This is a genomic window from Mesorhizobium sp. B2-4-19, assembly GCF_006441315.1.
In the GTDB taxonomy this organism is placed as follows: Bacteria; Pseudomonadota; Alphaproteobacteria; order Rhizobiales; family Rhizobiaceae; genus Mesorhizobium.
Window position 1 is genome coordinate 111,638 of record NZ_VFUV01000010.1, and the last position, 56,661, is coordinate 168,298.

Below are 56,661 nucleotides of genomic sequence, written 5' to 3' on the forward strand. Positions count from 1 at the left end.
GCAAGGGGGTCGATCAGTATTCGGATGCGGGTCCCGACTCCAGCATGGTCAATCGCGACTATCTTTTGTCCGGCTTTGCCGCGAATACAGGCACCGCCGCTTGTCCGGTCGCCGCGCTCGTGCCTTTGACGGCCAACGCCACCACGCTCAAGAATGTCATCAAGGATCTTGTCGCCTCGGGCGGTACCGCCGGCCATATCGGCGTCCAGTGGACCTGGTACATGCTCTCGGAAAGCTGGGGCAGTGTGCTCAACGCCTCGGAGCGGCCTGCCAAGGCCGACGCGAAGAAAGTCGGCAAGTACGCAATCCTGATGACGGACGGCGAATTCAATCTGTCCTATTTCGATGCCACCAGCGTCGGCGGGGTCTACAACGACGCCGGCAAGGAAACGACCCGCACGGCTGCGACAAAGCTCTGCGCTGCCATGCGCGACAAAGGCATAGAAATCTTCACGATCGGCTTCAAACTCGATGAGGCAAATGCGGCCACGACGCTGCAGACCTGCGCCAGCCCCGATACGGGCTCAGCCAAGCACTTCTACCAGGCCGCCGACGGCGTCGAATTGGATACGGCCTTTCAGACGATCGCCCGCAACATCGAAACCCTTGCGTTGACGAAATAGGGCTCGGCCCAACGGAAAAGGCCGCCGCTTCTTTCGAAGCCGGCGGCCTTCCGTGTTTCCGTCCGTGGCGCGGCCTGTGGCGGCAACCCCTTCGGGTTACCTGCCGCGCATCTCGCGCCTTAACGGGAAGACTGCTTCCCGAAAGTGCAATCCGCTGAGGCCACGTTCTGGAAAACGAAATCACTCGACATCGGATCACCTCCTTTCGATTTGTTGAACACATCCTCATGATGGGGTGCGTTGCAGCAAATGACAAGATGCCGGGCTGAAAAAGGCGTCCCGCCGGAGAATGCCGCGCAGTCAGGTGCAATGCTTCGGCTTGCGGTCCACGGCCGAAACGGACAACATGGCGTTATCGGCAACGGGAGGGACCATGGACGCCACCGAGAGGGCCGCGCGCATCATTCGAACCGTGATCGGGGCGCTGCAGCCGGGCTTTGCCGTCAGGCTGTGGACCGGGGAACGGATCGGCCCCGCAGGCGGTCCTGTGCTTGCCATCAACGACCAGGACATCGTCTGGCAACTGGTTCGCAGGCCGACTTTCTCGACGCTGGTCGAGATGTGGATTTCCAAAACCGTCGATATCGAAGAGGGATCGCTGTTCGATTTCTACGCCCTGCCTTCGCAAGGCAAGTTGAAGACAAAGCTCAGATCGCTGCCGAAGCTGGCGATTCTGCGCGACCTCCCGGCCGTGCTGCTTTCGCGAAAGCAGATGACGGCACGCACCGATCTATCGGGACGCAATCCTTATGTTAGCGGTTCGAACAAGGAGGCGATCCAGCATCACTACGACATTTCGAATGCTTTCTACCAGCTCTTCCTCGACGAACGAATGGTCTACAGCTGCGGCTATTTCAGGGATTTCGCCAACGGCATAGACCAGGCGCAGATCGACAAGCTCGACCACATCTGCCGCAAGCTCCGGCTGAAGCCGGGCGAAAGCCTGCTCGACATCGGCTGCGGCTGGGGGGCGATGCTGATCCACGCGGCGAAGCACTACGGCGTCGTCGGCCGTGGCGTGTCGCTGTCGGAAGAGCAGACGAAGCTGGCGCGCGAACGCATCCGCGCCGAGGGACTCGAGGACCGCATCACCATCGAGATAAAATCCTACGCCGAGCTTTCCGGCACGTTCGACAAGATATCGTCGATCGGCATGTTCGAGCATCTGGGCCTCGCCAACCATGCGGCCTATTTCTCGACCGTCCACCGTTTGCTGAAGCCCGGCGGCATCTACCTGCACCACGCCATCACGCGGCGCAGCAAGGGCGACCCGAAGAAGACCCTGCGCAAAGGGCCGGAATACAAGGCGCTGATCAAATACATCTTTCCGGGCGGCGAGTTCGACACGATCGGCATGACGCTCGGCAATCTCGAGGCGCATGGTTTCCTCGTCGCCGACGTCGAGAATTTGCGCGAACATTATGCCCGCACATGCAGGCTGTGGGCCGAGCGCCTGCACGCGCGGTTCGACCAGGCCATCGCCGAGGTGGGCGAGGCCAGGGCTCGCCTGTGGCTGCTTTACCTGACCGGCTGCTCGATCACCTTCGAACGCGCTTCGGCGCAGATATTCCAGACCGTCGCGACCAAGCGCGCGCGGGGGCCAAGCGGCCTGCCGCCGACGCGGGCGGATCTCTATCGGTAGCTACAGAAAACGCATAGCATCGCCGACCTTGATACCGGCCGGCCGATCCACCGTGCAGTAGACGCCGAGATTGTGGGCGTTGTGGCGGACCAAGTTGCGCAGGATGCCGGGATCGTGGTCGAAGCCGTCCTGCGCGATGATGGTGAAGCCGCAGCGCCGGCATGGCTCGGAGACGGTCAAGAGCAGGTCGCCGATGGCGAGCTTGCGGCCGACCCATTCCGTCTCGGGAAACGAACCCTCGACCGCCGGCATGTCGACGACGATGTTGGGGCGGAAGCGGCGCGGGTCGGGGGCGCCATCGGGATGCAGCGCCTTCAGGCGCGCCAGCGACGCCGTGGTCAAAAGGTGGATGGGCGCCTTGCTGTAGCGGGCAGCGGTGACCGGACCGGCATAGGCCGGCGGCGCATTCTCCCGGCCGAAGGGCCGGATCGAGGCGGCGAAGCCGAGATAGGCCGATATGGCACGGTCGCATTCGGCGCCGGGTGCGCTCAGCCAGTCGCCGTCGGGGACGGCGACCTCCAGGTCGCGATCATTGGCCAACCGGGTGCGAATGCGCGGCACCTTATGCCATTTCGCCTCGCGGTCGGGCCGCGCGATCTCATTGTCCGAGGTATCGACGAGGCCGAACATGCGGTCGCCCGCCATGCCCGCCGGCCCGACCAGGATGGCGTCCTGGCACTCGCCGGCAAGCGAACTCGCCGGATAGCGCCAGAGCTGCGCGACAGTGCCGATATCATTCATTCCGCTGGTCTCTCCTTGGCCGGGCTTCCCGCGACCTTCGACCAGTCGTTTTCAGCCCTTCTTGTTCTGCCGGTTGGCGATGAGATCGTCAACGACGGCCGGATCGGCGAGTGTCGAGGTGTCGCCAAGTGTGGCAAAATCGTCCTCGGCGATCTTGCGCAGGATGCGGCGCATGATCTTGCCCGAGCGTGTCTTGGGCAGGCCGGGAGCGAACTGGATCTTGTCGGGCGAAGCGATGGCACCGATCTCCTTACGGACATGGGCGATGAGCTCCTTGCGCAGTTCCTCGGTCGGCCCCACCCCTTTCATCAAGGTGACGTAGCTGTAGATGCCCTGGCCCTTGATGTCGTGGGGATAGCCGACGACGGCGGCTTCGGACACCGTGTCATGGCTGACCAGCGCCGATTCGACTTCCGCCGTGCCCATGCGGTGGCCGGAGACGTTGATGACATCGTCGACACGGCCGGTGATCCAGTAGTAGCCGTCGGCGTCGCGGCGGCAGCCGTCCCCAGTGAAATACTTGCCCTTGTAGGTGGAAAAATAGGTCTGCACGAAACGGTCGTGATCGCCATAGACGGTGCGCATCTGGCCCGGCCAGGAATCGGTGATGCAGAGATTGCCGTCGGCCGCCCCTTCCAGCACCTTGCCTTCGCCGTCGACCAGCTGCGGCTTGACGCCGAAGAAGGGCCGCGTCGCCGAGCCGGCCTTGAGGTCGGTGGCGCCCGGCAGCGGCGTGATCAGGATGCCGCCGGTCTCGGTCTGCCACCAGGTGTCGACGATCGGCACCTTGCCGTTGCCGACGACGTTGAAATACCACTCCCAGGCTTCCGGGTTGATCGGCTCGCCGACCGAACCGAGCACGCGCAGTGATTTGCGCGAGGTCTTCTTGACCGGGTCGTTGCCGGCGCCCATCAGCGCGCGCAGCGCGGTCGGGGCGGTGTAGAAGATGTTGACCTTGTGCTTGTCGATGACTTCCCAGAAGCGCGACTGCGAAGGGTAGTTCGGCACACCCTCGAACATCAGCGTGGTGGCGCCGTTGGCGAGCGGGCCATAGACGATGTAGCTGTGGCCGGTGACCCAGCCGACATCGGCGGTGCACCAGTAGATGTCGCCGTCATGGTAGTCGAAGACATATTGGTGCGTCATCGAGACATAGACAAGGTAGCCGGCGGTGGTGTGCAGCACGCCCTTGGGCTTGCCGGTCGAGCCTGAGGTGTAGAGGATGAACAGAGGGTCTTCCGCCTTCATCTTCTCGGGCTTGCACTCGGCCTTCACCGTCGCGACCTCGTCGTGATACCAGAGGTCGCGGCTCGGCGCCCAGCCGATCTTGCCGCCGGTGCGGCGCACGACGAGGACGTTCTTCACCTTGACTAAGTTCTTCGCGGCGATGTCGATCGCCTTGTCGGTGTTTTCCTTCAGCGGAATCGACTTGCCGCCACGCAGGCCCTCATCCGATGTGATGACGAAGGTCGATTCGCAGTCGACGATGCGGCCGGCCAGCGCATCGGGCGAGAAGCCGCCGAAGACGATCGAATGGATGGCGCCGATACGCGTACAGGCCAGCATCGCATAGGCGGCTTCGGGGATCATCGGCATGTAGATGGTGACGCGGTCGCCCTTCTTGACGCCGTGCTTCTTCATCACATTGGCGAGCCGGCAAACGTGCTCGTAGAGCTCGTTGTAGGTGATCTTCCTGTCGTCGTAGGGGTTGTCGCCTTCCCAGATGATGGCGGTCTGGTTGCCGCGCTTCTTCAAATGGCGGTCGATGCAATTGTACGAGACGTTGGTCAGCCCGTCCTCGAACCATTTGATCGAGACCTTGCCGTCGAAGGAGGTGTTCTTGACCTTGCTGAATGGCTTGAACCAGTCGATGCGTTTGCCGTGCTTGCCCCAGAACTTGTCCGGGCTCTTGATGCTGTCGGCGTACCATTTCAGGTAGGTGTCGTTGTCGATCAGCGCGTTCTTCTTCCACGCCGGCTGGACGCGATGGACATGAACCTCGGACATTCCTGACTTTCCTCCCAAACCAATCCGCCAGCTTGAACCGCCGGCAGGATCGCGGCGAAGCGGCCGCGAATTCGGCGGCATTATTACCAGTTCCGGCGTTACGGCAATATTAGACGTTGGATTTGCGTGGCGGGATGCCGCAGGGGCATTGGCGCACGTTGTCAGCACTCAGCTCAGCTCGCTGCTAACTGTATGTTTTCGCGTCGAAAAGCCTGTTTCGATCAGGAAAAATCAATAGACAGTTAAGCAACGGCGCGCACAATCTGACGTTGGGAGGAAAGGAGACTCAACCAAGGGACCGCCAAGGGGGCAGCAATGCGCGACCATGCCGAAATGGACCTGATGCTCAAAGGCTATGGCCTGACCACGGCCAAGATTCTCTATCATTTCCCCGACCATCCCCATCTGCTGCAGAGTTTCATCTGGCAGGACTACGACATCGCCCCGACGTTTCCGGTGCTGATCAAATTCATCGAATTCTGGAAGGCCAAGCTCGACGGGCCGCTGCACTCGGTTGTCTACACGCACCAGAAGCTGATCGCGCCGAACGAATGGCGCAAGGTGGATGGCGAGTTCGTGCTGCACTGACGCCGCTGCGGACGGTCTGTTTCCTTTCTCGTGCGGCGACAGCAATGCGGCCGTCGGCTATCCTTCGCCGGCGGCGCGGCAAGGCAGGGTGCCCAGGGCGGCGTCCGCGATCGGGAGAACGGACATGACCGCTTTCGACTATGCCGCGCTGCTGCTTCGGGTCAGCGTCGGCGGCCTGTTTCTTGCCCATGCCTATCTGAAATACGCCATCTTCACGCCAAAAGGCACGACCGATTATTTCCAGTCACTCGGCGTGCCCGGCTATTTCGGCTTGATCGCCATCGCCGCCGAAACGGCCGGCGGTCTCGGCCTGATCTTCGGCGTTGCCACGCGGCTGGCGGCGATCCTGCTCATTCCCCTCATGCTGGGCACGGTCGTGCTCGTTCATGGCAAGAATGGTTTCTGGTTCACCAATGCAGGCGGTGGCTGGGAATATCCGGCGCTATGGATCGTCTGCCTGATCGTCATCGCCCTGATCGGCAGCGGCCAGCCGGCACTTTGGCCTATCTGGGGGTAGGGCACTCCGGGCCTGGGCCGTGCGTCACACGACCCACGCAAGGAGATGTCAGACCGCCGGCGGGTTGAGCCGGGCAAAACCTTCCTGGCGGCGATAGGGGAAATACGGATAGGGCGCGGTGACTTCGCTTGCGGCGTCGAGTTTCTTCACCTGTTCGGGCGTCAGCGACCAGCCGGCGGCGCCGAGGTTCTGGCGCAATTGCTCCTCGTTGCGGGCGCCGATGATGACGGAGGAAACGGTCGGGCGCTGCAACAGCCAGTTGATGGCGATCTGCGGCACGGTCTTGCCGGTTTCCCGCGCCACCGCGTCCAGCGCATCCATCACCCGGTAGAGATGTTTGTCCTCGACCGGCGGGCCGAAGCTAGCGGTGTCATGCAGCCGGCTCTTTTCCGGCAGCGGCTGGCCGCGGCGGATCTTGCCGGTCAGGCGACCCCAGCCGAGCGGGCTCCACACCAGCGCGCCGACGCCCTGGTCGAGGCCGAGCGGCATCAGTTCCCACTCATAGTCGCGGCCGACCAGCGAATAGTAGACCTGGTGCGCGACGTAACGCGGATAACCGTGCTTGTCGGCCTCCGCCAGCGACTTCATCACCTGCCAGCCCGAGAAGTTGGAGACGCCGACATAGCGCAGCTTGCCGGCGCGCACGAGCTCGCCCAGCGTCGACAGCACTTCCTCGATCGGCGTGCCGGCATCGAAGGCATGCAGTTGCAACAGGTCGATATAGTCGGTGCCGAGGCGCTTCAGCGCGGCGTCCACGGATTTGATGAGGCGTGAACGGGATGAGCCGTAGTCGGCCGGCCCATCACCCATCGGCAAGGACGTCTTGGTCGAGATCAGCACGGCATCGCGCCGGCCCTTGATGGCTTCGCCGAGCACCTCTTCCGAGGCGCCGTTCGAATAGACGTCGGCGGTATCGAACAGATTGACGCCGGCTTCCAGGCAGATGTCGACCAGCCGCCGCGCTTCCCTGGCGTCGCTGTTGCCCCAGGCGCCAAACAGCGGACCGGAGCCGCCAAAGGTTCCGGCGCCGAAGGAAAGTGCGGGCACGTTGAGGCCCGATGCGCCGAGACGTCGATAGTCCATTTTCTTACTCCTGGTGGTTTGGAAAGGGGTGTTGAAAAAATCCCGTCCGCCGACCGGCGTCAGGGCCGGACGGAGACGGGTGCGCCGAGCGCGTTGGCGCGATCGAGGCGCAGGGCCAGTCCGGCCACGGCGAGTGCCGCGACGGGCAGCAAGGCGGCGACCCAGGTGAGCGAACCCAGCCCGAGGCCATGGGCGATGACCGCGCCGCCGAGCCAGGCGCCGGCGGCATTGCCGAGATTGAAGGCGGCGATGTTGAAGGAGGAGGCCAGGCTCTGGCCGGCGCCTTGCGCCTTGTCCAGGACCCACATCTGCAGCGGCGCCACGGTGCCGAAGGCGGCGGCGCCGAGCAGGCCGACATAGATGACGGCCATGACCTGGCTGTGGATGGCGAAGCTCATGGTCGCCAGCACCAAGGCGAGCACCACGAGGCTGCCCAGCACCGCCGGCACCAGCCAGCGGTCGGCGACCTTGCCGCCGGCGAGGTTGCCGGCGATGAGGCCGCCGCCGAAGACGAGCAGGATCGGCGACACGGCGGCTTCCTTGAAGCCGCTGATCTCGGTCAACAGCGGAGCGATGTAGGTGAAGACGGCAAAGACGCCGGCATAGCCGAGCACGGTGGTGGTGAGGCCGAGCAGGACCGGCGTGCGGCGCAGCACGGCAAGGTCGGCGCGCAGGTCGCTCCTTTCGGGCGCTGCCTGGCTGCGCGGCACCAGGGCCAGGATGACGGCGAAGGCCGCGAGGCCGACCAAGGTCACCGCCCAGAAGGTCGCGCGCCAGCCGAAGGCCTGGCCGAGCCAGGTGCCGAAGGGCACGCCGAGGATGTTGGCGATGGTGAGCCCGGTGAACATCAGCGCGATCGCCGACGCCTTCTTGTTGGGCGCGACCAGGCCGGTGGCGACGACAGAACCGACACCGAAGAAGGTGCCATGGGCAAAGGCGGTGATGATCCGCGCGCCCATCAGGGTCCAATAATCGGGCGCCAGCGCACAGGCGAGGTTGCCCAGCGTGAAGATCGCCATCAGCGCCAGCAGCACGGTCTTGCGCGGCCAGTTGCCGGTGGCGATGGTGAGCAGCGGCGCGCCGATGACGACGCCCAGCGCATAGCCCGAAATGAGCTGGCCGGCGGCCGAGATCGAGACGCCGAGGTCTTTGCTGACGTCGATGAGCAGACCCATGATGACGAATTCGGTGACGCCAATGCCAAAGGCACCGGCGGCGAGGGCGTAGAGAGCAAACGGCATGGCGGTTCCCACTTTGGCGACGACGAGCGCCTTGTCCAAACCGCGCTCCGAGCCAAAAGATCGTGTCGTCATGCACTGTGAACCAGACTTGCATCGGGCACATTTTCTGTGAAATAGATTCACAAATGGCCAGACCCGACATCAACCGCTCCGGCGAAATCGAAGTGTTCGTGCGCGTGGTCGAGGCCGGTAGCTTCTCGGCGGCTGCGCGCACGTTGCGCATGACGCCGTCAGCCGTCAGCAAGCTGATCGCGCGTCTGGAAGCCCGGCTCGGCGCGCGGCTGATCAGCCGCTCGACACGCAAGCTGCAGCTGACGCCGGAGGGAACGGCGTTCTACGACAGCGGATTGCGTATCCTGGCCGACATGGCCGCAGCCGAGCGCGAGGCGGCGGCGGGTGCCGCACCGCGCGGGCGGCTGCGCGTCAACACTTACGTGCCCTTCGGCGTGCACCGGCTGATCCCGCTCTTGCCGCGCTTCCTCGAACGCTATCCCGAAATTTCGGTGGATCTGGTGCTGACCGACAGCGTCATCGACCTGATGGCCGAACGCGCCGATGTCGCCATCCGCGCCGGGCCGCTCGGCGAATCGCGGCTGGTGGCGCGCAAGCTCGGGCAAAGCCCGGTGGTGGTGGTTGGGGCCCCGTCCTATCTCGAAGCGCACGGCAAGCCGCTGACGCCGGCCGATCTCGATGGGCATAATCGCATGGGCTTCGGCTTCGTCAGGCATATCGATGGCTGGCCGTTTGTCGACGCTGCCGGCAACGCGGTCTTGGTCCCGATCAGCGGCAACACGCTGGTCAGCGACGGCGAGGCGATGCGGCTGATGACGCTGGCCGGAGCCGGCATCTCCCGGCTGGCGCGCTGGCATGTCGCGGCCGATATCGCTGCCGGGCGGCTGGTGGCGCTGCTGGAGGATTTCAATCCGGGCGACGAGGAGGCGACCCATGCCGTCTATGTCGGCCAGGGCCGGCATCTGCCGGCGCGGGTGCGGGCCTTTCTCGATTTTCTGGCCGAGACCGTGCGGCTGACCTGACATGACACTCGGGAGCCGAAGGGCTCCCGAGATGACTGCGCTGGCAGCTACTATGCTTTCGGCACGAACGGCGCCGGGCGACGTCCGGCCGCCTGGCGCTCCAGCATCCAGCCGGGATATTCGGATGGCAGCGCGCTGACTTCGTCGAGCCTGGCGAGATCGTCCGCGTCGAGCTTCACCTCAGCCGCGGCGAGGTTCTGTTCGAGCTGGTCCATGCGGCTGGCGCCGATGATGACGCTCATCACGAAGGGCTTGGCCAGGACATAGCCGAGCGCCACCGTGGCAACGCTGATGTCATGCTTCCTGGCGATCTCGCGCATGACTGCGACGGCCGCCCAGGCGCGGTCCTCGTTGACCGGCGGGAAGTTGAAGGACGCACGGCGGCCCTCGCCATTGCCGGGCGCGCCAGGACCGTACTTGCCGGAAAGCAGGCCGCCCGCCATCGGCGACCACACCATCAGGCCGAGTTTTTCCTCGCCGATCAGCGGCACGATCTCGCGCTCGAGGTCGCGGCCGGCGATCGAATAGTAGGACTGGATGGTCTCGAAGCGGGCGAAGCCCTTGCGGTCGGCGATGCCGAGCGCCTTGGCGATGCGCCATGCCGCCCAGTTGGAAACGCCGACATAGCGGACCTTGCCGCTGGCAACGAGGTCGTCCAGCGCCCGTAGCGTCTCGTCGATCGGCGTCACCGCGTCGGTGCCGTGCAGCTGATAGAGATCGATATGGTCGAGCTGCAGCCGTTCGAGGCTGGCATCGACCGAATCCATGATGTGGCCGCGCGAGGAGCCGCGCTCGTTCGGACCCTGGCCCATGGCGCCATGCACCTTGGTGGCGATGACGACGTCCGAACGTTTGACGTCGAGGTCCCTGAGCGACTGGCCGAGCAGGCGCTCGGACTCGCCGAAGGAGTAGACGTCGGCCGTGTCGAAGAAATTGACGCCGGCGGCGATCGAGCGGCCGACGATCTCGTTGACGCCCTTCTGGTCGAGGCTGGCGATCAGCCCCCATTGGGCATTCTGGCCGGCGGCGCCGAAGGTCATGGTGCCGAGGCACAGTTCGGAGACGAACATCCCCGTATTTCCAAGCTGGTTATAACGCATGGCAAAGCTCCAGGAGACATGTGTGATGACGCAAAACAAATAGGAACGGTACGTTTCGTTTCAAGTCGTGGCGCAGCCGGCTTGCCGAACTGGCCCAAAGGCGTGCGGATCAGCGGCTGCCGAAGATCGCCGACCCGACCCTGACGCTGGTGGCGCCGAAGGCGATGGCCGTCTCGTAGTCGCCGGACATGCCCATCGACAGCTTGGCGACGCCGGCCTCGCGGGCAAGTTTTTCCAGCAGGGCGAAATGCGGGCCGGGATTCTCGTCGGCCGGCGGGATGCACATAAGGCCTTCGATGGCGAGGCGGTGGACAACGCGGCAGCGGGCGACGAAGGCGATCGCCGCGCGCGGCTCGATGCCGGCCTTCTGCGGCTCGGAGCCGGTGTTGACCTGGACATAGAGCTTCGGAGAGCGCCCCTGCCGGGCAATCTCCTTGGCGAGTTCGGCGGCGATCTTCTCGCGGTCGACCGTTTCGATGACGTCGAACAGCGCCACCGCTTCCTTGGCCTTGTTCGATTGCAGCGGACCGATGAGATGCAGCTCGATGTCAGGAAAGGCCTGCTTCAGATCAGGCCATTTGCCTTGCGCTTCCTGCACGCGGTTCTCGCCGAAGACCCGTTGGCCGGCCTCGATCACCGGCCGGATGTCGGCGGCGTCAAAGGTCTTGGAGACGGCCACCAGAGTCACCGCGCCGGCCTCGCGGCGGGCTTCCTGCTCGGCGGCGGCGATCTTCGCCTTGACCGCGAAAAACTGCTGAACGGTGTCACCCATATGCAAATCCCGCTGTTTTGACCCGCGTTTTTAGCCGCCGCAATGCCCATATGGTTGACGGGTTTGCCAAACCATGGTGAACACCCGGACCACATTCCCTGAACCGCGGAGCCAGTCGCCCGCGGTTCGCGCCTGCTTTTAAGTGAAAAACGTCCCATGGCAACCGAACGATACAATCCGCGCGCGTCAGAACCCAAATGGCAGAAGGCCTGGGCCGAAAAGAAGCTGTTCGAAGCGCGCAATGACGACCCGAAGCCGAAATACTATGTGCTGGAGATGTTCCCCTATCCGTCGGGGCGCATCCATATCGGTCACACCCGCAATTACACGATGGGCGACGTGGTGGCGCGCTACAAGCGGGCCAAGGGGTTCAACGTGCTGCATCCGATGGGCTGGGACGCCTTCGGCATGCCGGCCGAAAACGCGGCGATGCAGAACAAGGTCCACCCCAAGGAATGGACCTACCAGAACATCGCCACCATGCGCGAGCAGCTCAAGGTCATGGGCCTGTCGCTGGACTGGGCGCGCGAATTCGCGACCTGCGACGTCGACTACTACCACCGCCAGCAGATGCTGTTCCTCGATTTCGTCGAGAAGGGGCTGGTGACGCGCAAATCCTCCAAGGTCAATTGGGACCCGGAGGACATGACGGTGCTCGCCAACGAGCAGGTCATCGACGGGCGCGGCTGGCGCTCGGGTGCACTGGTCGAACAGCGCGAACTGACGCAGTGGTTCTTCAAGATTACCGACTATGCGCAGGACCTGCTGGATTCGCTCGACGGCCTCGACGAATGGCCGGAAAAAGTGAAGCTGATGCAGCAGAACTGGATCGGCCGTTCGGAAGGCCTGCTGATCCGCTGGCCTTTGACATCTGACGTTGCCGGCGAGCATGAGCTGGAAGTCTACACGACGCGGCCCGACACGATCTTCGGCGCCTCCTTCATGGCCGTCGCCGCCGATCACCCGCTGGCCAGGAAGGCCGCCGAGACCAATCCGGCGCTGGCGAAGTTCATCGACGAGGTCCGCCATATGGGCACGTCGGTGGCGGCGTTGGAGACAGCCGAGAAGAAGGGTTTCGACACCGGCATCCGCGTCGTCCATCCCTTCGACGACAGCTGGACGCTGCCCGTCTACGTCGCCAATTTCGTGCTGATGGAATACGGCACCGGCGCCATATTCGGCTGTCCGTCCGGCGACCAGCGCGACCTCGACTTCGCCAACAAATACGGCCTGCCGGTGATCCCGGTGGTGATGCCGGAAGGTGGCGATGCGAAGTCGTTCCAGATCACGGAAGAAGCGTATGTCGACGACGGGGTGATGATCAATTCGCGCTTCCTCGACGGCATGAAGCCAGACCGCGCCTTCGACGAGGTGGCGAAGCTGCTGGAGCAGAAGACGATCGGCAACCGGCCGATGGCCGAGCGCAAGGTGAATTTCCGCCTGCGCGACTGGGGCATTTCGCGCCAGCGCTACTGGGGCTGCCCGATCCCGATGATCCATTGCGAGGATTGCGGCGTGGTGCCCGTGCCGAAGGCCGACCTGCCGGTCAAACTGCCCGACGATGTCGATTTCGACCGGCCGGGCAACCCGCTCGACCGGCATCCGACCTGGCGGCATGTGAAGTGCCCGCAATGCGGCAAGGACGCGCGGCGCGAGACCGATACAATGGACACGTTCGTCGATTCGTCCTGGTATTTCGCCCGCTTCACCGCGCCCTGGGCGCATGAGCCGACCGATCCCAGGGCGGCGAACGAATGGCTGCCGGTCGATCAGTATATCGGCGGCATCGAGCATGCGATCCTGCACCTGCTCTATTCGCGCTTCTTCACCCGCGCCATGCGCGAGACCGGCCATGTCGGTCTGGCCGAGCCGTTCAAGGGCCTGTTCACGCAAGGCATGGTGGTGCACGAGACCTACCGCGTCGGATCGGCGTCGAACGGCCGCTGGCTGGCGCCGACCGAGGTGCGGCTGGACGGCGTCGACGGCGAACGCCGCGCCTTCGACATCGCCACCGGCGAGGCTGCCACCATCGGCCCGCTGGAGAAGATGTCGAAGTCGAAGAAGAACACGGTGAGCCCGGAAGACATTACCGACGGCTACGGCGCCGACACGGCGCGCTGGTTCATGCTGTCGGATTCGCCGCCCGAGCGCGATGTCGAGTGGACCGACGATGGCGCCGCCGGCGCGCACCGCTTCATGCAGCGCATCTGGCGGCTGGTGTCGATGGCGGCCGAGACGTTGGCGGGCATCAAACCCGCGGCGGCCGACGCCGGCGAGGCGGGAGCGGTGTCGAAGGCCACGCACAAGATCCTGAAGGCGGTCGGCGAGGACATCGAGAAGCTCGGCTTCAACCGCGCCATCGCCCGCATCTATGAACTGGCCAATGTGCTGACCACGCCGCTCAACCAGGTGGCGGAAGGCAAGGCCGATCCGGCACTGCAGAGCGCCTGCCGCCAGGCGGTGGAGATCCTGGTGCATCTGATCGCGCCAGTGATGCCGCATCTGGCCGAAGAGTGCTGGGAGACGCTCGGCGGCACCGATCTGGTCGCCGAACGGCCATGGCCGGTCTTCGATCCGGCGCTGGTCGTCGACAACGAAGTGACCTATCCGGTGCAGGTCAACGGCAAGAAGCGGGGGGATTTGACAATTGCCCGCGACGCGGACCAAGGTGCGGTCGAAAAAGCGGTATTGGCTCTCGACTTCGTGCAGAAAGCACTCGAAGGTAAGGCTCCGCGCAAGGTGATCATCGTGCCGCAGAGGATCGTCAATGTCGTTGCCTGATCGGGAAAAGACAGAGCTGAGCCGTCTGCTGCGCCGCGCCGCTCTTGCCGGCCTTGTCGGCTCGCTGGCTCTGGTTTCGGCCTGCACGGTGCGGCCGCTCTATTCCAACGCGCCGTTGTCGACGGGCTCGACCGCAAATGCCGAGCTGGCGTCGATCGCCATCAAGCCGGTCAGGACGCGTTATGCGCAGCAGGTGCGCAACAATCTGATCTTCGGCTTCGGGCGGGGCGCCGGCGAACCGGCGTCGCCGCTTTATTCGCTTAATCTCAGCGTGGCCGAAGCTGTTGAATCCTCGGCCCTCGTGCAGGTCGGCACCGATGAGGACGAGCCGACCGCCGGCTCGGTGACGCTGACCGCCAACTATACGCTGACCGATGCGAAAACCGGCGCCGTCATCACCGTCGGCAAGCGCTCGATTACCTCGTCCTTCGACAGGCCGCGCCAGGAATTTGCCTCGTACAGGGCGCAGATCGACGCCGAGAACCGCGCCGCGCGCGAACTGGCCGAGGCGCTGCAGCTGTCCATCGCCCAGGATCTGGTCCGGCACGGCAAGGCGGCCAGCTAGCGCCGCCTTCTTTTCACGGAAACGCCATCTCGATTCTGCTGTCGGGCCGCCTCGCAGCGGCCGGGCGGCATATTTTCAACTCGCCCTTGGGCCGATGCATTGGGATGAGCGGGCGACCGGTGAACGACGATCAGCCGCTCGAATTCGGATCACCTCACATCGCCGCGAAAGATACGTTTCGACCGCTCCAAAAGCGCTGGCGGGAAGCAACTGTTAACCACTCGCTCCCTATTGCTCAGCAGACATTTCAGAGTGAGTCTTGAGAATGGAATCCAAGCGTTTTCCTCGGGTCAATTCATTGAAGCCAGCTTCGCCCGATGACCCCGAGGGAAAGCGTTTCAACGGCGTGAGCGGCAAAGTGGATGGCCAGCCGCCCGGCGCGACCGCAGGCGGTAATTTCCCGCCACCTGTCGATCTCGGCGGCAATGAAAGTCCCGCCTGGCAGGAGTATTTCTTCCTGGCGCCCAATGTGCGGTTTACCCGCACGCCGGACTACGAAGCCAGCACGCGCCATCCGCGCCAGATCACCTCCGAGCAAGGCGAACCGCCGGTGCCGCCGGTGCGGCAAGCCGTCGCACAGCCTGCCGCGGCTGCGCCGACGTCCGTGGTCCCATCCCCGTCATTGTCGGCGGCGATGAAAAGCCGGAACGCCGCTTTGGAAGCCGCCCGGCCGCTCATCGGCAACAAAGCCGTGATGCATGAAAGATCACCGGCCTCCGCATCCGTTCCGCCAAGGCATGCCAGCGAAAAGGCGCGGACCGTTGTGACGGCCGGTCCGAGGACCCCTGCGCCGGTAGGTGTATCCGCACCGGCCGCGTCTGCCCAGGGAATGGCGGCGCCGGTCAAGACAACCGGCCGTGAAACCGTCCGCTGGCCCTATCTGTCGGATCACGTCTTCTTCGAGCTCATGGCGCCCTACATGATCGAAGGTTCGTCGCCCGCGTCGCGAGCCGTCCCGGTTCAGCGCGCCGCCGCGCCGGTCGCCGCCGGACGGGTCGATGTTTGCGCCGCGCCGACGGCCGACCCGACCGCGTTGTTCCGTGTCATCGACTGCCTTCCAGGCCAGCAGGCGCCGTCCGCCTCGCCGGATGTCCGTCCGGCCAACTCCAACGAAGCCGTGGTTCAGCCGACAACAGTGCCGAAGCGAGCCCAGGCGCGGGTCGCAGCCTCTGCCGTCGTGGGCAACGCCGCTCCGGCGCAAGTCGCGCAAGGCGCCGGGGACACCGTGCAGGTTCCAGCCGTGCGCGCCTCTTCGCCGCTGCCTTTGGCCGGCAAGATCGTGCCGGCCACGACGGGCGAGGCGTACGAACTTCCCTCGGAAGAGCTGCTGCAGCAGCCGCCGGAAGGGCAGGGTTTCTATATGTCGCAGGAGCGGCTCGAGCAGAATGCCGATCTGCTGGAGAGCGTGCTCGAGGATTTCGGCGTGCGCGGCGAGATCATCCACGTCCGCCCGGGTCCGGTCGTCACCCTCTATGAGTTCGAGCCGGCGCCGGGCGTCAAATCGTCCCGCGTCATCGGTCTTGCCGATGACATCGCCCGCTCCATGTCGGCGATTTCGGCGCGCGTCGCCGTCGTGCCCGGCCGCAACGTCATCGGCATCGAACTGCCGAACGAGACGCGCGAGACCGTCTATTTCCGCGAACTGATCGAATCGCAGGGCTTCCGCAAGACCAGCTGCAAGCTGGCGCTTTGCCTCGGCAAGACGATCGGCGGCGAGCCCGTCATCGCCGAACTGGCGAAGATGCCGCATCTGCTGGTCGCCGGGACCACCGGCTCGGGCAAGTCGGTTGCCATCAACACCATGATCCTGTCGCTGCTCTACCGGCTGAAGCCGGAAGAATGCCGGCTGATCATGGTCGATCCGAAGATGCTGGAACTCTCGGTCTATGACGGCATCCCGCATCTTCTGACGCCGGTCGTCACCGATCCCAAGAAGGCCGTCACCGCGCTCAAATGGGCGGTGCGCGAGATGGAGGACCGCTATCGCAAGATGGCGCGGCTCGGCGTGCGCAACATCGACGGCTACAATGAGCGCGCCGCCCAGGCCCGCGACAAGGGCGAGGCGGTCGTCATGACCGTGCAGACCGGCTTCGAAAAGGGCACCGGCGAGCCGCTGTTCGAGCAGCAGGAAATCGATCTTGCGCCGATGCCTTATATTGTCGTCATCGTCGACGAGATGGCCGATCTGATGATGGTCGCCGGCAAGGAGATCGAAGGCGCCATCCAGCGCCTGGCGCAGATGGCGCGCGCGGCCGGCATCCATCTGATCATGGCAACGCAGCGCCCCTCGGTCGACGTCATCACCGGCACGATCAAGGCCAACTTCCCGACCCGAATCTCCTTCCAGGTCACCTCCAAGATCGACAGCCGCACCATCCTGGGCGAGCAGGGCGCCGAACAGCTGCTCGGCCAGGGCGACATGCTGCACATGATGGGTGGCGGGCGGATATCACGCGTGCATGGCCCCTTCGTCTCCGACGCCGAGGTCGAACATGTCGTGGCGCATCTGAAGGCGCAGGGCCGCCCGGAATATCTGGAGACCGTGACCGCCGACGAGGACGAGGAAGAGGTCGACGACGACCAGGGCGCGGTCTTCGACAAGGGATCGGTCGGCGCGGAGGATAGCGATCCCAGCTATGACGAGGCGGTCAAGGTGGTGGTGCGCGACAAGAAGTGTTCGACGTCCTACATCCAGCGCCGTCTCGGCATCGGCTACAACCGCGCCGCTTCGCTGGTCGAGCGCATGGAGAAGGAAGGTCTGGTCGGCGCGCCCAACCATGTCGGCAAGCGCGAAATCATCATGGGCCGGCGCCCGCCGGCAGCCGCGCCCGACGAGGACAGCACGGAATGATCGGCGGCCCTTGCGGCGGTCGGACTTCTCCCGACACGTAACAGAAAAAGGCCGGTCGCCCGGCCTTTCTCATTGAAGCGGTGCGATCTCAGCCGATCTTCTGGCCGGTCTTGGCCCAGTCCGCAAGGAAGGCGGCGAGACCCTTGTCGGTCAGCGGATGGTTGACCAGCGCCTTCAGCGTCGCCGGCGGCGCAGTGATGACATCGGCGCCGATGAGGGCCGCCTGCTTGACGTGGTTCACGGTGCGCACCGAAGCGGTCAGGATCTCGGTCTGGAAATCGTAATTGTCGTAGATCTGCCGGATCTCCTGGATCAGCTCCATGCCGTCCGAGCCGGTGTCGTCGATGCGGCCGACGAAGGGGGAGATGAACGAGGCGCCGGCCTTGGCGGCGAGCAGCGCCTGGTTGGCCGAGAAGCACAGCGTGACGTTGACCATGCGGTTCATCTGGGTGCGGATCGTCTTGCAGGCCTTCAGGCCGTCCAGCGTCAGCGGCACCTTGATGCAGACATTGGGCGCAATCTTGGCCAGCACCTCGGCCTCCGCCATCATGTCCTTGTACACGGTCGCCACGACTTCGGCCGAAACCGGGCCGGCGACGATATCGCAGATCTGCTTGGTGACGTCGGCGATCTTGCCGCCGGATTTGAGAATCAGCGACGGATTGGTGGTGACGCCGTCGAGCAGCCCCAGATCATTCAGCTCACGGATTTCCTTGATGTCGGCGGTGTCGACAAAAAATTTCATGGCGGTCTCCTGACGATTTCGTCGTGCTTGGGAAGGCACGTTCAGCGTTGCTCTTTGATCTAGACCAAAGTCGGGGCAAGGTCACGCCTCATGATCGAAGATTCGCCCTTTGTCGCAGCCGCGCCGGTGCTGGTGCCGATGCCTGCCGAACGCCCCTACACCTATGCCGTGCCGGCCGGCATGCGCGTGGTGCCGGGGTCGATCGTGCGCGTGCCGCTCGGGCCGCGCCAGGTTGCCGGCATCGTCTGGGACGGCGCGGTCGAGACTGTCGACGCGAAAAAACTGCGCCCGATCGAGCAGGTCTTCGACTGCCCGCCGATCGACCGTTCGATGCGCCGTTTCGTCGACTGGGTGGCACAATACACACTGTCGGCGCCGGGCATGGTGGCGCGCATGCTGCTCAGAGCGCCGGAGGCCTTCGACCCGGAGCCCTGGATCGAGGGGTTGCAGCGCACGCTTGTCGTTCCCGATCGGATGACGGATGCGCGGGCGCGCGTGCTGGAAACGGCCGAAGGCGGGTTGGCCTGGACACGATCCGGCCTCGCGCATGCGGCCGGCGTATCGTCGACGGTCATCGAGGGGCTGAAGGCGCAAGGCGTGTTCGAGACGGTGATGATCCCGCCGCGCCCGGTGGTGGCAGCACCCGACCCGAGCTATGCCGTGCCCGAGCTGATGCCGGACCAGAGCGACGCCGCATCGATGCTGCGCGCCAATGTCGCGGCCTGCGCCTTCAACGTCGCGCTGCTCGACGGCGTCACCGGGTCTGGCAAGACGGAGGTCTATTTCGAGGCGGTGGCGGCCGCGCTCGACCAGGGCAAGCAGGTGCTGATTCTTTTGCCGGAAATCGCGCTGACCCACGCTTTCCTCGAACGCTTCCAGCAGCGCTTCGGCGCCAAGCCGGGCGAATGGCATTCCGACCTGCCGCCCAGGATGCGCGAAAAGGTCTGGCGGCAGGTCGCGGAAGGCACGGTGCGCGTCGTTGCCGGCGCGCGCTCGGCGCTGTTCCTGCCGTTCAAGGAGCTCGGCCTGATCGTCGTCGACGAGGAGCACGACCCTGCCTACAAGCAGGAGGACCGTGTCTTCTACAATGCGCGCGACATGGCGGTGGTGCGCGGCCATATTGGCGGCTTCCCGGTGGTGCTGGCATCGGCGACGCCATCGGTCGAGAGCCGCGTCAATGCCAGCCAGGGCAAGTACAACAGGGCCATTCTCTCCGCCCGCTTCGCCGAGGCGGCGCTGCCGCAGCTGAAGTCGATCGACATGCGGCGCGCGCCGCCGGCGCGTGGCGGCTTCCTGTCGCCGGTGCTGATCGACCATATGCGCAAGACGCTGGAGAAGAAGGAACAGTCGCTGCTGTTCCTCAACCGGCGCGGCTATGCGCCGCTTACGCTGTGCCGCGTCTGCGGCCACCGTTTCGGCTGCCCGGTCTGTTCGGCCTGGCTGGTCGAGCATCGCTTTCGCGGCCAGCTGGTCTGCCATCATTGCGGGCACAATGAGCGCCGCCCCGAAGCCTGCCCGGAATGCGGCACGCTCGATCATCTGGTCGCCTGCGGCCCGGGCGTCGAGCGCATCGCCGAGGAGGTCGTCACGCATTTCCCCGACGCGCGCACCATTGTCTTGTCATCCGACCTGATGGGCGGGGTGCGGCGGCTGCGGCTGGAACTGGAGGCGATCGCCGATGGCGAGGCCGACATCGTCATCGGTACGCAGCTCGTCGCCAAGGGCCACAATTTTCCCAACATGACGCTGGTCGGCGTCGTCGATGCCGATCTTGGCCTTGCCAATGGCGATCCGCGCGCCGCCGAGCGCACCTTCCAGCTGCTCAGCCAGGTGACCGGCCGCGCCGGCCGCACCGGCAAGAAGAGCCTCGGCCTGCTGCAGACATTCCAGCCGGACCATCCGGTGATGCGGGCGATCGTCTCCGGCGATGCCGAGGCTTTTTACGAGCGCGAGATCGCCGAGCGCGAACGGGCGGCGCTGCCGCCGTTCGGCCGGTTGGCCGGCGTCATCGTCAGCGCGGTGACGCGGGCGGAAGCGGAAGGGCATGCACGCGGCCTGCGCCGCGCCGCGCCCGAGGCGTCAGACCTGTTCGTGCTGGGGCCGGCGGAAGCGCCGCTGTCCCTGCTCGGCGGCCGCCACCGCTTCCGCCTGCTGATCCAGGGCGAACGGCGCGCCGACATGCAGGGCTTTATCCGCGCCATGCTGGCCAATGGGCCGAAGCAGCGTGGTTCGGTCCGGGTGCAGGTCGACATCGATCCGCAGAGCTTTTTGTAAGGTCGCGATATCGGCGACAGGCTGCTGGCCAGCGAGAAATGGAAGATCACATGAAAACCCTTGGCTTGCTCGGCGGCATGAGCTGGGAATCGACCGCCATCTACTATCGCCTGCTCAACGAGATCGTGCGCGAGCGCCTCGGTGGGTTGCATTCGGCCAAGCTGCTTTTGTGGTCGTTCGATTTCGCCGAGATCGCCGAGCGGCAGCATCATGGCGATTGGGACGGCGCCGGCGTGCTTCTGATCGAAGCCGCGCGCAAGTTGGAGGCGGGCGGTGCGGAAGGCCTGGTTCTGTGCACCAACACCATGCACAGACTGGCTGACCAGGTGCAGGCGTCGGTGTCGATCCCCTTGATCCACATCGCCGACGCCACGGCGGCCGCGGTCAAGCGCACAGGCATGCAGCGCCCGGCGCTGCTGGCGACGCGCTTCACCATGGAGCAGGATTTCTACAAGGGCCGGCTGGCCGACAAATACGGCCTGTCGCCTGTCGTGCCCGATGCGGCCGGGCGCGACATGGTGCATCGCGTCATCTATGACGAGCTCTGCCAGGGCATCGTCAGCGAAGACTCGAAGGCCGCTTATATGGAAGAGGCCGAACGTCTGCGCCGTGAAGAGGCCGCCGACAGCATCATCATGGGCTGCACCGAGATCACCATGCTTATCGGACAGGATGATTTCGACATTCCGGTTTTCGACACGACACGCATCCATGCCGAGGCGGCGGTGGAATTCGCGCTCGGTTGATGCGCTCACTTTTTGTTCTGACGCAATTCCGTAGGGAAAACGCTACTCCGTAGGGAAAACGCTACGCGTTTTTCCCGGGAAAACCGTTTCACACTTTTCCTCGCATCGCTTTGAAAGTGCCTGATGCCATCTGGCGCGGCGCTTTTCCTCGGCTAGAATGCCCGGAATTTCAAAACAGGCATTTCAAGGGGACAGGATGGATTTTGCGCTTCCATGGCCGACGAGCCAGGGCGAATGGCTGGCCTGGTCGAGCGCCGTCTTCACCGTGCTGCTCGGGCTTCTGTTTTTCCTGGCGCCTGGGCTGGCCTTCCGCATCCTGCGCCTGCAGGCGAAACCGGAGAAGGCGGCAGCGATCGCCGAGGGGCGCGGCAGGATGTCGGGCTTTTATCTCGGCGTCGGCCTGTGCTGCATTCTGCTGGCGCAGCCATTGGTTTACATGGCGCTCGGCTTCTCCTGGCTGTTCACGGCCTTCGGCCGGCTGCTGTCGATGATGTCGGATGGCGCCAACACACCTTTCAATTGGGTTTCCATTGTGGTGGAATTGGTCCTGGCGGCCTTGCCGCTCGCCTTTGCCTTCGGCTTTGTGCCCTGAATCCAAGGCTATTCCGGCGCATCAGACGCGAGTCTTTCGCCGGATGCGACAATAGTGCCTGAAAAGCATGCGGAACGACGCATTGCGGTCTTAAAATGCCTGTGCTAGACGGCAATCGACTTTCGGCCGGGGATAGCGGAAGCCGCGCCTCCGTGCTTGAAAAAATGCAGTAAGGTCAAAGATTTAGCCAGAGTTTTTGCTCGCGCCAACAATCTGCGGCCTGTCAGACAAGAGAAAAGACGGTCCGTGGCTCAATCGTCATCGCCAATCTCAGGTGTCGCAGAACGCTATGCGGGTTCGCTGTTCGAACTCGCCCTGCAGGCAAATTCCGTGGCCAAGGTCGAGGCCGACCTCAACAGTTTCGAGGCGATGCTCGCGGGCAGTTCCGACCTGACCAGGCTGATCAACAGCCCGGTATTCTCCAGCGAGGAGCAGGCCAAGGCCATCGCGGCGATCGCCGACAAAGCAGGCATCACCGGCCTCACCGGTAATTTCCTGCGCGTCGTTGCCCGCAACCGCCGGCTGTTCGCCGTGCCCGGCATGATCAAGGCGTTCCGCCAGATCGCCGCCGAGCATCGTGGCGAGACCGCTGCTGAAGTGACGTCGGCTCACGAGCTGACGGCTGCCCAGCAGATCGAACTCAAGGCGGCGCTGAAAAGCGTTGCCGGCAAGGACGTGGCCATCTCCGTCACCGTCGATCCGTCGCTGCTCGGCGGGCTGGTGGTCAAGATGGGCTCGCGCCAGATCGATACGTCGCTCAAAACCAAACTCAATTCGCTCAAGCTTGCACTGAAAGAGGTCGGCTGATGGACATCCGCGCCGCGGAAATTTCCGCAATTCTGAAAGACCAGATCAAGAATTTCGGCAAGGAGGCCGAGGTCTCCGAAGTTGGACAGGTGCTGTCCGTCGGTGACGGTATCGCCCGCGTCTATGGCCTCGACAATGTCCAGGCCGGCGAAATGGTCGAATTCCCCGGCGGCATCCGCGGCATGGCGCTCAACCTCGAAGCCGACAATGTCGGCGTCGTCATCTTCGGCGCCGACCGCGACATCAAGGAAGGCGACACCGTCAAGCGGACCGGCGCCATCGTCGACGTTCCGGTCGGTCCGGGCCTGCTCGGCCGCGTCGTCGACGCGCTCGGCAACCCGATCGACGGCAAGGGCCCGATCAAGGCGACCGAACGCAAGCGCGTCGACGTCAAGGCGCCCGGCATCATCCCGCGCAAGTCGGTGCATGAGCCGATGTCGACCGGCCTCAAGGCCATCGACGCACTGATCCCGGTCGGCCGCGGCCAGCGCGAGCTGGTGATCGGCGACCGTCAGACCGGCAAGACCGCCATCATCCTCGACACGATGCTCAACCAGAAGTCGGTGCACGACAACGGCCCCGAGAAGGAAAAGCTCTACTGCGTCTACGTCGCCGTCGGCCAGAAGCGCTCGACCGTCGCGCAGTTCGTCAAGGTGCTGGAAGAGCGCGGCGCGCTCGAATATTCGATCATCGTCGCCGCCACCGCTTCCGATCCGGCGCCGATGCAGTTCCTGGCGCCGTTCGCCGGCTGCACCATGGGCGAATATTTCCGCGACAATGGCATGCATGCGCTGATCAGCTACGACGATCTGTCGAAGCAGGCCGTCGCCTATCGCCAGATGTCGCTGCTCCTGCGCCGCCCGCCGGGCCGCGAAGCCTATCCGGGCGACGTCTTCTACCTGCACTCGCGCCTGCTCGAGCGCGCCGCCAAGCTCAATGACGATCTGGGCAATGGCTCGCTGACGGCTTTGCCGGTCATCGAAACCCAGGCCAACGACGTGTCGGCCTACATCCCGACCAACGTGATCTCGATCACCGACGGCCAGATCTTCCTCGAAACCAACCTGTTTTTCCAAGGCATCCGTCCGGCCGTCAACGTCGGCCTGTCGGTGTCGCGCGTCGGTTCCTCGGCGCAGATCAAGGCGATGAAGCAGGTTGCCGGTTCGATCAAGGGCGAGCTCGCGCAGTACCGCGAAATGGCGGCCTTCGCGCAGTTCGGCTCGGATCTCGACGCCGCCACGCAGCGCCTGCTCAACCGCGGATCGCGCCTGACCGAACTCCTGAAGCAGCCGCAGTTCTCGCCGCTGAAGACGGAAGAGCAGGTCGCGGTGATCTTCGCCGGCGTCAACGGCTACCTCGACAAGCTGCCGGTCAATCAGGTCGGCAAGTTCGAGCATGGCCTGCTCAGCCATATGCGTGCCGCGGGCAAGGACGTTCTCGACGCCATCCGCAAGGAAAAGGCGCTGTCGGACGATCTGCGCGCCAAGCTGAAGGCAGAGATCGACGCTTTCGCCAAGACCTTCGCCTGAGCGAAGCGACAAGACGGGATCAGGTTTGAAGCATGCCTTCATTAAAAGACCTTCGTAACCGTATCGCCTCGGTCAAGGCGACGCAGAAGATCACCAAGGCGATGCAGATGGTCGCCGCGGCGAAGCTGCGCCGTGCGCAAGAGGCAGCAGAAGCGGCGCGCCCCTATTCGGAGCGCATGGGTTCCGTGCTGGCCAACATCACCCAGGCAATCGGCGGCGGCGGCGATGCCCCGGCGCTGATGACCGGCACCGGTAAGGACAATGTGCATCTGCTCGTCGTCTGCACCGCCGAGCGCGGCCTGTGCGGCGGCTTCAATTCGCAGATCGCCCGTCTTGCCCGCGATCATATCCGGCGGCTTCTGGCCGACGGCAAGCAGGTCAAGATCATCTGCGTCGGCAAGAAAGGTTTTGATATCCTGCGCCGCGACTACGCCTCGATGATCCTCGATCGTGTCGACCTGCGCGAGGTCAAGACGCTCGGCTTCGTCAACGCCGACGCGATCGCCAAGAAAGTCATCCACCTCTTCAACGAGGGCGCCTTCGATATCTGCACGCTGTTCTATTCGCAGTTCAAGTCGGTGATCAGCCAGGTCCCGACCGCGCAGCAGATCATCCCGGCCGGCGTCGCTTCGGCGCCCGCCGAGACGGTGGAAGGCGGCAATGCCGTCTACGAGTATGAGCCCGAGCCGGGCGAAATCCTCTCCGACCTCATCCCGCGCAACATTTCCGTGCAGGTTTTCCGGGCGCTGCTCGAAAACGCGGCCGGCGAAATGGGCGCCAAGATGAGCGCCATGGACAATGCGACGCGCAACGCCGGGGAGATGATCAACAAGCTGTCGATCACCTACAATCGCCAGCGGCAGGCGCAGATCACCAAGGAACTGATCGAAATCATTTCGGGCGCCGAAGCGCTCTAGACGCGGTTCGCGGGCCATCGGCCCGCTCCAGGACCGCGTGAGAAACAAAGGACGAAAAAGGGTAAAGACGATGGCGAAAGCAGCGACCCCCAAGACAGCGGCCCCCAAGGCCGCAGCCGCGAAGACCGCAGCCCCCGCAAAGGCGGCCAAGGCTCCGGCAGCCGCCGCGAAGGCAGCTCCGGCAAAGACGGCCGCAGCGCCGGCCAAGGCCGCGGCGGCCAGGACTCCGGCCGTGGCCGCCAAGGCGACGGGCGTTGTCGGCAAGGTCCGCCAGGTCATCGGCGCCGTCGTCGACGTGCAGTTCGGCGATCACCTTCCGGCGATCCTGAACGCGCTCGAGACGACCAATGTCGGCAACCGCCTGGTGCTCGAAGTTGCCCAGCACCTGGGTGAAAACACCGTGCGCTGCATCGCCATGGACTCCACCGAAGGTCTGGTGCGTGGCCAGGAAGTGCGCGACACCGGTGCGCCGATCACCGTGCCGGTCGGCCCGGGCATGCTCGGCCGCATCATCAACGTCATCGGCGAGCCGGTCGACGAAGAAGGCCCGGTCGACGGGATCGAAATGCGCTCCATCCACCAGCCGGCTCCGACCTATGTCGAGCAGTCGACGGAGGCGCAGATCCTGATCACCGGCATCAAGGTGCTCGACCTGCTGGCACCTTACGCCAAGGGCGGCAAGATCGGCCTGTTCGGCGGCGCCGGCGTCGGCAAGACCGTGCTGATCCAGGAACTGATCAACAACATCGCCAAGGCGCATGGCGGCTATTCGGTGTTCGCCGGCGTCGGCGAGCGCACCCGCGAGGGTAACGATCTCTATCACGAGTTCATCGAGTCCGGCGTCAACAAGAAGGGCGGCGGCGAAGGCTCCAAGGCGGCCCTCGTGTACGGCCAGATGAACGAGCCGCCGGGCGCGCGCGCCCGCGTCGGCCTGACCGGCCTGACGGTCGCTGAATATTTCCGCGACCAGGGCCAGGACGTGCTGTTCTTCGTCGACAACATCTTCCGCTTCACGCAGGCGGGTTCGGAAGTGTCGGCTCTGCTCGGCCGTATCCCGTCGGCCGTGGGTTATCAGCCGACGCTCGCCACCGACATGGGCGCGCTGCAGGAACGCATCACCACCACCACCAAGGGCTCGATCACCTCGGTGCAGGCCATCTACGTGCCCGCCGACGACTTGACCGACCCGGCGCCGGCAACCTCGTTCGCCCACCTTGACGCGACGACGACGCTGAACCGCGCCATCGCCGAAAAGGGCATCTATCCGGCGGTCGATCCGCTGGATTCGACCTCGCGTATGCTCGACCCGATGGTTGTCGGCGAAGAGCACTATGCCGTTGCCCGCCAGGTGCAGTCGATCCTCCAGCGCTACAAGTCGCTGCAGGACATCATCGCCATCCTGGGCATGGACGAGCTGTCGGAAGAGGACAAGCAGACCGTGGCCCGCGCCCGCAAGATCGAGCGCTTCCTGTCGCAGCCCTTCTTCGTCGCCGAAGTGTTCACCGGCGCGCCGGGCAAGCTCGTCGACCTCGCCGACACCATCAAGGGCTTCAAGGGCCTCTGCAACGGCGATTACGATCACCTGCCGGAAGCCGCGTTCTACATGGTCGGTGGAATCGAGGAAGCGGTCGAGAAGGCACAGCGCCTGGCGGCTGAAGCGGCGTAAAGAAGCGAATAGGGAGTAGTGAGTAGTGAGTAGAGAATAGCAGGTGTGATTTAGGCAGTTTGCCGTCACTACTGACTACTCACTACTCCCCTACTCACTAAATTAACATGGCTGAAGCTTTCAAATTCGAACTGGTCTCGCCGGAGCGCCTGCTGGTTTCCGCTGAGGTCGAATCCGTCGTCATTCCCGGTGCCGAAGGCGAGATGACCGTGATGGCGCATCACGCACCGGTCATGACCACGATCAAGCCGGGTGTCGTCACGGTGAAGACCGCCTCGGGCGGCGAAGAACGCTATGTCGTGTTCGGCGGTTTCGCCGACATCGTTCCGGCCGGCTGCACGCTGCTGGCGGAATCGGCTGTCGCCGTGAAGGATGTCGACCGCGCCGATCTCGCCCGCCGCATCCAGGAAGCCAAGGAAGATGCCGCCGACGCCAAGGACGACCAGGCGCGCAGCAAGGCGGAACAGTTTCTTAGCCAGCTCACGACGCTCGAAGGCGCGATTCTTCCGGCCTGAAATCCGCACCAGGTGACTTGATGAAAAGCGGGGCCTTGCCTCGCTTTTTTGTTTAAATGCCCAAGGCGGCGAAGGCCAGCGTCGGACCATCGCGTCGCAAGTGGACGAGATGCACCGCCGTGAGTTCAATCAGCGTCTGGCGCTCGGCGTGGTCCCTGGCGAAGCCGGCCAGGCCGAACACCGCCGTCACGGTTTCGTTCGCCGGCAATTGCTGGTTCAAAAGTGCCGTCAACGCCGCATCGAGCGGATCGGTGAAATGGTTTTCGGGCAAGGTTTTTCCGCGTGCGGCGCAGGCGGCGATCCAGGCCGCCACCACCAGCGTGAGATGGACGAACTCAGTACCGGCTTCGAGGCATTCGATGGCGGAGGCGATGATGCGCTGCGGCAGTTTCTGGCTGCCATCATTGGCGATCTGCGCCGTGCGGTGGGCGAGCGCGGTGTTTGAAAAACGCTCGGCGAGCTCGGCCGTGTAGGTCGCCGTGTCGAGCCCGGCATCTTCCGGCAATGTCGGGATGGCCTCGGCCCATAGCCCGTCGACGAACTTCCGGATCGCCGTATCGGCGAAGGCACGGTCAACGGTGGCGTGGCCGCTGAGCAGGCCGAGATAAGCGATGCCCGAATGCGCGCCGTTGAGCAGCCTGAGCTTCATGTCCTCGAAGGGGCCGACATCGCCGACCATGGTAACGCCGAACTTTTCCCAGTCCGGCCTGTCCGCCGGAAAATTGTCCTCGACCACCCATTGGCGGAAGGGCTCGGTCATCACGGGCCAGGCATCGTCGACACCGAGTTCGCCAGCGATGCGTGCCCGGTCGGCGTCGGTGGTTGCCGGCACGATGCGATCGACCATGCTCGACGGAAAGGCGACTTCATTCGCGATATGGTCGGCGATCCTGGTGTCGCCTGCCGTAGCAAACCCGGCATCGCGCAGCTCGGCGAATTCGGTCAGCAGCCGATGCAGCGTGGCGCCGTTGGCCGGCAGGTTGTCGCAGCACAGCACGGTAAAGGGCGGGGTGCCGGCGGCCAGCCTCCGGGCAAGCGCCTCGGCAAGGAAACCATGTGCCGTCTTCGGCGCCCGCGGATTGGCCAGATCGTGGATGATATCGGGATGGGCGACGTCCAATCCGCCGCTCGCGGCCCTGAGATAGGCCTTTTCGGTGATGGTCAGCGTGACGATGCGGGTGCGCGGATCGGTCAGCGCGGCCAGCACCGCGCCGGGGTCTTCCGGCGCCACCAGCATCGACTGGATAGAGCCGATGACGCGCAGCTCCTCCTCGCCATTGCTGCGGATCGCCAGCGTGTAGAGCCCGTCCTGTGGCGACAGCGCATCGCGCGTGTCGGGGCTGCGCAAGGAGACGCCGACGATGCCCCACTCCGTCTCGCCCGCCGCCAGGCACTCGTCGACATAGGCGGCCTGATGGGCGCGATGGAAGGCGCCGACGCCCAGATGCACAATGCCTGGGGCAATGCGGCCGCGGTCATAGGCAGGGATTTTGGTCCCGGCGGGCAGCTTCTGCAGCGTGGCGTCGGACAGATGGCTTCTGGTCATCAGCATACCGGGGCGGGGGCTGTGGATGACAGGCGGGGTAACACCTGTTTGCGCCTGCCGCAAGGATGCCGCTTTGCCAACGCACATTGACATCGCTTTGGCCCGAACGTACCGCTATCCAGACTGGAGGAGCCGCTTTCCCCATGGTTGCGCTGACCGATCCGGACCTGCTGTTTCCGTCCGAAGCGCATTCGCGCTCGCTTGCCCGCGACCTCTATGCCGGCATCAAGGACCTGCCCATCGTCAGTCCGCACGGCCACACCGATCCGCGCTGGTATGCGCTGAACGAGCCGTTCCCGGATCCGGCGCAACTGCTCATCGTGCCCGACCACTACATTTTCCGCATGCTGTTCAGCCAGGGCGTGCGGCTGGAGGATCTCGGCGTGGCGAGCCTGGACGGCGCCCCGGTGGAGACAGACGGCAGGACGATCTGGCGGCGCTTCGCCGAGTACTATTATCTGTTTCGCGGCACGCCGACCCGGCTATGGTTCGACCATGTGCTGGCGCATCTGTTCGGCATCGAAGAGCCGCTGGATGCAGCGACGGCCGACCGCCACTACGACACGATCGCGACGGTGCTGCAGTGGGAGAATTTCCGCCCGCGCGCCTTGTTCGAGCGCTTCAACATCGAGGTCATCGCCACGACCGAAGGCGCGCTCGACGATCTCGAATGGCACAAGATGATCCGCGACAGCGGCTGGGAAGGCCGTGTCGTCACCGCCTATCGGCCGGACTCGGTCGTCGATCCCGATTTCGAGGGTTTTTCCGCCAATCTCGACCGGCTTGGCGAGATTACCGGCTGCGACACCGGCAGCTGGGCCGGTTATCTCGACGCGCATCGGCAGCGGCGTGCCTTCTTCAAGAGCTTTGGCGCGACCTCTTCGGATCATGGCCATCCGACGGCGGAGACCGCCAATCTCTCCGACGCGGCGGCGCAGGAGCTGTTCAACCGCATCCGCGGCGGCTCGGAGGATGAGCGCGAGCGCAAACTGTTCCGCGCCCAGATGCTGACCGAGATGGCCAAGATGAGCCGGGATGACGGGCTGGTGCTGCAGATCCATCCCGGCTCTTGGCGCAATCATTCGCCTTCCATTTTCCAGAGGTTCGGCCGCGACAAGGGCTTCGATATCCCGATGCGGACCGATTATGTGACGGCGCTGAAGCCGCTGCTCGATTGCGTCGGGCTGGAGCGTGACCTGACGGTGATCCTCTTCACGCTGGACGAGAGCAGCTACGCGCGGGAGCTGGCGCCGCTGGCCGGTGTTTACCCGGCGCTGAAGCTTGGCCCCGCCTGGTGGTTCCATGACAGTCCGGAAGGCATGCGCCGGTTTCGCGAGATGACGACGGAGACGGCCGGCTTCTACAATACCGTCGGCTTCAATGACGACACCCGTGCCTTTCCCTCGATCCCGGCCCGCCACGACGTGGCGCGGCGAGTCGACTGCGCCTTCCTCGCACGCCTCGTCGCCGAGCACCGGCTGCGCGAGGACGAGGCGCATGAGCTGGCTCGCGAATTGGCCTATACGCTGGCGAAGAAGGCGTACCGGCTTTGATGTCGTCGGCTCCAAATTCCAACGACGCCGGCCGTTGGAAACGCGTGACAGGCTGACGGTGCCGAGATGAACAGTACCGGCATCGATCTCTCCGCCTTCAGCCTGGCCGGCAAGCGCATCCTGGTCACCGGCGCCAACACCGGTATCGGCCAAGGCATTGTCCTCTCGATCGCGCGCGCGGGCGGCACGGTGGTCGGCGTCGGCCGCTCGTCGATGGACGATACGGCGAGCAAGGTCGCGGCCATCGGTGCCAGGTTCGAAGCGGTGAGCGCCGACCTTGCCGACACGGCGGCCGCCGGACCGATGCTGGATCGGGTGTGGGACGAAAGCGGGCCGCTCGACGGGCTGGTCAACAATGCCGGCATCATCCGGCGCGCCGATGCAATCGATCTGACCGAGACCGACTGGGACGACGTCATGGACGTCAATCTGAAGGCGGTGTTTCTGCTTTGCCAGTCCTTCGCCAGGCGCGCGCTTGCCGATGGTCGCCGGGGCAAGATCGTCAACATCGCCTCGGTGCTGAGTTTCCAGGGCGGCATCCGCGTCGCCTCCTACACCGCCTCGAAACATGGCGTGCTCGGCATCACCCGGCTGCTCGCCTGCGAATGGGCGGCCAAGGGCATTAACGTCAACGCCATCGCGCCGGGCTATGTCGAGACCAACAACACGCACGCACTGCGGGCCGACCCCGAGCGCAGTGCCGCCATTCTCGGGCGCATTCCCGCGGGGCGCTGGGGTGAGCCATCGGACATTGGCGATGCCGCCGTCTTCCTGCTGGCACGGGCTTCCGACTATATGCATGGCGCCGCGGTGCCGGTGGATGGCGGCTGGCTGGCGCGATGAGGAGAGGACATGACCAAGACCAAGATCTTCGCGCATGCCGGCGAGGGCGTCTGGACGCCGACGCCCGACGGCAACAGGCGGCGCGTTCTCCTCTCCACCGATGAGCTGATGCTGGTCGAATTCGGCTTCGACAAGGGCGGCGTCGGCGCCTTGCATTCGCACCCGCATGTCCAATCAAGCTATGTCGCCGAGGGCCGTTTCGAGGTGACCATCGACGGGCGGACGGAAATTCTCGAGGCCGGCGGCAGCTTCATCGTGCCGTCCGGTCTGGTGCATGGCGTCAAAGCGCTGGAAGCGGGACGGCTGGTCGACAGCTTTACGCCGCACCGTGCCGATTTTCTTGCTCTAAATCAAAGCGATAGAGCATGATGTCGTCCGAAAACCGCTTCACGGTTTTCGGCATCATGCTTTTAGCGGAGGACTTGCCGAGCCAAATCTGGGAGATCGCGTGCGGGCGCATGTCCCGCGCCCCAAAAGAGGCGCGGGTTGTTGCCTGGGCGCTTGTGGCGCCGCGGTACTCAAGACATGACCGCAGGATGTGAAGCCTGCCGCATCGTGGTGAAGATAAGCTTAATGCGCCGTACAACCGACGGCTGCCTTCGGTCAGGTGATGCGCCGGAGCAGGCTGAAAATCCGCTCGAACGTCTTGCCGTAGGGCGGGCGCAGCAGGGCGCCGGCGCTCAGGCGCGACTGCAGGAAAACCGGCTTCTCCTTGCTGAAGGTGCGGAACCCCCATTCGCCGTGATAGGCGCCCATGCCGCTGGCGCCGACGCCGCCGAAAGGCTGGTTCTCCTGCACCAGATGCAGCATGCAGTCGTTGATGGTGACGCCGCCGGCGACGGTCTCGCGCAGGATGCGCCGGCGGTTGGTGCTGTCGTTGCCGAACCAGTAGAGCGCCAGCGGCCGCTCGGCCTGGTTCACGTGGCTGATCGCCTCGTCGACGGTGGCATATTCGACGATCGGCAGCACCGGGCCGAAAATCTCCTCGCGCATCAGCCGCAGGTCGGGTCCGGCGTTTCGAACCAGGGTCGGCAGAAGCTTGCGGCTCGTGGCGCCGAATTCTTCGCCGGCCGGATTGATTTCGACGACATCGGCACCGGCATCGCGGGCTTCCGCGACCATGGCGCGCAGGCGCTGAAAATGCCGGTCGCTGATGATGGCGGTGTAGTCGGGGTTGTCGCGGAGCGTCGGGTAGAGCCGCGCCACCGCGGCAGCGAGTTTGGCGGCGACCGTGGCGGCCTGCCCTATGGGCACCAGCAGATAGTCCGGTGCGATGCAGGTCTGCCCGGCATTGAGCAGCTTGCCATAGGCGATGCTGGCCGTTGCCGCATCGAGATCGCAGGAAGGATCGAAGATCGCCGGCGACTTGCCGCCGAGTTCGAGCGTGACCGGAGTGAGGTTGGCGGCCGCGGCGATCGCGACCTGGCGGCCGACCGCGGTCGAGCCGGTGAACAGCAGATGATCGAACGGCATCGACACGAAGGCCTTGCCCATCTCGGCATCGCCGGTGATGACGCTGAGCTCGTCGGGCGAAAAATGTTCGCCGGCCAGCCTGGCGAGCAGCGCCGAGAAGGCCGGTGTCAGTTCGGACGGCTTGACCAGCACGCGGTTGCCGGCGGCGAGCGCTGCCGTGACCGGCGCGACGGCGAGCTGGAAGGGGTAATTCCAGGGCGAGACGATGCCGACCACACCAAGCGGCTGCGGCAGGAGGCGGTTGCGGCCCGGCAGGAACGGCAAGGTGGTGGCGACGCGACGTTCCCGCATCCAGCCGCTCAGATGAGACAGCGTGTGGCGGATGCCGGCGCGCACGACAAACAGTTCGGCAAGGCGCGTCTCATGCGCCGAGCGGCCGCCAAAGTCGGCGTCGATCGCGGCGCCGATCTCCGCCTCATGCTGCTCGGTCAAAGCCAGCAGGCGCTTCAGGCGGTCTTTGCGAACACCCAGGTCCGGAAAGGGCTGCTTCTCGAAGGCCGTACGCTGCAGCTGGAACCGTTCACCCAGGACATCCTGTCTCACCTGCAGCATCGCGTCCTCCCTGGCTCGTCGGACCAAGCTTACATCCTGGTGCGTGAAGGAATCCAGCGGGGGTGCGGGTGTCGCTGGGGAAGGTGTGCCTTCACGGGCCATGGCCAACCGGTCCGCCGTCAACATGGATGACCGTTCCGGTTGTGTTCCGAGGATAGCTGCGCTACTCCAAAGCGTCACGCGGAGAGCATCTTGATCGATTCCCACATCCTCTCCCATCCCCGAAAAATCGCTTCCCGTCCGGTGTCCGCCTGATGTCGGTGCAGACAGCGAGTGTCCGGGCCGAGGATCCCAAGCGGCGCGTCCTGAAGGACGTGTTCGGCTTCGACGATTTCCGCCCCGGCCAGGCCGATGTCATGGACGCACTGCTCGGCGGGCGCCATGTGCTGGCCGTCATGCCGACGGGTGCGGGCAAATCGCTTTGCTACCAGGTGCCGGCGCTGGTCATGGGCGGGCTCGCCCTGGTCGTGTCGCCGCTGGTGGCGCTGATGCAGGATCAGGTCGCGGCCTTGCGCCTGGCCGGCGTTGGCGCCGATACGATCAATTCCTCGCTCGACCGGGAAGCCAATGTCGCGGCCTGGCGCCGCGTGGCATCAGGCCAGACGCGGCTGCTTTATCTGGCGCCGGAACGGCTGATGACCGAGCGGATGCTCGAGGCGCTTTCCAGGCTCGAGGTCAGCCTGATCGCCATCGACGAGGCACATTGCATCTCGCAATGGGGGCCGGCGTTCCGGCCTGAGTACGAGGATCTGTCGCGCCTGCGCCACATCTTCCCCAATGTCCCCATCATCGCGGTGACGGCGACGGCGGATGAGAGCACGCGCAGCGATATCGAGGCACGGCTGTTCGCCGAGCGGGTCGAAACGCTGGTGCTGGGGTTCGACCGGCCCAACATCAAGCTCGCCATCGAATCCAAGCAGGACGGCAAGCGGCAATTGCTGCGTTTCATCGAGCGTCACCCGGGCAAGAGCGGCATCGTCTACTGCCTGTCGCGCAAGAAGACGGAGGAGATGGCGGCCTTCCTGGAAAAGAACGGCGTCACCGCGCTCGCCTATCACGCCGGCATGAGCAAGGAGGCGCGCGAGGCCAATCAAAACGCCTTCATGACGCTGTCCGGCGTCGTCATGGTGGCGACCATCGCCTTCGGCATGGGCATCGACAAGCCCGATGTCGCCTATGTCTTCCATACCGACATGCCGGGCAGCCTGGAGGCCTATTATCAGGAGATCGGCCGTGCCGGCCGTGACGGGCGCAAGGCCGAGGCGCACATGCTGTACGGCCTTGGCGACATCCGCATGCGCCGGCTGTTCATCGACGACGAGGATGCGTCGGTCGAGCACAAGAAGCGCGCGCATCGCCGGCTCGACACGCTGATCGGCTATTGCGAGACGGCGCAGTGCCGCCGCCAGGTGCTGCTCGGCTATTTCGGAGAAGAAGCCGAGCCTTGCGGCAATTGCGACAACTGCCTGGATCAGGTGCCGCGCGCCGATGGCGGCGCGGAGGCGCGCATCATCCTGGCCGCGGTCGCGCAGAGCGGCGAGCGCTTCGGCGCCGCCCATGTCATCAATATCCTGCTCGGCCACGAGACCGAGAAGATCCTGGCCCGCGGTCACCAGAAGCTCGCCAGCTTCGGCAGCGGCGCGGCGCACAAGAAGGATCTCTGGCTATCGCTGATCCGGCAGCTCGTCGCCGGCGGTTTCCTCGAGCCGGATCCGAGCGGCCATGGCGGCCTCGCCATCGCCGAGAAAGGCCATGCGCTCGGCCGTGGCGAGATGCCGTTCCATTACCGTGTCGAGATGCGCAGCCGCGCCTTGCGCAAGACGCGGGCGGCGGAGGGTTCGGGCGCCAACGCCGAAGGCGTCGACGCCTCGCTGCTGGCCACGCTCAAATCCCTGCGGCTGCGCCTGGCCAAGGAACGCCAGGTGCCGGCCTATGTGGTGTTCTCCGACCGCACGCTGATCGACATGGCCGAACGCCGCCCGCGCGACCTCGACGCCTTCGCCGAGGTCAATGGCGTGGGAGGGGCGAAGCTCAAGGAGTTCGGGGAGATTTTTGTGAAGGCGATTGCCGGACACCGGTCCGAAGGATCGGTCTGAAACCCTCATTACATCCGGCAAGCAATCGTCACATCTGTATCGACATGCCGCCATCGACGGTCAGGACGTGCCCGTTGACGAAAGACGCCGCGTCGCTGGCGAGGAAAAGCGCGGCGCCGGCAATTTCCTGCGGCCTCCCCCAGCGCTGCAGCGGAACCCGCTGGCGGGCGAAGGCAACCAGATCGGCGTTTGCCGCCATCGCGGCATTGGTCTCGGTGGCAAACATTCCCGGCGCGATGGCGTTGCTGGTCACGCCGTGGGCGCCATATTCGACGGCGATGCCGCGCATCAGCCCGGTCAGTCCCTGCTTGGCGGCGGGATAGATGGCATCGCCGGGTCGCGCCATCTCACCGACGATCGAGGTCACCGCGATCAGCCGGCCATGACCCTGGGCCTTCATGATCTCCGCCGCATCGCGTGACAGCGAGATCGCCGACAACAGATCCGTCCTGATCAGATCGAGAATGTCGTCGTCGTTGAAGGCGGCGAGCGGCCGCCTGTCGCGGGCGCCGACATTGTTGACGAGGATGTCGAGCCGGCCTGGGGTCTTGCTGATCTCGGCAATCATCGCGCGGCCCGCCCCGATGTCGGCGACGTCGAAGACCGCCGCTTGCGCACTGCCGCCATTTGCGGTGACGGAGGCGACGGCGCTATCGAGCGTCGCTGCGGTGCGTCCAGTCATCACGACATGGGCTCCGGCTTCGGCAAAGGCACGCGCAATCTCGAAACCGAGGCCGCGTCCGCCGCCGGTGATCAGGGCCACACGCCCCTTTAGGGAAAATCGATCGAAGATGCTCACAACCGGCGGCGGCGAAATTCGTGCAGCTAATTTGACAAACTTTGCCAAAAATATGCCATACTGTAGGTCATCGGAGATGGCTATGGCGACAATGAACGTGTCCTTGCCCGATCCCATGAAAGACTGGGTCGAGGCGCAAACCAAGACAGGCCGCTATGCCAATGCGAGCGACTATGTGCGGGATCTGATCCGCCGGGATCAGGAGCGCAATGACAAGATCGCGGCCATGCAGCGCTTCGTCGATGACGGTCTGAAAAGCGGCATCGGCACTCGTTCCAAGGACGCGCTTTTCGCCGAGGCGCTGACGCGGGCCAATGCGCCGCGCGGCAATTGACCATGGGATTTCGCTCTCTTTAGCGGCGGAAGAAGATATTATCGCTATCGCTGAAGAGGGCATGCGTCTGTTCGGCGCAGCGCAGGCCGGAATGTATCATGAGCAGTTGTTTGCGACCCTTGACCTGATCGCTGCCAAATCCCCGCATGGCCCGGGAGCGCCATGAGATATCCCCGCCGATGCGCATCCACCCCTTCAAGGCCCACCTTGTCGTCTACAGGATCGAAGCAGATGGCAATATTCTCATTGTCCGGATACGTCACGGACACGAGGATTGGTCAGGCGATGCCCCTTAGGCCGGACCAAGCCCAGGCTGCGACATCTTTCGGGGTGTCGGGCAATTTATGAAGCAGGGTGGCGGAGAGGGAGGGATTCGAACCCCCGATGGGCTTGCACCCATGCCGCATTTCGAGTGCGGTGCATTCGACCACTCTGCCACCTCTCCGCGGTCATGGTCGGCCGTTGCCGGCGCGGCGCACTAGATAACGGCTGAACGGGCAGGTTACAAGGCCAAATCCACCGATATTTGGCTTGTCGTCCGGCCTGCCGGACAAGCAGCTGAAACAGGGCAGGTCTTTGCAGGCGAGCCCACGCGGTTTCATTGGCCAACCACGCATCGGCCAACCACGCATCCTCGCCAGGCGACGGCAACGCCGGGCGGTCATGTCGACCTGCCTGGTCTTTGCCGGCCAATGACTGTCCCGGCAACGGCTGTTGCCTTGACTCCTACGCAGCCTTCGGTTAGGGACAGCGCGCAATCGGCGTGGAGGGTTCTTCCGCGCCGCTTGTTTTTTGAACCCGCAGACTGACAAAAAGACGGCCGAATCGCCTCAGGCGGTTCATCAAGGCCGACCGAACAGCGAAAGGCAAAAAATGTTCGCAGTCATTAAAACGGGCGGTAAGCAGTATCGCGTTGCCGCCAACGATCTCCTGAAGATCGAAAAAGTCGAAGCCAATGTCGGCGATATCGTCGAGATCGGCCACGTGCTCGCACATGGCGAGGGCGAGAATGTCACGTTCGGCGCGCCGTTCGTCGATGGCGCTCTGGTCACCGCCGAAGTCGTCGAGCAGGGCAAGAACCGCACGGTCATCGCTTTCAAGAAGCGCCGCCGCCAGAATTCGCGCCGCAAGATCGGCCATCGCCAGCTTTTGACCACCGTGCGGATCGCCGAGATCCTGCTGGGTGGCGCCAAGCCGGCCAAGAAGGCCGCCGTGAAGGCGGAAGCCAAGGCCGAGGTTGCCGCCGCGCCGAAGGAGGCCAAGGCCAAGAAGGAAACCGCCCCCAAGGCAGAAGTGACGGCCGAGACGACCGCCGCACCGCTGTTCAAGGCGCCGAAGGGCGAGCCGGACGACCTGACCGTGATCAAGGGCATCGGCCCGGTCGCCGCCAAGGACCTCAACGAGCAGGGCATCATCACCTTTGCGCAGCTCGCCAAGCTGACCGACAAGGATGTCGCCAAGATCGACGAGCACATGCCGTTCAGCGCCGACCAGATCAAGGACTGGCGCGAGCAGGCCAAGGAACTGGCGAAGAAGTAATTTTTCCGGCGAAACATCCGCCGGATCGGACTTGAAACGGAACGCGAACGCGTTCATAAGGCCTTTTAGGCGCCTTGCGGCGCAACGGAGTTAGTTAGATGGCACACAAGAAAGCTGGCGGCTCGTCGCGCAACGGTCGCGACTCGCATTCCAAGCGTCTGGGCGTGAAGAAGTTCGGCGGCGAAGCCGTCATCCCGGGCAACATCATCATTCGTCAACGCGGCACCACCTGGCATCCCGGCGTCAATGTCGGCATGGGCACGGACCACACGCTTTTCGCGCTCGAATCCGGCGCGGTCACCTTCAACAAGAAAGCCAACGGCCGAACCTACGTATCGGTCAATCCGATTGCCAAAGCCGCGGAGTAGCCGGTTCCGCACTAGAACACCGGCGCCCATCTCGGGAACCGGTGTCTGGCCAGGCCAGGAAAAGGATCAGGGGAGATGGGTTTCCATCTCCCCTTTTTCTTGTGCCTGGAGGACTTTGAAATGGTTGCCGAAGCGGAAGACTCAGAAGACGAAAGTTACGCGATAGATTGCCCGGTGCTGGCCACCGAGCGACTGGTGATGCGGGCGCCGCGCGAGAGCGACATCGCGCAACTGGTCGAGCTTGCCGACAACCGTCATGTCGCCGAGATGCTGGCGCGCATGCCGCACCCCTATGGCGAGGCCGAGGCCCGCGCCTTCCTCGCCATGACACGGTCGCGCCGCGCCGGCATCGCCTATGCCTTGACGCTGGCCGGCACCGATACATTCGTCGGCTGCGCGGGGCTCAACACCACCGATCGCGGGCTGGAGCTCGGCTACTGGATCGGTGAACCCTACTGGAAGCGCGGCTATGCGACGGAGGCCGCCCACGCGCTGGTCGACCTCGCCTTCCAGAAGACATCGGTCCAGGTGCTGCATGCCTCGACGCGGGTCATCAATCCGGCCTCGCGCCGGGTGATCCACAAGTGCGGCTTCCAGTATGCCGGGCAGGGCATGCTGAATTCGATCGTCGCCGGTCAGGTGCCGGTCGAGCGCTACAGGCTGGATCGCAAGACCTGGACGAGCCTGCGCAACTGGGTGCATTTTTGATGTGTGCTGATATTCAGGTGAGGCCGGCCTGCGAATGGCGGTTTCCTGCGCTTCCGGTGCTCACGTACTTTAAGTACGCTCCGCTCCGGTTCTCGGAAGCCACCACTCTCGGCGCGGCCTGACCTGAATCTCAACACACATCGGAGCGAGGTCGAAGACTGAATCAGCCCAGTTCGGCCCACACCGGCAGATGGTCCGAACCGGTCGCCTGCCGGTCGACCCACAGGCGCTTCAGCGATCTGGCCAGCGAGGCGCTGGTGAAGACGTAGTCGATGCGCTTGTGGCGGCTGGTGTTGGTAGGGTCCTTGGGGTCGACCCAGCTGGCGAGATCGTCGCCGGTGACGTCGAGGCGCACGGCGGCATCGACGGCGAAGTCGGCGGTCAGCGGCATGCCGAATTCATGGTCCGGCCGGCCGGCGAGTTCGACATATTCGGGCGAGCCGGCCAGCATGTTGAAATCGCCCATGGCGACAAAGGCCTCGGGATGGGGCAGTTCCGGCAGGCCGATCTCGGCGACGCCGGACAATGCGCCGCCTTCGAGCGCATAGTTCAGCAGGCGCCGGCGCAGGAACTGGATCTGGCTGGCGCGTTCGACCGGGCTGCGGTGATCGAGATGGATGGAATAGAAACGGATGAAACCAAGCGGCGTCTCGATCAGCGCCTCCAGCGCGCCGCGCTGGAAATTCATCATCTCGAAGCTGCGGCTGCGCGGCAAAAGCAGGTTGCGCGACAGATGAATGGGCGTCTTCGACAGCACCATGTTGCCGAGCTGGAAGGTGGTGGTGATGGCGCGGCCGTTCTCGATGCGCGAGCCGATATTGGCCTCGAAATTACTGCCGTAGACGGCGAAATAGTCGGGCAGCGCCTCGCCGATCTCGGCGACCATGTCGCGCCCGCCGTTCCTTGGATTGTTGCGGGTGACCTCCTGCAGCGCGATCACATCGGCGCCGCGCACCGTGTCGGCAATGCGCGCGACATCGTATTGTCCATCAAGACCGATGCCGTATTGGATGTTGTAGGTTACAAGCTTCATGCCGACATGTCTCCGGCCGACCCCACGCGGCCATTGTCATAAAACGGTCTCGCCCTTGACCGCGCCTTGGTTTAGAGCAAGGCCCAAGGTTTAGAGCAATGCCGCAAGGCCAATAAAAGAAACTGCAATCCCATGAAATTTCTCGATCAAGCCAAGGTCTATGTCCGCTCGGGTGACGGGGGCGCCGGTTCGGTGTCGTTCCGGCGCGAGAAGTTCATCGAGTTCGGCGGGCCGGACGGCGGCGATGGCGGCCGCGGCGGCGATGTCTGGCTGGAAGCGGTCGACGGGCTGAACACGCTGATCGACTATCGCTACCAGCAGCATTTCAAGGCCAAGACCGGCGTCCACGGCATGGGCCGCAACATGACCGGCGCCAAGGGCGCCGACGTGACGCTGAAAGTGCCGGCCGGAACGCAGGTGTTCGAGGAAGATAATGAGACGCTGATCTGCGACCTCACCGTGGTCGGCCAGCGCTTCCTTCTCGCCAAGGGCGGCAATGGCGGCTTCGGCAACCAGCATTTCAAGACCTCGACCAACCAGGCGCCGCGCCGCGCCAATCCCGGCCTTCCCGGCGAAGAGCTCAACATCTGGCTGCGGTTGAAGCTGATCGCCGATGCCGGGCTGGTCGGGCTGCCCAATGCCGGCAAGTCGACCTTCCTGGCGGCGGTCACCGCGGCCAAGCCGAAGATCGCCGATTATCCGTTCACGACGCTGCATCCCGGCCTCGGCGTCGCGCGCATCGATGCGCGTGAATTCGTCATTGCCGACATTCCGGGCCTCATCGAGGGCGCGCATGAGGGCGTCGGCATCGGCGACCGCTTCCTCGGCCATGTCGAGCGCACGCGCGTGCTGCTGCACCTGGTCTCGGCGCAGGAGGAAAATCCGGGCAAGGCCTACAAGACCGTGCGCGCCGAACTCGAGGCCTATGGCCAGGGGTTGACCGACAAGGTCGAGATCCTGGCGCTCAGCCAGGTCGACACGCTCGATGCCGATGAACGCAAGAAGAAGGTCGCCTCGCTGAAGCGCGCCGCGGGCCGGGCGCCGATGCTGCTGTCCGCCGTCACCGGCGAAGGCGTGGAGGCCGTTCTGCGGGCGCTGATGACAGTGATTGCCGAGGCGCGCGCGGAGGCCGCCCCCGTGGTCGAGACGCGCTAGGAAAAGTAAGACCATGCAGTCGCTGAAAAAATACCGGCGCATCACCGTCAAGATCGGCTCGGCGCTGCTCGTAGACCGCGCGAGCGGCCTGAAGCGCGACTGGCTGGACTCGCTCGCCGACGACATCGCGGTGCTTGCCCAGGGCGGCGCCGAAATCCTCGTCGTCTCCTCCGGCGCCATCGCGCTTGGCCGCACCATCCTTGGCCTCGGCAAGCGCGCGCTGAAGCTCGAGGAAAGCCAGGCGGCCGCCGCCGTCGGGCAGATCGCGCTCGCCGGCGCCTGGTCGGACGCGCTCGGCAAGGGCGCGCTGAAATCGGGCCAGATCCTTCTGACGCTTGGCGACACCGAGGAGCGCCGCCGCTATCTCAATGCGCGGGCGACGATCTCGACATTGCTCAAGATGAAGGCGGTGCCGGTCATCAACGAGAACGATACGGTGGCCACCTCAGAAATCCGCTATGGCGACAATGACCGGCTGGCCGCGCGCGTTGCCACCATGATGGGCGCCGACCTTCTGGTGCTGCTCTCCGATATTGACGGGCTCTACACGGCGCCGCCGGTGCGCGACCCCGACGCCAAGTTCATTCCGGTGGTCGACCGCATCACATCAGACATCGAGGCGATGGCGGGGGCTGCCGCCTCCGAACTGTCGCGCGGCGGCATGCGCACCAAGCTCGATGCCGGCAAGATCGCCACCGCCGCCGGCACCGCGATGATCATCACCTCGGGCACGCGGCTGTCGCCGCTGATGGCGATCGAGCGCGGGGAACGCGCCACCTTCTTCCGGCCGAGCGCCAATCCGGTCAAGGGCTACAAGACCTGGATCGCCGGCCAGCTCGAACCGGCCGGCCGGCTGACGATCGACGCCGGCGCCGTCGGTGCGCTGGCATCGGGCAAATCGCTGCTGCCGGCCGGCGTCAAGCTGGTCAGCGGCAATTTTTCGCGCGGCGATACGGTGGCGATCCTGTCGCCCGAGGGCCGCGAGATCGCGCGCGGGCTGGTTGCCTATGATGCCGCCGATGCCGTAAGGATCGCAGGCCTGAAGACGGCCGAGATCGAAACCGTGCTCGGTTACGAAGCGCGTTCGGCGATGATCCACCGCGATGATCTCGTGGTGAGTCACGCGGGAGGCGACATAAGCGGAGGATGAGCCATGCTGAAGCTGCATGAAAAATCCGGGGATGACACCGTGGCGCTGATGGCCGATATCGGCCGCCGCGCCCGCGCCGCCGCCCGGCCGCTGGCCATCGCCGCCACCGCCGCCAAGAACGCCGCGCTGCTTGCCATGGCAGAGGCGATCGTCGCCGGGCAACAGGACATTCTCGACGCCAACGCCACCGACATCTCGAATGGCGAGGAGTCAGGGCTTTCCGCCTCCTTCATGGATCGGCTGAAGCTCAATCCGGCGCGCATCCGTGCCATGGCCGACGGCATCCGCGAAATCGCCGAACTCAACGATCCGGTCGGCGACGTGATCGCCGCTTGGGAACGGCCGAACGGCCTGCGGATCGAGCGCGTGCGCACGCCGCTCGGCGTCGTCGGCGTCATCTATGAGAGCCGCCCGAACGTGACGGCCGATGCCGGTGCGCTCTGCCTCAAGGCCGGCAATCCGGTGATCCTGCGCGGCGGTTCGGATTCGCTCAATTCGTCCGCTGCCATCCATGCCTGCCTGGTCGAGGGCCTGAAGGCGGCCGGCCTGTCGGAAGACGCCATCCAGCTGGTGCCGACCACCGATCGCGCAGCTGTCGGCGAGATGCTGAAGGGGCTCGGTGGTGCGCTCGACGTCATCATCCCGCGCGGCGGCAAAAGCCTGGTCGGGCGGGTGCAGAGCGAGGCGCGCGTGCCGGTCTTCGCCCATCTCGAAGGCATCTGCCACCTCTACATCGACCGCTCCGCCGATCTCGACATGGCGGTCGAGATCGCCGTCAACGCCAAGATGCGGCGCACCGGCGTCTGCGGCGCCGCCGAGACGCTGCTGGTCGACCGCGCGGTGGCGTCCACGCATCTGGCGCCGATCCTCGATGCGCTCCGCGCCGCCGGCTGCGAGATCCATGCCGATCAAGAGGTGCTGAAGGTGTTTTTCGACGCCAAGCCCGCGACCGATGCCGACTGGGTGACCGAGTATCTCGACGCCATCATCGCGGTGAAGCTGGTCGACGGCATCGGTGGCGCGATCGAGCATATCGAGACCTTCTCTTCGCATCACACCGAGGCGATCATCGCCGAGGATCCGAAGGCCGTGGAACGGTTCTTCAACGAGATCGATTCGGCGATCCTGCTGCACAATGCCTCGACGCAGTTCGCCGATGGCGGCGAGTTCGGCATGGGCGCCGAGATCGGCATCGCCACCGGCAAGATGCATGCGCGCGGGCCGGTCGGCGTCGAGCAGCTGACCTCGTTCAAATATCGCGTGCGCGGGTCGGGACAGGTGAGGCCTTGACGTTTTTCGTTGTCAGAGCCTGAGGCGATGCTGGCATCTTCCGGACCGCCAGTACCCTCCGCCTACCTGAAAATGCCGCATGCCGAGAAAGGCCTGGCCGTCGGCCTGTTCGGCGGCTCGTTCAATCCGCCGCATGCAGGCCATGCACTGGTCGCCGAGATCGCGCTGAGGCGCCTGGCGCTCGACCAGCTTTGGTGGATGGTGACGCCGGGCAATCCGCTGAAGAGCGCCAGGGAATTGGCGCCGCTGGCCGAGCGGCTGCAGCTGTCCGAGCAGATCGCCAAGAACCCGAAGATCAAGATCACCGCCTTCGAGGCGGCGCATCATGTGCGCTACACCGCCGACACGCTGGCGCTGGTCAAGGCGCGCAATCCGGGTGTCGACTTCGTCTGGATCATGGGCGCGGACAGTCTGCGCGATTTCCACCGCTGGCAGCGCTGGCGCGAGATCGTGCTGACGTTCCCCATCGCGGTCATCGACCGGCCGGGCGCGACGTTGTCGTTCCTGTCGTCGGTCGTCGCCAAGACTTTCGATTATGCCCGCATCGACGAAGGCGACGCGCCGCTGCTCGCCCACATGAAGGCGCCGGCCTGGACCTTCATCCACGGCCCGCGCTCATCGCTGTCGTCAAGCGCGATCCGCAAGATGGCGAAGGGGTAGGCCTCTCCGCCAAGCGAAGAACCAGCGTTTCGGCCGCCCGGCCATGTCGTTTTTACAGCGGCGCTTGCCCGATCGATCGGCGATGCTGACCTGACATGGCAATTCAAACCAAGACCCAAGCCGCAGTCGAACCGGAGCATGACAGCGCGCCGACGCCGCTGATCGCGATCGCCAGTGTCATCGTGTCTATGGCGCTGATCGCCATCGGCAACGGGCTGATGTTTGCCTACATCCCGGTTCGGCTCGGCGTCGAAAGCTTCGATCCGACCTGGGCCGGGCTGATCGTCACCGGCCTGTCGGCCGGCGGTCTTGCCGGCTGCATCCTGACCGGGCCGCTGGTGCGCGGGGTCGGCCATGCCCGCGCCTTCATGGTGCTGTCGGCGCTGATCGCGCTGTCAAACGCGGCCATCGGCGCCGGTCCGCACCCCGTGCCGTGGATCGGCGCGCGCGCCCTCTACGGCTTTGCCATATGCGGCCTGTTCATCGTCGCGCAAAGCTGGCTGAACGATGCCGTGGCCAACGCCATACGCGGCCGGGTGATGGCCTTTTTCTACGTCGCCTATGTCGCAGGGCTCGGCGTCGGCTATGCGACGCTGGCGCTGGTCGACATCAAAACCGCGGATGCGCCGTTGATCGGCATTGCCTTCACCGCTTTGTCGATCCTGCCGGTCGGCATGACGCGGCTGGCGCAGCCACCGGCGCCGCAGGCCGCCTCCGTGGCACTGCGCCGGGCCTGGCGGATTTCGCCGGTCGGCGTTGCCGGCATGCTGGCGGTCGGTGGCCTGTCGATGTCGATTTCCGGTTTCGCGCCGATCCACGCCACGGCCAAGGGCTACAGCCAGGCCGATGTGGCGTTGCTGCTTTCGGTGATGCCGCTCGGCACGCTGATCCTGCAGCTTCCCTTCGGCTGGATTTCCGACCGCACCGATCGCCGCTACGTGCTGATCGGGGCATCCGCGCTGGCCGCGGTGGCCGGCATGTTCGCGCTCGGTTTCGACGGCGGTGCGCTGCCGGCGCTGCTGGTGATCTATGTCATGTGGGACGGCGCCTCGGAATCGATCTATTCGCTGTCCAGCGCGCACGCCGCCGACCGGGCCGGCAAGGACGACATGGTGGCGCTGTCCAGCTCGCTCCTGTTCGCCTGGTCGCTGGCCGGGTTCGTGGTGCCGGGTATCGTCACGGCGCTGTCGGCCGTCTTCGGTACGCAGGCCTTCATCTATGTTGCTGTCGTCATCGCCTGCGCCTTCTGCCTGTTCGTGCTGTTGCGCGTGTTCACCACACAGGCGGTGCCTGCCACCGAGACCGGCAGCTTCGCGCCGATGACGGCACAGGCGCCGCTGCCGGTCGAACTCGCTTATGCGCCGGACGAGACGGCAGGCCGGACCAAGGACTGAACAGGTTTCCTTCGCACGGCCGTGGGGAAAGCGCTCTGAACGCCTCGCGGCTGCTTACTGCTTACGGGTCTCTTGTGCCGGCGCTTCCGGCGGCGGCAGCGGGATGGAGATGCCCTCGCTGTCGAAAGCCTGCTTTGCCCGCTTCGTCATGTCGATATTCGTGGAGAAGTAATCGGCCGCCGAGGTCCAATAGCGCAAGGTGAGCGAAACGGTCGTATCGCCGAGGCTGGCCACGAAGGCGACCGGCGCCGGTTCACGACGGATGCGCTTGTCGGCGCCGGCAAGGGCAAGCAATGTCTTCTGCGCGCCGTCGATATCGTTCCACGAGCCGATGCTCAAGCTGATGTCGGCGCGGCGCACGCCGTTGCGCGAAAAGTTGCGCACCGGCTGGTTCCACAGCGTCGAATTGGGCGCCAGTATGTAGACGCCGTCGGCGGTCCTGAGCCTGGTGGCGAACAGGCCGATTTCCTCGATCGACCCTGAAATGGCGCCGACCTCGACGGATTCGCCGATGCGGAATGGCCGCAGCGCGAGAAGCATGATGCCGGCGGCGATGTTCTGCAGCGTGCCTTGCAGCGCCAGGCCGATGGCCAGGCCGATGGCGCCGATCGCGGCGATGATCGAGGCGGTCTGCACGCCGAACTGGCCGAGCACCATGATGACGACCAGGATCAGGATGGCATAGCGGACGATCTTGGAAAAGAAATGCCGCAGCGTCGCGTCGAAACCGTGGATATGGCCGAGGCCGGCAAAGATCGAGCGCTCGGCGAGGCCGGCGACGATATAGCCGACCACCAGCAGGATGATGGCGCCGATGGCCGAGAAGGAATAGGAGACAATCAGCGTACTGAGCTGCGCCAGGCCGGCCTGGACTGTGAGAAGCGTGTTTTGTGGGTCGATCGGCATGGCGGGATTCCGGTTGGTCGGTCAGCCGATAACCCATGCCAGACGCCAGGGTTCCGATCTTTTTTGCGCCCCGCATGGAACAAGTTGGCAATCGGCGAGTTCGCGTGAGTTGTGACTGCGTCTTGAAACTGCAACGGAACTCTGCCTATCTAAGTGGTGTCACCTGCTTTTGGGGTGATTTGGTTGTTCTTGCTGCGAAAGGAAATACACTGAGAACAGCACTGCGGAAGAAGGCCGACATCGTGCCTTCGCCGGCCGGGATCAGCGTAAACGACGCCGTGTCCCGCGCCATCAACACAGTCCTTGCCAGTCTGGAAGACTCCAAGGCCGAAAACATCGTCTCAATCGACATTCAGGGGAAATCGAGCCTCGGCGACTACATGGTCGTCGCGTCGGGCCGATCGCACCGCCATGTCTCGGCTGTCGCCGACCATCTCCTCAAGGCGCTCAAGGATGCCGGCCTCGGCACGGCGCGCGTCGAAGGGCTGTCCGGCGCCGACTGGGTCCTGATCGATTCGGGCGACATCATCGTCCACGTCTTCCGCCCCGAAGTCCGCGAATTCTACAATCTCGAAAAGATGTGGCAGGCGCCGGATCTCGAGGAAGAGACCCTCCACTAAGCCGCCTTTGTTTTGATGCATGTCATAGCCCCGAAACCGCTTCCCACTTTTGGGTGACATGCATTAGCGGCTTATAGAGGCGAGGATGAAGATTTCAGTTCATGCCGTGGGCCGAATGAAAGCCGGCCCCGAGCGGGAGTTGGCCGACCGCTATTTCGAGCGCTTCGCCAAGAGCGGGCCGGCGGTCGGGCTTGAATTTGCCGGGATAACCGAGATCACCGAGGGCCGGGCGCAGAGCGCGATCGAGCGCCAGCGCGACGAAGGCTCCCGACTGCAGGCGCAGTTGCAGCCGGGCACGGCGCTGATCCTGCTCGATGAGCGCGGCAAGAGCCTTTCCTCGCAGGATTTAGCCAATCGCATCGGGCAGTTGCGCGACGGTGGGCGCAAGGCGCTGGTTTTGGCCATAGGGGGCGCCGACGGCCACGATCCGCCGCTGCGCGACCAAGCAGATCTGGTGCTGTCATTCGGTGCGCTGACGTGGCCGCATCAGCTGGTGCGGGTGATGCTGGGGGAGCAGCTCTATAGGGTGGCGACGATCCTTTCCGGCCACCCCTATCATCGCGCCTGAGCCTGCCGCTAGAGTTGCAATCAGCAGTGATTCGTCGCCCATTGCCCGGATTTCCGCCCCAATGCCGAGCTAGATTCGGAATCTGTGGTTTTGATGCATGTCGTTGCCCAAACGGGGACCATTTGGGCAACATCCATTCGGGGACGGGCTGGTCAAACATGGTTGATGGTTCGTTAACGAAGCCGCGGATAGTATAGATCGCGAATGTCTGAGGGCTGGAAATCGACAACGGGACCGACAGGGGGCTCCTGGCGCGCGCGCTGCGGCATGGCCGCGGCGGCGATGTTCCTGTCGTTCCACTCGGCGCGGGCCGAAAACACGCTCGACATGGCGCCCGATCCGGACCAGAGCCGCGCCGAGTACGAGCAGGTTTCCAAGGAAATAACGCTGTCGTCCGAACGGCTTGCCAAGCTCGCCGCCGATATCGCCGCGGTCAAGAAGGATCATGCCTCGATTACCGCCGCGCTGATCCAGTCGGCAATGACCGAGCAGAAGCTTGGCCAGGACATCGAGGATATCGGCGCCAAGCTGGAAGGGCTGAAGAACCAGCAACAAAAAATCCGCGCCTCGCTCATGGCGCGGCGCGACGTGCTGGCCGAAGTGCTGGGCGCGCTGCAGCGCATGGGGCTCAACCCGCCGCCGGCGATCCTGGTCAAACCGGAGGACGCGCTGTCGTCGGTGCGCAGCGCCATCCTGCTCGGCGCCGTGGTGCCGGAATTGCGCCAGCAGACCGACAGCCTGCTGGCCGACCTCAAGGAGCAGACCCGGGTGACGGCCTCGATCGAGGCCGAGCGGGCGCGGCTGACGGACGCTGTGAGCGAACAGGTGGCGGAAAAGAAGCGGCTCGGCATGCTGCTGGAAGCCAAGCAGAAGCTCGAGGCCGATACGCAGGCGCAAATGGCGGCCGAACAGCAGCGTTCCGAGCAGTTGGCGGCCAAGGCCTCCAGCCTGAAGGACCTGATCGCCTCGCTCGAAGCGCAGGCCGACAAGGCCCGCAAGGCCGCGGATGCCGCAAAGGCAGCCGCCGCGAGCCGACCGGGTGACGTTCAGACCAGTGACGGAAACGATGGCGGCGACAAAACGGCATCGCTGGCGTCACTGCCGGTTCCCGAAGGCAACCGGCTCACCGCGACCGCGCCCTTTTCGGCGCTGCAGGGGCAGATCGCGCTGCCGGTCACCGGCCGCATCAAACGCCGGTTTGGCGCGGATGATGGTAATGGCGCGGTGATGCTTGGCGACATGCTTGCGACACAATCGGGAGCCATCGTCACCGCTCCGGCGGATGGGAATGTGCTTTATGCGGGGCCGTTTCGCTCCTATGGTCAACTCTTGATCCTCAATGCTGGCGACGGTTATCATGTCGTTCTGGCGGGGATGAGCAGAATCAGCGTCGTGACTGGCCAGTCAGTGCTCGCAGGAGAGCCGGTCGGTGCGATGGGAGAGGCCCGGGTGGCAAGCACCTCGGTTTCGAAGAATGGAAATGCCACGCCGGAACTCTATGTCGAGTTCCGAAAGGATGGAAAACCCGTCGATCCGGCCCCATGGTGGGCGGACCGTTTTTCTGGAAGGACGTGAAATGATGCGGAAACTGTCGCTTCTGTTTGCCGGTGCGCTGATGGGCGCATCCGCCATGAGCCTTGTCTATGGCGCTCCTGGCTCGTCGGCGAACGCTGCGGGATCGGAGACCTACAAGCAGTTGGCGATCTTCGGCGACATCTTCGAGCGGGTGCGGGCACAATATGTCACGCCGCCCGACGACAAGTCGCTGGTCGAGAACGCCATCAACGGCATGCTTTCCTCTCTCGATCCGCACTCCTCCTACATGAACGCCGAACAGGCGCAGGACATGCGCGTGCAGACCAAGGGCGAGTTCGGCGGCCTCGGCATCGAGGTCACCATGGAGAACGACCTGGTCAAGGTGATCACGCCGATCGACGATACGCCGGCCGCCAAGGCCGGCGTGCTGGCCGGCGACTACATCGCCAAGATCGACGGCGAAGAGGTTCGCGGCCTGACGCTCAACGACGCGGTCGAAAAGATGCGCGGCCTGGTCAACACGCCGATCAAGCTCACCATCCTGCGCCAGGGCGCCGACAAGCCGATCGAGCTGACGGTGGTGCGCGACATCATCAAGGTCAAGGCGGTCAAGTTCCGCGTCGAGAACGACATCGGCTACATGAAGATCACCTCCTTCACCGAAAAGACCTATGACGACCTCGAGAACGCCATCGACACCATCAAGAAGCAGGTGCCGGACGACAAGCTCAAGGGCTATGTGCTCGACCTGCGCCTCAATCCGGGCGGTCTGCTCGACCAGGCGGTGAGCGTGTCCGACGCCTTCCTGAAGCGCGGCGAGATCGTCTCGACACGTGGCCGCGATCCGAAGGACGTCACCCGCTTCGACGCCAAGCCGAAGCAAACCGACGACATCAACGGCAAGCCGATGATCGTGCTCGTCAATGGCGGCTCGGCCAGTGCGTCCGAAATCGTCGCCGGCGCGCTGCAGGATCTGCGCCGCGTCACGGTGGTGGGCACGCAGTCCTTCGGCAAGGGTTCGGTGCAGACCATCATTCCGCTCGGCGAGAATGGTGCGTTGCGGCTGACGACGGCGCTCTATTACACGCCATCGGGCAAGTCGATCCAGGGCAAGGGCATTACGCCCGATATCAAGGTCGACCAGCCGCTGCCGCCGGAACTGCAGGGCAGAGACCTGACGCGCGGCGAGTCCGATCTCAAGGGCCATATCAAGGGCGCCGACGAGAGCAAGACCGGCTCGGGCTCGGCAGCCTATGTGCCGCCGGATCCGAAGGACGATCTGCAGCTGATCTTTGCAGAGCAGCTGCTGCGTGGACAGAAGACCGATCCGGCTTTCCCGCCGAATCCGGAAAAGGCCGTGCTCAACCAGTAACGGTTTGGTCGGCCAGGTCTGGCCGCCTGAACGAAGCAATGCGATGCTGCCGGGACCGAAAGGTTCCGGCAGTTTGATTCGGGGAGGCAAGACCAAGCCTCCGGATGCGGCGCCATGGGTGCGCCAGGGTTGATGAATTTCGCGCATGTGGCCGAAAGGGTCGCCTTCGGAACCATGCGCCCCGGGGACAGGGCTTGGCTGATATCGGCAAGGACATCGAACGTCCGCTTGGACAGACGCTCCGGGCGCCGCGCGCTGCCCGCAAGGTCAGCGCCGGCGTGGTCGCGTCGACCGTTGTCGTGCTGGCGCTGGTCGGCGTCTCGGCCGCGATCGCACTCAGGGAAAAGCCGTTTCGAAAGCCGCAAGAGGTCGCCGTTTCGACGCCGAAAGTGACTGCCGCTGCCCCGCCCGCCGCCGTGCCATCCGCTCTGGCCCCGGGCGCGGCGCCAAAGGTTGAAACGCCGTCCAAGACCGGCGGTCCTCAGATCATCCATGTGCAGAAGGAGGAGGGCGATGGTCCTCCGCAGGCCGCCATCGTCATCCGCGATCTGTCTGGTATCGGGCAGAACCTGAAGATCGCGCATCTTCCCGACAAGGCGCTGATCGAAGCCAGCGACACCGGACCGCTGCCGATACGCTCCGCCGATGGAAGGCGGCCGTTCGACGTCTATGCACGGCCGTGGTCCGGCGCGCGTGGGGCGCGGGTGGCGATCGTCATCGGCGGGTTGGGCGTCTCGCAGACCGGCACCCAGGCAGCGATCGCCAAGCTGCCGGCGGAAGTGACGCTCGCCTTCGCGCCGCAAGGCAACAGCATCGGCCGCTGGATGCAGGCCGCCCGGCAGAGCGGCCACGAGATCGTCATGCAGGTGCCGCTCGAACCGTTCGACTATCCCAACGTCAATCCCGGCCGCAACACGCTGACCGTGGCGGCGAGCGCCGAGGAGAACCTCAAGAATTTGCACTGGGCGCTGTCGCGCACGACGAACTATACCGGCGTCATGAACTATATGGGCGCGCGTTTCTCCGCCGACCCGGCGGCGATGCAGCCGTTCATGGCCGAACTCGGCAAACGGGGTCTCGCCTATATAGACGACGGCTCGTCGGCGCGCAGCCTGGCGCCCGACCTGGCGCTGAAGGACGGCGTGCCCTTCGTCGCCGGCGATACGGCGATCGACGCCGTGCAGGATCGCGGCGCCATCCTGAAGAAACTCGACGGCCTCGAAGCCACGGCGCGGGCCAAGGGCACTGCCGTCGGCATCGGCTCGGCCTTCGATCTCACGGTCGACATCGTCTCATCCTGGATTGCCGAGGCCAGGAAGCGCGGCATCGAGATCGTGCCGATTTCAGCGGTGGCGATCGATCCGCAAAAGGGTTAGCCATCGCAAGATGGCTGGAGAGACTGATTGATGCCGAAGACGAAAATGGTCGACCGCGAAACGCTGCCCTACCGTCCCTGTGTCGGGCTGATGATCCTCAATGGCGAGGGCCTGGTCTGGGTCGGGCATCGCATTGCCGAACCCGACAGCGAATTCGCCGGCACGACGCAGCTCTGGCAGATGCCGCAAGGCGGCATCGACAAGGGTGAGGAGCCGCTGCAGGCGGCCGAGCGCGAGCTTTATGAGGAGACCGGCATGCGCAGCGTCTCGCTGCTCGCCGAAGCGCCGGACTGGATCAATTACGACCTGCCGGACCATCTCGTCGGCATTGCCTTCAAGGGCCGGTATCGCGGCCAGACACAGAAATGGTTCGCCTTCCGCTTCCATGGCGAGAGCAGCGAAATCCAGATCAATCCGCCGCCAGGCGGCCACACCGCCGAATTCGACAAATGGTCGTGGCGGCCGATGCAGGACCTGCCCGACCTGATCGTGCCGTTCAAGCGCAGGGTCTATGAAGACGTGGTGGCGGCGTTCAGTCATCTGGCGCGGTAGTCGCGCGTGGAGGTTGCCGCGTTGGTACGAGGGTCGTATTGATGGCCGATGCAATGAGGGTCGCCATGAACGACGCCGTCAACCGGTCCGCTGCGAAAACCGTCACCGGTTGGCCGGTCAGCGAAGCGGCGGCCGGCGCGATCCTGACGATCGATCTCGGCGCGGTCCGTGAAAACTACCGGCGGCTGAAGGCGCGGCTGGGCGGCGTGGCCTGCGCCGGCGTGGTCAAGGCCAATGGCTACGGCCTCGGCGCGGCTCAGGTGGCTGCGGCCCTGATCCGCGAAGGCTGCGGCATCTTCTTTGTCGCGCTGCTGGCCGAAGGCATCGCGCTGCGCAAGGCGATCGGGACCGGGCCGGACATCTACGTGCTGAACGGGCTGCCGCCTGGCTCGGAGCCGGAAGCGGTGGCGGCAGGGCTCTGCGCGGTCATCAACAGTGGCGCGCAGTTGAAGGCCTGGCGCGCGGCGGCGCGCGATGCCGGTCGCCGGCTGCCGGCGGCCATCCAGGTCGACAGCGGCATGTCTCGGCTCGGCATGGCGCCCGTCGAGGTCGAGGCGCTGGCCGGGGATAGCAGTGCGTTCGACGGCATCGACGTTAGATATGTCATGAGCCACCTGGCCTGCGCCGACGAGCCGCGCCATCCGGCCAACGAACAGCAGAGGCTGGCCTTTGAACGGCTGCGCGCCATGCTTCCCGAGGCGCCCGCCTCGCTCGCCAATTCCTCCGGCATCTTTCTCGGGCCGTCCTATCATCACGATCTCGCTCGGCCGGGAGCGGCGCTCTACGGCATCAACCCGACGCCCGGCGAGCCCAATCCGATGCTGCCCGCGGTGTGGCTGCAGGCCAAGGTGGCGCAGACGCGCCGCGTCGAAAAGGGCGCCGGCATCGGCTATGGCCACAGCTATCACGCGGACGCTCCGCTGAGCCTGGCGACGATTTCGTTCGGTTATGCGGATGGCTGGCTGCGCCGCTCTGCTTCGGCGGCCTGGTTCGAGGGCGTGCGCCTGCCTTTCCTCGGGCGTGTGTCGATGGATTCGATCATTCTCGACATTTCGGCCCTGCCGCCCGGCAGGCTGCGCGAGGGTGATCTGGTCGAGCTGCTCGGTCCCTCGCAGAGCGTCGACGACGCCGCCGGCCATGCCGGCACCATCGGCTATGAAATCCTGGCCAGTCTCGGCCCGCGCTTTCACCGCCGCTATGTCGGCGGTTGAGCGGTTTGGCCGCGCTTGACAAGCGGGCGCCTGTCGGCAAGGTTCGGGGCATGAGCAACCTCGCTTACACCAGAACCTTGTTCAAGGTCTGCCCGATCGCGGGATCGTAGCCCCGGCGCGGCCGCCTTCCGGCGTCCGTCCGTATCGGGGCATCCATACATCCAAAACCGCCATCAAGCCGTACAGCCCTTCGCGGCTGCCGGCCTTTCATCACGCCGCCGTCAGTGCGGTGGCAAGCGCGTATCCATTCGATGCGCGGATCCAAGAGGTTTGCCATGCAACATGCAACAGGACCGCGTCCATTGAGCCGGATTCTGATCAGTGACACCGACCATGAGAGGTTGACCGGCCTGGCGAGAGCCTTGCTCGACCGTGCCCCCGAGACGGCCGAGGAACTGCTCTTCGAAATGGACCGCGCCGTCGTCACGGACGCGGCGGCGATGCCGGCCGACGTGGTGCGCATGGGCTCGATCGTGACGGTCCGCGGCGAAGGCGGGGAGACCCAGCGCATCATGCTGGTCTATCCCGGCGAAGCCGACATTGCCGAAAACAGGATCTCGGTGCTGACGCCGATGGGAACGGCGCTCATCGGAGCGGCGATCGGGCAGGCGGTGTGCTGGAGCAGTCGTGGCGGCCGTGAACTGTCGGTGACGGTCGAAGCCGTCGACACGCCGGCCTCCGGCGCGCAGCGGCGCTGATCGTGGAGGCGGTTATGAAAAGCACGACTTGCTGCCTGACGACGAAGGACCGCGCCGTCCTCGAAATCATGCTCGAGCGCCGGCGGGCATTCGCGGATCCGATCGTGCAGATGCTCGAACGCAAGCTTTCAAGCGCCGATATCGTCCCGATCGATTCGGTCGGCCCCGACATCGTCACGATGAACAGCAGGGTGGTGTTCAGCGTCGATGCCGGTCACGCCGAGACGCGCACACTGGTGCAGAACGAGGTGCGCGGACCGGTGGGCTCCAGCCTGTCGGTGGCAACCAGGCGTGGGCTGTGCATGCTTGGCATGGCGCAGGGCCAAGCGGCGTCGATCGAGCACGCCGACGGCCGGCGGGAGTCGATCCTGATCAAGGCCGTGCTCTACCAGCCGGAGGCTGCCCGGCGCGCGCTCAGGCAGAAAGACCGGACCGACGGGCGGCGACTGCCCGGGCTCACTCTCGTCTACAGCGCCGCGGACGATTGGCGGCCCCTTGGCGAGACGGCCGGAATGCGGCAGACAGAAGATGACGACCCCGGTCCCTCGGCGGCGTGAATGGGCAACGGCGCATGGTTCTCGAAAATCGCCATCGATTTTCATTTGGGATCATGCGCAAATCGAGAAATGCGGTGGCGTCCACGGGCGTCCTGAGGACGCGCGGCGCGGCAAGGAGTGAACGATGCAGATCATGGTGCTGGGCGGCGGCGTCATCGGGGTGACCACGGCCTATTATCTTGCCGAGGCCGGCCACGAGGTGACGGTGCTCGACCGCCAGAAAGGCCCGGCGCTGGAAACCAGTTTCGCCAATGCCGGCGAGATTTCGCCCGGCTATGCCTCGCCCTGGGCCGGGCCCGGCATTCCGCTGAAGGCGATCAAATGGCTGTTGATGAAGCATGGCCCGCTGGTGGTGCGGCCGGCCTTCGATCCGCATATGTGGACCTGGCTGGTCAGGATGCTGCGCAACTGCACGGCCGAACGCTATGCCGTCAACAAGTCGCGCATGGTGCCGCTGGCCGAATACAGCCGCGACACGCTGAAGGCGCTGCGCGAGGCGACCGGCATCACCTATGACGAGCGCACCCAGGGCACGCTGCAGCTGTTTCGCACGCAAAAACAGCTCGACGGCACCGGTGGCGATGTCGAGGTGCTGAAGAAATATGGCGTGCCCTACGAGATCCTCGACCAGCACGGCTGCATCGCGGCGGAGCCGGCGCTGGCCGGCGTGCGCGAGAAATTCGTCGGCGGGCTCAGGCTGCCGCATGACGAGACCGGCGACTGCAAGATATTCACCGAGAAACTGGCGGAGCTCTGCGTGGCGCGCGGCGTCAAGTTCGAATACGACACGACGATCTGGCGCGTCCTGCGCAGCCGCAACCGCATTGCCAATCTCAGCACCAGCAAGGGGTTCAAGGCCTCCGAAGCCTATGTGATGGCGCTGGGCAGCTACTCGGCCGGCTTCATGCGCCGGATGAAACGGTCGATCCCGGTCTATCCGGTCAAGGGCTATTCGATCACCGTGCCGATCAAGGATGCCGCCCTGGCGCCGGTGTCGACTGTGATGGATGAAACCTACAAGGTGGCGATCACCCGGCTGGGCGACCGCATCCGCGTCGGCGGCACGGCCGAGATTTCAGGCTTCGATCTCAGGCTGCACGAATCGCGGCGGCGCACGCTCGAACATTCGGTCGGCGATCTCTTTGCGGGCGCCGGCGCCATGCGCGAGGCGACCTTCTGGTGCGGCCTGCGGCCGATGACGCCGGATGGGCCTCCGCTGATCGGCCGCACCGAGCTTTCCAATCTCTTCCTCAACACCGGCCATGGCACGCTCGGCTGGACCATGGCCTGCGGCTCGGCCAAGGTGCTGGCCGACATCATGTCGAACAAGGTGCCCGACATCGATGCCCGTGCCCTGGCGCAGGAGCGCTACCTGAAATAGGCGCGGCGCGGGAAGATCAGAACGCCTGCTTGACCCAGGCCTCGTCGAACAGCAG

At 64.7% G+C, this 56,661-nt stretch carries 52 protein-coding genes, 1 tRNA gene and 1 pseudogene (2 of these 54 only partly in view); 40 read left to right on the forward strand and 14 right to left on the reverse strand.

What is annotated here, in order from left to right:
* Positions 1–623, forward strand: partial view of a TadE/TadG family type IV pilus assembly protein gene (locus FJ546_RS18480; protein ID WP_140890644.1) — the 3' portion only. Its footprint begins 739 nt before the window's first position; 623 of the gene's 1,362 nt are visible here — the last part of the coding sequence; its start codon lies beyond the left edge, outside the window; it ends in the stop codon at positions 621–623.
* A gap of 373 nt (positions 624–996) precedes the next feature.
* Positions 997–2,265, forward strand: a complete 1,269-nt coding sequence (locus FJ546_RS18485) for a cyclopropane-fatty-acyl-phospholipid synthase family protein (RefSeq protein WP_140890645.1) — start codon at positions 997–999, stop codon at positions 2,263–2,265.
* Here FJ546_RS18485 and FJ546_RS18490 read toward each other — a convergent pair whose 3' ends face one another.
* Positions 2,266–3,006, reverse strand: a complete 741-nt coding sequence (locus FJ546_RS18490) for an MOSC domain-containing protein (RefSeq protein WP_140890646.1) — start codon at positions 3,004–3,006, stop codon at positions 2,266–2,268.
* A 51-nt stretch (positions 3,007–3,057) separates the two neighbouring features.
* Positions 3,058–5,013 carry an acetate--CoA ligase gene (gene acs, locus FJ546_RS18495; protein ID WP_140890647.1) on the reverse strand — a complete coding sequence of 652 codons (1,956 nt, stop codon included), beginning with the start codon at positions 5,011–5,013 and terminating at the stop codon, positions 3,058–3,060.
* A 315-nt stretch (positions 5,014–5,328) separates the two neighbouring features.
* Here acs and FJ546_RS18500 point away from each other — a divergent pair, with 315 nt between their 5' ends.
* Both FJ546_RS18500 and FJ546_RS18505 read left to right on the forward strand, forming a co-directional pair.
* On the forward strand, positions 5,329–5,601 hold the full coding sequence (locus FJ546_RS18500) for an usg protein (RefSeq protein ID WP_019861862.1): 273 nt from the start codon (positions 5,329–5,331) through the stop codon (positions 5,599–5,601).
* Positions 5,602–5,725: 124 nt separating this feature from the next.
* Positions 5,726–6,118, forward strand: a complete 393-nt coding sequence (locus FJ546_RS18505) for a DoxX family protein (RefSeq protein WP_140890648.1) — start codon at positions 5,726–5,728, stop codon at positions 6,116–6,118.
* Positions 6,119–6,166: 48 nt separating this feature from the next.
* Here the strand turns inward: FJ546_RS18505 and FJ546_RS18510 are convergent, their stop codons facing one another.
* Complete coding sequence (locus FJ546_RS18510; RefSeq protein WP_140890649.1) at positions 6,167–7,201, reverse strand: aldo/keto reductase; 1,035 nt, start codon at positions 7,199–7,201, stop codon at positions 6,167–6,169.
* Between the two features lie 59 nt (positions 7,202–7,260).
* A complete protein-coding gene (locus FJ546_RS18515) occupies positions 7,261–8,442 on the reverse strand; it encodes an MFS transporter (protein ID WP_140890719.1) in 1,182 nt (393 codons plus the stop codon).
* A 125-nt stretch (positions 8,443–8,567) separates the two neighbouring features.
* Between FJ546_RS18515 and FJ546_RS18520 the strand changes: the two genes are divergently transcribed.
* Complete coding sequence (locus FJ546_RS18520; protein ID WP_140890650.1) at positions 8,568–9,476, forward strand: LysR family transcriptional regulator; 909 nt, start codon at positions 8,568–8,570, stop codon at positions 9,474–9,476.
* Between the two features lie 50 nt (positions 9,477–9,526).
* On the opposite strand, the gene FJ546_RS18525 is transcribed toward FJ546_RS18520, so the two are convergent.
* The gene (locus FJ546_RS18525) at positions 9,527–10,576 is read right to left on the reverse strand and encodes an aldo/keto reductase (RefSeq protein ID WP_140890651.1); all 1,050 of its coding nucleotides are present in this window, start codon (positions 10,574–10,576) and stop codon (positions 9,527–9,529) included.
* A gap of 109 nt (positions 10,577–10,685) precedes the next feature.
* Positions 10,686–11,348 carry a YggS family pyridoxal phosphate-dependent enzyme gene (locus FJ546_RS18530; RefSeq protein ID WP_140890652.1) on the reverse strand — a complete coding sequence of 221 codons (663 nt, stop codon included), beginning with the start codon at positions 11,346–11,348 and terminating at the stop codon, positions 10,686–10,688.
* Between the two features lie 156 nt (positions 11,349–11,504).
* Here FJ546_RS18530 and leuS point away from each other — a divergent pair, with 156 nt between their 5' ends.
* The 3 genes from leuS to FJ546_RS18545 all read left to right on the forward strand — a co-directional run bounded on the left by leuS (position 11,505) and on the right by FJ546_RS18545 (position 17,545).
* Positions 11,505–14,129 carry a leucine--tRNA ligase gene (gene leuS, locus FJ546_RS18535; protein WP_140890653.1) on the forward strand — a complete coding sequence of 875 codons (2,625 nt, stop codon included), beginning with the start codon at positions 11,505–11,507 and terminating at the stop codon, positions 14,127–14,129.
* Positions 14,116–14,694: an LPS assembly lipoprotein LptE gene (gene lptE, locus FJ546_RS18540; protein WP_140890654.1), complete on the forward strand. Its 579-nt coding sequence runs from the start codon at positions 14,116–14,118 to the stop codon at positions 14,692–14,694. The genes leuS and lptE overlap by 14 nt, the downstream gene beginning before the upstream one ends.
* Positions 14,695–14,959: 265 nt before the next feature.
* Positions 14,960–17,545 (forward strand): DNA translocase FtsK, encoded by a 2,586-nt coding sequence (locus FJ546_RS18545; protein WP_140890655.1) that lies wholly within the window; start codon positions 14,960–14,962, stop codon positions 17,543–17,545.
* Between the two features lie 88 nt (positions 17,546–17,633).
* On the opposite strand, the gene fsa is transcribed toward FJ546_RS18545, so the two are convergent.
* Positions 17,634–18,290, reverse strand: coding sequence for a fructose-6-phosphate aldolase (gene fsa, locus FJ546_RS18550; protein ID WP_140890656.1), 657 nt, complete (start codon positions 18,288–18,290; stop codon positions 17,634–17,636).
* Between the two features lie 90 nt (positions 18,291–18,380).
* On the opposite strand from fsa, the gene FJ546_RS18555 reads away from it, so the two are divergent.
* The 8 genes from FJ546_RS18555 (at position 18,381) to FJ546_RS18595 (ending at position 27,336) form a co-directional block, all read left to right on the forward strand.
* Positions 18,381–20,564, forward strand: coding sequence for a primosomal protein N' (locus tag FJ546_RS18555; protein ID WP_140890657.1), 2,184 nt, complete (start codon positions 18,381–18,383; stop codon positions 20,562–20,564).
* A 50-nt stretch (positions 20,565–20,614) separates the two neighbouring features.
* Positions 20,615–21,310 (forward strand): aspartate/glutamate racemase family protein, encoded by a 696-nt coding sequence (locus tag FJ546_RS18560; RefSeq protein ID WP_140890658.1) that lies wholly within the window; start codon positions 20,615–20,617, stop codon positions 21,308–21,310.
* A 196-nt stretch (positions 21,311–21,506) separates the two neighbouring features.
* Entirely contained in the window at positions 21,507–21,902 is a 396-nt protein-coding gene (locus FJ546_RS18565) for a DUF4345 family protein (protein ID WP_069090425.1), read from the forward strand.
* A gap of 246 nt (positions 21,903–22,148) precedes the next feature.
* Positions 22,149–22,709 (forward strand): F0F1 ATP synthase subunit delta, encoded by a 561-nt coding sequence (locus FJ546_RS18570; RefSeq protein ID WP_140890659.1) that lies wholly within the window; start codon positions 22,149–22,151, stop codon positions 22,707–22,709.
* Positions 22,709–24,238: a F0F1 ATP synthase subunit alpha gene (atpA, locus tag FJ546_RS18575; RefSeq protein ID WP_019861845.1), complete on the forward strand. Its 1,530-nt coding sequence runs from the start codon at positions 22,709–22,711 to the stop codon at positions 24,236–24,238. The genes FJ546_RS18570 and atpA overlap by 1 nt, the downstream gene beginning before the upstream one ends.
* Positions 24,239–24,270: 32 nt before the next feature.
* Positions 24,271–25,155, forward strand: coding sequence for a F0F1 ATP synthase subunit gamma (locus FJ546_RS18580; RefSeq protein ID WP_140890660.1), 885 nt, complete (start codon positions 24,271–24,273; stop codon positions 25,153–25,155).
* A 70-nt stretch (positions 25,156–25,225) separates the two neighbouring features.
* On the forward strand, positions 25,226–26,821 hold the full coding sequence (gene atpD, locus FJ546_RS18590) for a F0F1 ATP synthase subunit beta (protein WP_181167985.1): 1,596 nt from the start codon (positions 25,226–25,228) through the stop codon (positions 26,819–26,821).
* A gap of 107 nt (positions 26,822–26,928) precedes the next feature.
* Complete coding sequence (locus tag FJ546_RS18595; protein WP_095775824.1) at positions 26,929–27,336, forward strand: F0F1 ATP synthase subunit epsilon; 408 nt, start codon at positions 26,929–26,931, stop codon at positions 27,334–27,336.
* A gap of 52 nt (positions 27,337–27,388) precedes the next feature.
* Here the strand turns inward: FJ546_RS18595 and FJ546_RS18600 are convergent, their stop codons facing one another.
* Positions 27,389–28,882 (reverse strand): mannitol dehydrogenase family protein, encoded by a 1,494-nt coding sequence (locus FJ546_RS18600; RefSeq protein ID WP_246686880.1) that lies wholly within the window; start codon positions 28,880–28,882, stop codon positions 27,389–27,391.
* A 143-nt stretch (positions 28,883–29,025) separates the two neighbouring features.
* On the opposite strand from FJ546_RS18600, the gene uxaC reads away from it, so the two are divergent.
* The 3 genes from uxaC (at position 29,026) to FJ546_RS18615 (ending at position 31,647) form a co-directional block, all read left to right on the forward strand.
* Positions 29,026–30,435 carry a glucuronate isomerase gene (gene uxaC, locus FJ546_RS18605; protein ID WP_140890662.1) on the forward strand — a complete coding sequence of 470 codons (1,410 nt, stop codon included), beginning with the start codon at positions 29,026–29,028 and terminating at the stop codon, positions 30,433–30,435.
* A gap of 66 nt (positions 30,436–30,501) precedes the next feature.
* The gene (kduD, locus tag FJ546_RS18610) at positions 30,502–31,278 is read left to right on the forward strand and encodes a 2-dehydro-3-deoxy-D-gluconate 5-dehydrogenase KduD (protein ID WP_140890663.1); all 777 of its coding nucleotides are present in this window, start codon (positions 30,502–30,504) and stop codon (positions 31,276–31,278) included.
* Between the two features lie 9 nt (positions 31,279–31,287).
* Positions 31,288–31,647, forward strand: coding sequence for a cupin domain-containing protein (locus FJ546_RS18615; RefSeq protein WP_140890664.1), 360 nt, complete (start codon positions 31,288–31,290; stop codon positions 31,645–31,647).
* Between the two features lie 234 nt (positions 31,648–31,881).
* Here FJ546_RS18615 and FJ546_RS18620 read toward each other — a convergent pair whose 3' ends face one another.
* The gene (locus tag FJ546_RS18620; protein WP_140890665.1) at positions 31,882–33,303 is read right to left on the reverse strand and encodes a coniferyl aldehyde dehydrogenase; all 1,422 of its coding nucleotides are present in this window, start codon (positions 33,301–33,303) and stop codon (positions 31,882–31,884) included.
* 254 nt (positions 33,304–33,557) lie between these two features.
* Between FJ546_RS18620 and recQ the strand changes: the two genes are divergently transcribed.
* Positions 33,558–35,399, forward strand: a complete 1,842-nt coding sequence (gene recQ / locus FJ546_RS18625) for a DNA helicase RecQ (protein WP_140890666.1) — start codon at positions 33,558–33,560, stop codon at positions 35,397–35,399.
* A 28-nt stretch (positions 35,400–35,427) separates the two neighbouring features.
* Here the strand turns inward: recQ and FJ546_RS18630 are convergent, their stop codons facing one another.
* A complete protein-coding gene (locus FJ546_RS18630; protein ID WP_140890667.1) occupies positions 35,428–36,198 on the reverse strand; it encodes an SDR family oxidoreductase in 771 nt (256 codons plus the stop codon).
* Between the two features lie 82 nt (positions 36,199–36,280).
* On the opposite strand from FJ546_RS18630, the gene FJ546_RS18635 reads away from it, so the two are divergent.
* Both FJ546_RS18635 and FJ546_RS18640 read left to right on the forward strand, forming a co-directional pair.
* A complete protein-coding gene (locus FJ546_RS18635; RefSeq protein ID WP_095775864.1) occupies positions 36,281–36,532 on the forward strand; it encodes a type II toxin-antitoxin system ParD family antitoxin in 252 nt (83 codons plus the stop codon).
* Positions 36,513–36,828, forward strand: a pseudogene (locus FJ546_RS18640) (type II toxin-antitoxin system RelE/ParE family toxin). Before FJ546_RS18635 ends, FJ546_RS18640 begins: the two are co-directional and overlap by 20 nt.
* Positions 36,829–36,887: 59 nt before the next feature.
* On the opposite strand, the gene FJ546_RS18645 reads toward FJ546_RS18640, so the two are convergent.
* Positions 36,888–36,977: transfer RNA gene (locus tag FJ546_RS18645), tRNA-Ser, on the reverse strand.
* A gap of 428 nt (positions 36,978–37,405) precedes the next feature.
* Here FJ546_RS18645 and FJ546_RS18650 point away from each other — a divergent pair.
* The 3 genes from FJ546_RS18650 (at position 37,406) to FJ546_RS18660 (ending at position 39,147) form a co-directional block, all read left to right on the forward strand.
* Entirely contained in the window at positions 37,406–38,071 is a 666-nt protein-coding gene (locus FJ546_RS18650) for a 50S ribosomal protein L21 (protein ID WP_140890668.1), read from the forward strand.
* Positions 38,072–38,169: 98 nt separating this feature from the next.
* Positions 38,170–38,439: a 50S ribosomal protein L27 gene (gene rpmA, locus FJ546_RS18655; protein ID WP_095771984.1), complete on the forward strand. Its 270-nt coding sequence runs from the start codon at positions 38,170–38,172 to the stop codon at positions 38,437–38,439.
* Between the two features lie 120 nt (positions 38,440–38,559).
* Positions 38,560–39,147, forward strand: a complete 588-nt coding sequence (locus FJ546_RS18660; RefSeq protein ID WP_181167986.1) for a GNAT family protein — start codon at positions 38,560–38,562, stop codon at positions 39,145–39,147.
* A 163-nt stretch (positions 39,148–39,310) separates the two neighbouring features.
* Here the strand turns inward: FJ546_RS18660 and FJ546_RS18665 are convergent, their stop codons facing one another.
* The gene (locus FJ546_RS18665; RefSeq protein WP_140890670.1) at positions 39,311–40,180 is read right to left on the reverse strand and encodes an endonuclease/exonuclease/phosphatase family protein; all 870 of its coding nucleotides are present in this window, start codon (positions 40,178–40,180) and stop codon (positions 39,311–39,313) included.
* Between the two features lie 132 nt (positions 40,181–40,312).
* Here FJ546_RS18665 and obgE point away from each other — a divergent pair, with 132 nt between their 5' ends.
* The 5 genes from obgE (at position 40,313) to FJ546_RS18690 (ending at position 45,829) form a co-directional block, all read left to right on the forward strand.
* Positions 40,313–41,335, forward strand: a complete 1,023-nt coding sequence (gene obgE / locus FJ546_RS18670) for a GTPase ObgE (RefSeq protein ID WP_140890671.1) — start codon at positions 40,313–40,315, stop codon at positions 41,333–41,335.
* A 13-nt stretch (positions 41,336–41,348) separates the two neighbouring features.
* Complete coding sequence (gene proB, locus FJ546_RS18675; RefSeq protein ID WP_140890672.1) at positions 41,349–42,485, forward strand: glutamate 5-kinase; 1,137 nt, start codon at positions 41,349–41,351, stop codon at positions 42,483–42,485.
* A gap of 3 nt (positions 42,486–42,488) precedes the next feature.
* Positions 42,489–43,775, forward strand: coding sequence for a glutamate-5-semialdehyde dehydrogenase (locus FJ546_RS18680; RefSeq protein ID WP_140890673.1), 1,287 nt, complete (start codon positions 42,489–42,491; stop codon positions 43,773–43,775).
* 72 nt (positions 43,776–43,847) lie between these two features.
* Complete coding sequence (locus tag FJ546_RS18685) at positions 43,848–44,435, forward strand: nicotinate-nucleotide adenylyltransferase (protein ID WP_140890721.1); 588 nt, start codon at positions 43,848–43,850, stop codon at positions 44,433–44,435.
* Between the two features lie 95 nt (positions 44,436–44,530).
* On the forward strand, positions 44,531–45,829 hold the full coding sequence (locus FJ546_RS18690; protein ID WP_140890674.1) for an MFS transporter: 1,299 nt from the start codon (positions 44,531–44,533) through the stop codon (positions 45,827–45,829).
* Between the two features lie 54 nt (positions 45,830–45,883).
* Here FJ546_RS18690 and FJ546_RS18695 read toward each other — a convergent pair whose 3' ends face one another.
* On the reverse strand, positions 45,884–46,735 hold the full coding sequence (locus tag FJ546_RS18695; RefSeq protein ID WP_140890675.1) for a mechanosensitive ion channel family protein: 852 nt from the start codon (positions 46,733–46,735) through the stop codon (positions 45,884–45,886).
* A gap of 242 nt (positions 46,736–46,977) precedes the next feature.
* Here FJ546_RS18695 and rsfS point away from each other — a divergent pair, with 242 nt between their 5' ends.
* The 10 genes from rsfS (at position 46,978) to FJ546_RS18745 (ending at position 56,606) form a co-directional block, all read left to right on the forward strand.
* Positions 46,978–47,355: a ribosome silencing factor gene (gene rsfS / locus FJ546_RS18700; protein ID WP_010912111.1), complete on the forward strand. Its 378-nt coding sequence runs from the start codon at positions 46,978–46,980 to the stop codon at positions 47,353–47,355.
* Positions 47,356–47,440: 85 nt separating this feature from the next.
* A complete protein-coding gene (rlmH, locus tag FJ546_RS18705) occupies positions 47,441–47,923 on the forward strand; it encodes a 23S rRNA (pseudouridine(1915)-N(3))-methyltransferase RlmH (RefSeq protein ID WP_095789939.1) in 483 nt (160 codons plus the stop codon).
* 204 nt (positions 47,924–48,127) lie between these two features.
* On the forward strand, positions 48,128–49,498 hold the full coding sequence (locus FJ546_RS18710; RefSeq protein ID WP_140890676.1) for a murein hydrolase activator EnvC: 1,371 nt from the start codon (positions 48,128–48,130) through the stop codon (positions 49,496–49,498).
* 1 nt (position 49,499) lies between these two features.
* Positions 49,500–50,831 (forward strand): S41 family peptidase, encoded by a 1,332-nt coding sequence (locus FJ546_RS18715; protein WP_181167987.1) that lies wholly within the window; start codon positions 49,500–49,502, stop codon positions 50,829–50,831.
* Between the two features lie 194 nt (positions 50,832–51,025).
* Positions 51,026–52,207 (forward strand): divergent polysaccharide deacetylase family protein, encoded by a 1,182-nt coding sequence (locus tag FJ546_RS18720; RefSeq protein ID WP_140890677.1) that lies wholly within the window; start codon positions 51,026–51,028, stop codon positions 52,205–52,207.
* A gap of 30 nt (positions 52,208–52,237) precedes the next feature.
* A complete protein-coding gene (locus FJ546_RS18725) occupies positions 52,238–52,759 on the forward strand; it encodes an RNA pyrophosphohydrolase (protein WP_140890678.1) in 522 nt (173 codons plus the stop codon).
* Between the two features lie 65 nt (positions 52,760–52,824).
* Positions 52,825–53,970, forward strand: coding sequence for an alanine racemase (alr, locus tag FJ546_RS18730; protein WP_140890679.1), 1,146 nt, complete (start codon positions 52,825–52,827; stop codon positions 53,968–53,970).
* A 275-nt stretch (positions 53,971–54,245) separates the two neighbouring features.
* Entirely contained in the window at positions 54,246–54,668 is a 423-nt protein-coding gene (rnk, locus tag FJ546_RS18735) for a nucleoside diphosphate kinase regulator (protein ID WP_140890680.1), read from the forward strand.
* 14 nt (positions 54,669–54,682) lie between these two features.
* A complete protein-coding gene (locus FJ546_RS18740) occupies positions 54,683–55,225 on the forward strand; it encodes a nucleoside-diphosphate kinase (RefSeq protein ID WP_140890681.1) in 543 nt (180 codons plus the stop codon).
* 124 nt (positions 55,226–55,349) lie between these two features.
* Positions 55,350–56,606: a D-amino acid dehydrogenase gene (locus tag FJ546_RS18745; RefSeq protein WP_140890682.1), complete on the forward strand. Its 1,257-nt coding sequence runs from the start codon at positions 55,350–55,352 to the stop codon at positions 56,604–56,606.
* A 16-nt stretch (positions 56,607–56,622) separates the two neighbouring features.
* Here FJ546_RS18745 and FJ546_RS18750 read toward each other — a convergent pair whose 3' ends face one another.
* Positions 56,623–56,661, reverse strand: partial view of a phosphatidylserine/phosphatidylglycerophosphate/cardiolipin synthase family protein gene (locus tag FJ546_RS18750; RefSeq protein WP_181167993.1) — the 3' portion only. 2,094 nt of this gene lie beyond the right edge of the window; only the last 39 of its 2,133 coding nucleotides appear in the window; its start codon lies off the right edge, out of view — the gene reads right to left on this strand; the stop codon is at positions 56,623–56,625.

Bases quoted from the DNA above. Each gene is read 5' to 3' on its own strand.
- atpA (WP_019861845.1), top strand. From the start codon at position 22,709: ATGGACATCCGCGCCGCGGAAATTTCCGCAATTCTGAAAGACCAGATC.
- uxaC (WP_140890662.1), top strand. From the start codon at position 29,026: ATGGTTGCGCTGACCGATCCGGACCTGCTGTTTCCGTCCGAAGCGCAT.
- FJ546_RS18745 (WP_140890682.1), top strand. From the start codon at position 55,350: ATGCAGATCATGGTGCTGGGCGGCGGCGTCATCGGGGTGACCACGGCC.
- FJ546_RS18485 (WP_140890645.1), top strand. From the start codon at position 997: ATGGACGCCACCGAGAGGGCCGCGCGCATCATTCGAACCGTGATCGGG.
- FJ546_RS18545 (WP_140890655.1), top strand. From the start codon at position 14,960: ATGGAATCCAAGCGTTTTCCTCGGGTCAATTCATTGAAGCCAGCTTCG.
- FJ546_RS18555 (WP_140890657.1), top strand. From the start codon at position 18,381: ATGATCGAAGATTCGCCCTTTGTCGCAGCCGCGCCGGTGCTGGTGCCG.
- FJ546_RS18515 (WP_140890719.1), bottom strand. From the start codon at position 8,442: ATGCCGTTTGCTCTCTACGCCCTCGCCGCCGGTGCCTTTGGCATTGGC.
- recQ (WP_140890666.1), top strand. From the start codon at position 33,558: ATGTCGGTGCAGACAGCGAGTGTCCGGGCCGAGGATCCCAAGCGGCGC.
- FJ546_RS18510 (WP_140890649.1), bottom strand. From the start codon at position 7,201: ATGGACTATCGACGTCTCGGCGCATCGGGCCTCAACGTGCCCGCACTT.
- leuS (WP_140890653.1), top strand. From the start codon at position 11,505: ATGGCAACCGAACGATACAATCCGCGCGCGTCAGAACCCAAATGGCAG.
- FJ546_RS18695 (WP_140890675.1), bottom strand. From the start codon at position 46,735: ATGCCGATCGACCCACAAAACACGCTTCTCACAGTCCAGGCCGGCCTG.
- FJ546_RS18710 (WP_140890676.1), top strand. From the start codon at position 48,128: ATGTCTGAGGGCTGGAAATCGACAACGGGACCGACAGGGGGCTCCTGG.
- FJ546_RS18565 (WP_069090425.1), top strand. From the start codon at position 21,507: ATGGATTTTGCGCTTCCATGGCCGACGAGCCAGGGCGAATGGCTGGCC.
- obgE (WP_140890671.1), top strand. From the start codon at position 40,313: ATGAAATTTCTCGATCAAGCCAAGGTCTATGTCCGCTCGGGTGACGGG.
- fsa (WP_140890656.1), bottom strand. From the start codon at position 18,290: ATGAAATTTTTTGTCGACACCGCCGACATCAAGGAAATCCGTGAGCTG.
- FJ546_RS18680 (WP_140890673.1), top strand. From the start codon at position 42,489: ATGCTGAAGCTGCATGAAAAATCCGGGGATGACACCGTGGCGCTGATG.
- FJ546_RS18650 (WP_140890668.1), top strand. From the start codon at position 37,406: ATGTTCGCAGTCATTAAAACGGGCGGTAAGCAGTATCGCGTTGCCGCC.
- FJ546_RS18500 (WP_019861862.1), top strand. From the start codon at position 5,329: ATGCGCGACCATGCCGAAATGGACCTGATGCTCAAAGGCTATGGCCTG.
- FJ546_RS18725 (WP_140890678.1), top strand. From the start codon at position 52,238: ATGCCGAAGACGAAAATGGTCGACCGCGAAACGCTGCCCTACCGTCCC.
- FJ546_RS18620 (WP_140890665.1), bottom strand. From the start codon at position 33,303: ATGCTGCAGGTGAGACAGGATGTCCTGGGTGAACGGTTCCAGCTGCAG.
- FJ546_RS18595 (WP_095775824.1), top strand. From the start codon at position 26,929: ATGGCTGAAGCTTTCAAATTCGAACTGGTCTCGCCGGAGCGCCTGCTG.
- FJ546_RS18560 (WP_140890658.1), top strand. From the start codon at position 20,615: ATGAAAACCCTTGGCTTGCTCGGCGGCATGAGCTGGGAATCGACCGCC.
- atpD (WP_181167985.1), top strand. From the start codon at position 25,226: ATGGCGAAAGCAGCGACCCCCAAGACAGCGGCCCCCAAGGCCGCAGCC.
- FJ546_RS18490 (WP_140890646.1), bottom strand. From the start codon at position 3,006: ATGAATGATATCGGCACTGTCGCGCAGCTCTGGCGCTATCCGGCGAGT.
- FJ546_RS18615 (WP_140890664.1), top strand. From the start codon at position 31,288: ATGACCAAGACCAAGATCTTCGCGCATGCCGGCGAGGGCGTCTGGACG.
- FJ546_RS18520 (WP_140890650.1), top strand. From the start codon at position 8,568: ATGGCCAGACCCGACATCAACCGCTCCGGCGAAATCGAAGTGTTCGTG.
- FJ546_RS18690 (WP_140890674.1), top strand. From the start codon at position 44,531: ATGGCAATTCAAACCAAGACCCAAGCCGCAGTCGAACCGGAGCATGAC.
- FJ546_RS18685 (WP_140890721.1), top strand. From the start codon at position 43,848: ATGCCGCATGCCGAGAAAGGCCTGGCCGTCGGCCTGTTCGGCGGCTCG.
- acs (WP_140890647.1), bottom strand. From the start codon at position 5,013: ATGTCCGAGGTTCATGTCCATCGCGTCCAGCCGGCGTGGAAGAAGAAC.
- proB (WP_140890672.1), top strand. From the start codon at position 41,349: ATGCAGTCGCTGAAAAAATACCGGCGCATCACCGTCAAGATCGGCTCG.
- kduD (WP_140890663.1), top strand. From the start codon at position 30,502: ATGAACAGTACCGGCATCGATCTCTCCGCCTTCAGCCTGGCCGGCAAG.
- FJ546_RS18530 (WP_140890652.1), bottom strand. From the start codon at position 11,348: ATGGGTGACACCGTTCAGCAGTTTTTCGCGGTCAAGGCGAAGATCGCC.
- FJ546_RS18660 (WP_181167986.1), top strand. From the start codon at position 38,560: ATGGTTGCCGAAGCGGAAGACTCAGAAGACGAAAGTTACGCGATAGAT.
- FJ546_RS18580 (WP_140890660.1), top strand. From the start codon at position 24,271: ATGCCTTCATTAAAAGACCTTCGTAACCGTATCGCCTCGGTCAAGGCG.
- FJ546_RS18715 (WP_181167987.1), top strand. From the start codon at position 49,500: ATGATGCGGAAACTGTCGCTTCTGTTTGCCGGTGCGCTGATGGGCGCA.
- alr (WP_140890679.1), top strand. From the start codon at position 52,825: ATGAACGACGCCGTCAACCGGTCCGCTGCGAAAACCGTCACCGGTTGG.
- lptE (WP_140890654.1), top strand. From the start codon at position 14,116: ATGTCGTTGCCTGATCGGGAAAAGACAGAGCTGAGCCGTCTGCTGCGC.
- FJ546_RS18600 (WP_246686880.1), bottom strand. From the start codon at position 28,882: ATGACCAGAAGCCATCTGTCCGACGCCACGCTGCAGAAGCTGCCCGCC.
- FJ546_RS18505 (WP_140890648.1), top strand. From the start codon at position 5,726: ATGACCGCTTTCGACTATGCCGCGCTGCTGCTTCGGGTCAGCGTCGGC.
- rpmA (WP_095771984.1), top strand. From the start codon at position 38,170: ATGGCACACAAGAAAGCTGGCGGCTCGTCGCGCAACGGTCGCGACTCG.
- FJ546_RS18740 (WP_140890681.1), top strand. From the start codon at position 54,683: ATGAAAAGCACGACTTGCTGCCTGACGACGAAGGACCGCGCCGTCCTC.
- FJ546_RS18635 (WP_095775864.1), top strand. From the start codon at position 36,281: ATGGCGACAATGAACGTGTCCTTGCCCGATCCCATGAAAGACTGGGTC.
- rnk (WP_140890680.1), top strand. From the start codon at position 54,246: ATGCAACATGCAACAGGACCGCGTCCATTGAGCCGGATTCTGATCAGT.
- FJ546_RS18525 (WP_140890651.1), bottom strand. From the start codon at position 10,576: ATGCGTTATAACCAGCTTGGAAATACGGGGATGTTCGTCTCCGAACTG.
- FJ546_RS18665 (WP_140890670.1), bottom strand. From the start codon at position 40,180: ATGAAGCTTGTAACCTACAACATCCAATACGGCATCGGTCTTGATGGA.
- rlmH (WP_095789939.1), top strand. From the start codon at position 47,441: ATGAAGATTTCAGTTCATGCCGTGGGCCGAATGAAAGCCGGCCCCGAG.